Consider the following 57,671-nt stretch of genomic DNA (forward strand, 5'->3'; position numbering starts at 1 on the left):
CCCATGCCCTGAGCCAGGCCACCGGTGAGGCGGTGGAGGCCACCTCGCTGCTGCACTCCTACAAGATCCCCCCCGAGAAGCTCGAGGGCCACAAGGCCGTGACCTTGGGGCCGCTGGCAGAGCGGCTAGCCGCACAGGGTGTGACCGAGCTGCTCATCCTGCCGTTCTTCTTCGGCCCCAGTCAGGCGTTGACCCACTACCTTCCTGAGCGCCTGGCCGAAGTACAGACCAGCTACCCGCAGCTGGGTGTAAAGGTGGCCCTGCCGCTGGTCGACAGCCAGGCGCCGGTGGACTTGCGCCTGGCGCAGCTGCTGGCTGAGAACGTGCGCGAAAGGATGGCGGGGTTGTCGCAGCCAAAGGTGGTGCTGGTCGATCACGGCAGCCCGATCCCGGAGGTAACGGCGGTGCGCAACTATCTCGCCGGTCAGCTCAGCGTGCTGCTGGCCGATGAGGCCAGCTGCGTCACCTTTGCCTCCATGGAGCGCCGCGACGGCGAGGCCTACCGCTTCAACGAGCCGCTGCTGGTCGACCTGCTCGCCTCTCCCTCCATGGCTCACGGCGACGTGATCCTTTCCATGCTGTTCCTCTCCCCCGGCCGCCACGCCGGCGAAGGCGGCGACATCGCAGAGATCTGCGAACAGGCCATGGCCAGAGCACCCGGCCTGAGCGCCACCACCACCCGGCTGGTGGGTGAGAATGACGCCATCGTGGACATCCTCGTCACTCGACTGCGGCAAATCCTGGCGGGTGAGCCACTGCTGGCGGAACTGCCCCCTGCTGGCGCTTCTTCCTGACGCTTATCGACCGGGCACGGCAGCCCCGAACGCCTGAGGGGCGACATCAGGGGTAGAGAAACTGCGCATCAGGCTTCATCACTCGTCGCTCCCCTATCCTCCGCAACACTGATCTCCACACTACAGATCTCTGTAACCCTGGATCATGCCTGGCCCCGCATTGCGGGGCCTTCAGCGCACCCCGCCTGAATCACCGCACCAGGCGGGGACGCTACCCGTGAAACCAGGACATACGCCTGAGCCCGACCATTGTGCGCTGACGAACATACGCCGGCCCCCGATCTGTGTATGCTGACGTACATCCACTGATCTTGGTGGGGACCTCTCGTTGACTGTCGGCCGCCTCGGCCGGGACCTTCCTGTCGCCTCCTCTGGGTCCAGACCTGAGGTTTGCGATTCATGCTTCCTGATTCCCTTCAAGCCATCCTCGACTCCGCCACTCCGCCCGATGATGCCCGTCAATCAGCCGTTGTGTACTGCGAGAACAACTTCACGCGTATCGATGGCAAGACAGCCAACGGCTTGGTGCGCAGCAGCGAGCGGTATCGCATCCTTTCCGTCATCGACAGCACCTTGACTGGCGAAGACGCGGGCACCGCCCTGGGCGAGGCGGCGGCAGGCATCCCCATCGTGGCCGATCTGTCGGCGGCGCTCACAGCGGCCGATACCCTTCCCGACGTGCTCATCTTCGGGCTTGCCCCGCTGTCGGGGCTGATGTCCGAGGCGGACCGCGCGGTGGTGCTGGCGGCCGTGGCGGCTGGTGTCGGCGTGGTATCCGGCCTGCACGAGTTCCTCGCGGACGACCCGGAAATCTCGGCGGCTGCACTCGCCAGCGGTGTTGCGCTGCATGATATCCGCCGGCCTCGCCCCACCAAGCATCTGCGCATGTTCGATGGTGCGATCGACAGCGTCGATTGCGTACGCATCGCCGTACTGGGCACCGATGGCGCGATCGGCAAGCGCACCACCTCGACGCTGCTCACCCAGGCACTCAACGATGCCGGGATTCACACCGTGATGGTAGGGACAGGGCAGACCGGCCTGATGCAAGGCGCCGCCTATGGCGTCGCACTCGATGCCATCCCCGCTCAGTTCGGTGTCGGCGAACTGGAAGGGGCGGTGCTCGCCGCCTATGAAGGCGAGCACCCTGCCGTCATCGTGATCGAGGGCCAGGGTGCCCTCAGTCACCCCGCCTACCTGAGCTCGACGGTGGTGTTGCGCGCAAGCCGGCCACAGGCCGTGATCATGCAGCATGCGCCGGCCCGCCGAATGCTCAGCGACTACCCGCAGGTGCGCATGCCCTCCCCCCTATCGGAGATCGAGCTCATCGAACGGTTCGGCAAGACCAGGGTCATTGGCATCACCATCAATCATGAGGACATGACCCGGGCGGAGGTCACGGCGGCCATCGCCCGCTACGATGCCGAACTCGGCCTTCCCGCCACCGATGCACTGTGGCACGAGCCGACGGCACTGGTCGCAATGGTGACCGCAGCCTTTCCCGCACTCAAGGAAGGCAAGCAACTGGCCATGGCATGACCTGCCCTCGCATTGAAATCGACCTGACCAAGATCGAGGAGAACGCTCGCGCACTTGTCACCCAACTGTCAGGCCGCGGCATCGACGTCACCGGCGTCACCAAGGCGACGCTAGGCTCGCCCGAGGTGGCGAAGGCCATGATCGCGGGGGGCGTGGTGCGTCTCGGTGATTCGCGCCTCGAAAACCTCGAGGCGCTTCGCGATGCGGGTATAGAGGCCCCGCTGACGCTGCTGCGATCGCCCACGCCGGATCAGGCCGACCGAACAGTGGCCTGCGCCAGCCTCAGCCAGGTGAGCGAACGTGATGTCGTGGAGGCATTGTCGGCGGCGGCGGGCAGGCGCGGAGTGGTCCACGGCCTGGTGCTGATGGTGGAGCTGGGCGACCTGCGCGAGGGCGTACTGCCAGAGAATGCACTCGACCTCGCCCGACACATATCGCTCACGCCTCATGTGGCACTCGCTGGCCTAGGCACCAACCTGGCTTGCCGGGCTGGCGTCGTGCCCAGCGCCGACAACATGGGCGAGCTCTCTGCGCTCGTGAACCGGCTCGAAGACGAGCTGGGCCAGCACCTGCCGCTCGTTTCCGGCGGCAATTCGGCCAATCTCGACTGGGCCATCGCAGCGCCCGCTGGCCGAGTCAACGACCTGCGGCTCGGCGAGTCGATCCTGCTGGGCTGCGACCCCCTCACGCGAATACCCCTGAACGGCCTGCACACCGATGCCTTCACCCTGGTGGTGTCCGTCATCGAGTCACTGGCCAAGCCGACAGTGCCACGCGGTGCAACCGGCGAGGCTGCTTTCGGCGCACCGACGCAGGCAGGCGAGCGCGGCACCATCATTCAGACGATTGCCTCCATCGGGCGGCAGGACGTCGACCCGGATGGCCTGGCCCCCCCACAGGGCGTCAGTGTGCTCGCCGCCAGCAGCGACCATCTGGTGCTGGAAACGCAACACCGCCTGCCACCCGGCACGGAGATCCGCTTCGGCCTCGATTACTCGGCGCTGCTGCGTGTGATGACATCTCCCTTCGTGATGACCATGTACACCACGACGAAACGCCATTCGACGTCTCCGCCCCCCTCTCTTCCACCCTTCCTTCCACCCTCCATTCCACCCGTCGAGAAGCCAACCCCGGCCACTCCGTGATCTCTATCATCGCCTCGAATGCCCCTGGCCCCAGGCGGCATCAGCTAGGGTGCGCCGACACTAACCACGTGCCGCCATCGCCCGCCTGAACTCCTCCCGATAGGCCGCTTCGTGCTGCCCCGGATCCGCCGGGAAGCGCCCCAGTTCCACGGCAAGGTCGAAGAAGCCCTGCGCAGGTAGTCCCTCGCCCCGGCGGCTGACGACCAGCGCCGCGATGAAGGGCCGCCCCTGCTCGGCGTCCTCACGCATCAGGGTTTCCAGTGCCTGGGCGATGCGCTGGATGGTGCGCGGGGGCTTGAGGCCCAGCGCCTCGGCGAGCTGCTGGTAGGTCATCGGCAGCATCGCCTCGGGTCCCGTTTCGAGCACCTTGCGGACTCGACCTGCCAGAGGAGAATCGTTGGGCTCTGCTCTCATGATCATGTCTCGGGTTGGCCGCTCCTGGTTACCCTGGCGGCGATGAGGTGGTCAGCAACAGGGATGCCATTAGTACGATCATCACCATCAGCCCAGCTTCGAGGGCGATGCTGCGGCTCAGCCGGTAGGCGGCCTTCGGCTCTTCTCGCGCCACGGCGGGCACCAGCCACCATCGGTTGATAGCGCCCAGCCCCAGCAGCAGCGCCACCAGTGCCAGCTTTACCGAAAGCAACTGGCCGTAGGGTGTGTCGATCAGCGCGGCGGGCCGTCCCCCCAGGAGCCACATGGCCAGGCTGCCGCCGGCGATGAGCAACAGCGGCACCAGCAACAGGCCGAGGGAGCCGAAGCGCAGCAGCAGCCTCGCTGATTCCGCAGGCTCACCGCTCCTGGCCAGGCGATATAGCGGCATCAGCGCCGCGGCCCAGAAGGCGGCCAGGCTGAGGTGCAGCATCAGCAGTACACTCTGCCAGGGCGCGCCACGAGTATGGCCCACCTGGGCAAAAGCCAGGAGCACCAGCCCGATACCCGCCACGCTCAGCCCGTGTCGCAACCGCTGAAACTGGCCGTCCAGCAGGTTGGCTTGCAGCAGCAACAGCCCGATCAACGCCAGGCGTAGCCGATCACCCTGGGCGCCGTCACCCACGATGCCCAGCAATACCGGGTTGTAGGCCGCCGCCCAGTTGCCGCCACCCAGATAGGCGGCTTGCAGCAACCAGAGCAGCAGCAACATCCCGATACCCGTCCAGGCGGCGATCAGGATGCTGCGCTGGAGCCTGGCCGTTTCCCGCGCGGGCAGCGAGGGAAAGGCGAAACGAAACAGCACGCCACCCATTGCCAGCAGCGCACACCCATAGAATCCTGCCAGGGACAGGACCCGGCCGAGCGTCCAGGGGTCGAGGCCTGCCAAGGCCAAACCGTTCATGGCTATTCTTGAATCGTGAAGCGGTATTCGCCCGACATGGCGTGCCCATCCTCGGCGATACCGCGCCAGACGACCTGGTAGTCACCCGCGTCCAGTGCAGCGGCGGGCACAGCGGCATGCTGCTCTGCCAGCGGGCCTGTCGGGCTCTCGCTCAGCGCGACCTGCCCCTGTGGGCCGTTGACATCGAACTGGGTGATACGAATCGGCGCATCGAACTGAAGCTCCAGCTGTTCGGGCGCCTGTTCCAGCAACGCGCCATCGGCGGGCTGCTTGTCGATGACATGGGCGTGAGCCCAGAGTGCCTGGCTGGAAAGCCCCGCCAACACCAGCAGCACCGCCATCCCCGCCAACCTACCCTTTCTCGCTACCATTGCCTGCTCCATTGCCAATGTCCTTGATAATCACCCTTGATAACTACCCTGATAACCACGCTTGCTTGCTGACATTGTCTTGGCCGACATCGTCTTGCCCGACATCGTCTTGCCAAACATTGTGCTAGCCGGGATTATTCTATCCAACGCTGCCCTGCCCGCCGCATTTCTCGCCGCTGGCGCTTTTCTCATCGCCGGGCTTGGTTGAGCCCTGATGTGCCAGGCGGGATGCCTCATCGAGGCGCGGGTGGTTGTCGAGGAACTCGCGGTGCGGGTCCGGCAAGGCATCCAGCGCCTGGAGCGTGTGCGTCAGCACGTGGATGGCGGCCAGCACATCCTGGGTGTTCCCGGTCTCGGAAATGGTGTGCATGTTGCGGATGGGGAAGCCGATGGAGGTGGCGGCGCAATCCACGGCGGCCAGCACACCGGCCATGCCATCGGTGCCGGTGTCGGCGCCGACGATGTCGCGCTGCATGGGAATACCATGCTCCCGGGCGGTGGTCTCGATGATGCGGTTGAGCTGCTCGCTGGCGATGGCACCTACCGACATGGTGAAGCCCTTGCCCATCTCCAGTGGCTGCATGCGCCGGTCGCCGATACCGGGGGCCGCCACGTAGTCGTGGTTGACGTCAACGCCAATCACCACGTCCGGACGCAGTTCCCCGGCCAGGACCCGGCTACCGAAGCGGCCGATCTCCTCGTAGCTGGCGATGGCGAACAACACGCGCACCTGCTCGGTGCCGCCGGCCTCGGCGATCAATCGCGCCACCTCGGCGGTGACGAAGCAGCCCAGGCCGTTATCCAGGTAGGCGCCGTAGAAGGTGTCGGGGCTGAAGCCGGGACGAATGGGGCGGTCGAAGATGATGGAGTCGCCGGGACGCACGCCGAGATTGAGCACCTGCTGCTTCTTGTTCTCGCCATGGATCTGCAGGTCGAGGTAGATCTGCTCCTTCTTTATACCCTTGCGGCCTTCGCGCTGGGCCGGGTCGGAGAAGTGGATGGCGCCCAGCGCTTCCACGGTGCCGCCCTGGATGATGCGATAGTGGCCCGGCACCTTGGGGTCCTCGCTGAACAGCTTGACCTCGTGGCCGATCAACACATTGGGCAGGAAAGCGTCGGTGTTGATCCAGATCTTGCCGTCGTCGCCGATGCTGCGCACCTGCATGCGGATCTTGTCGGCGTGGCCGATGATCATCACCTTGAACAGGTCGTCCCGGCCGGGGTGGGTGTCCAGCACCACGCCGGCATGCCCCTTGTACTGGTGCAGATGCCAGTCGCCGGGGGCAAAGGTATCGAAATAGGGCTTGAGCACACCGTAGGTCATGGCGCCCTCCAACCCCACGGGGCTGGGGGCATCCAGAATCTGCTGCATCAGGGTGAACTGCCGCTCCGGCATGGGCTGGGCCCAGGGCTTGGTGGTTTCGCTCATATGCTCCTCTTCACTCTCTTCGGGTCAGTCATGCCCCTAGTCTGACAGATTCCATGGAAACCGACCCACCGCGCCAGGACGACCGGTTGTACCTGCTGCCAAAAAAGAAAGGCAAGGCGCAATGGCCTTGCCTTTCCCGGTACCTTCAAGTTTCCTTCACAGCTGATCCGTGCTGCCTGGCTGTGTGGCTATCTCACACGATTAGTTATGTCCCCAGGCCTCCGACAGGGTCAAATCGTCATCCACTTCGCTGTAGCGCTCCTCGTCGTATTCGTTGGTGTTTTCCAGCTCATCTTCACCATAGGTCTGCTGGAACACCAGTTGGTCGTCCTCCAGCAGCATTTCGGACAGCGGCAGGGCGATGTCCGTACCACCCATGCCCCAGAAGCCACCAACGGTGATAACCGCATGAAGATCGCCGGTGTCGTTATGCTTGACCACGTCCTGGATATCGCCGATCTCCTCATCTTCCATATTGATGACAGTCATGCCTTCCAGTTCGCTGACCTGCATGGAGCCAAGTGACTCATCCAGCGTGGCCTCGGCAGGCCCTGCTTCATCGAATGCATCGTCGGCATCGGTCGCGGGAGGCTCATCGGCCTCCATGCCTTCGGTGTCCATGTCGTCGGCCGTTTCATCGACGTCCAAGTCGTCGGCTTCCATGTCGTCATAGTCTTCGACATCTTCGCCTTCAGCGTCCAGATCCTGGGGCTCCTCCATCATCTGTTCGGGCTGCTCTTCGGTCATTGGCGCATCACCGTTGAGCTCGTTTTCGTCCTCGGCGTCCTGAGCCAGGGCTCCGCCTGCAAGGCCGGCGGAAATCGCACCGATAGCAATAGCCAGTAGTGTTCTTTTCATAACGTTCCTTTTCATGGCACTCCCTCCTAGAGTTAAGAACTACCTTTACAAGATAGGTCGCAACCCAAGGGCGATACAGAAGAAGCGCGAAGCAAAACGTCAGCAAAAGAAGCCACTCTGTCACCAATCGATACCTTTCATTAAATCTTCAGGGCAAATTCTTTCCCGCTGGATCGCGAGGCGGCGCTCTGACCGATATTCGCATATCAGCCTGTCAGCCTTCGTGGGGCAGTGCCTCGATGGTGCGCAACGCTTCATTGACTATTCCCTGCCGTTTGGGCAGGTCGGCCATGCGATTGGGCGTTTCCATGTTAAGAGCAAAGAACACTGGCCCGGAGGGACGCTCCACCCAGCCGACCCACCAGCCGAGCTGACCGCTCCAGCCGGTCTTGCCGCGCAGGATCCAGTCACTACCGGCGGCGGTGATCGTGAGATCCTTGACCAGGCGCTGATCCGCCTCGTCGAATGGGAGCTCGTTGCGATAGAGCCGCTCGAGAAATTCGATCTGCTCCTCGGCCGAGATTTCCAGCATGCCCTCCTCGAGCCAGAAGTTCTCGACGTCGTCGCCGATATCGGCGTTGCCGTAGTCGATCGCTTCCAGATAGCTTTTCTCCCTCTCCTCACCTAGCTCCCTGGCGAAACGCTGGTAGAGCCAGACCGCCGAGCCGCGCATGCCGGAACGCAGGTCCTGGTCCGCGTTCCAGTGAGGAATGCTGCGCTCGATACCGTCCCAGGCGAATACCTGGAACTCGTCCTGCACCACGTCGGCATCCAAGGCGAACAGCGTATGGGGAATCTTGAAGGTGGAGGCGGGAACGAAGCGTTGCCGGGCACGCTCAGCATCATGCACAAGTGTCGTGGTGGCCCCGTCGCGCTTGTCGACCACCAGCAGCGTGCCGATGGCGTCGTTGGCGCTAAAGATCTCGCTCCAGTCGGCACGCTCCTGCCAGGCATCGGCCACGGCGCCGAAGGGTGTCAGGGCCAGCACGAGAGCGCCAGCCATCATTGTCCTTTGCGCAAGTTTTTTTAGCTTCAAGGGTCTTGGGGTCATGGTTCCATCCGCTCGTCATGGGTTCGGTCATCAAGGGTTAAGCCACGCGTCGGAGGGGAGATTAGCGAAGGCCTGGCGGCCGCTACAAACCATGATATCTTGCATGAGCCATAAACTGAGCTTGGGCTAATGACGAGACCCTATCTGCCACTGAATGCCCTGCGAGCCTTTGAGGCCTCGGCCCGCCACTTGAGTTTCACCCGTGCCGCCGACGAGTTGAACGTGACCCAGGCGGCGGTGAGCCACCAGGTCAAGCTGCTGGAGGAGCGCCTGGGCACGGCACTGTTCAAGCGCCTGCCCCGCGGGCTGATGATCACCGCCGAGGGCGAGGCGCTGCTGCCGGTGATGCGCGACGCCTTCGACCGCATGGCCAACATGCTAGAGCGGCTCGAGGGCGGCAGGGTCCGCGACATTCTCAGCGTGGGGGCGGTGGGCACCTTCGCGGTGGGCTGGCTGCTGCCACGCCTGGCACGCTTCCAGGCCAGTCATCCGCTGATCGAGGTGCGCCTGTCGACCCACAACAACCGGGTCGACATGGCCATCGAGGGGCTCGATTACGCCATTCGCTTCGGCGATGGCGCCTGGCACGGGCTCGAGGCACAGCGGCTCTTCGATGCACCGCTGTCTGCGCTGTGTACCCCCCGCCTGGCCGAAACCCTTCGCACGCCGGTAGACCTGGCCCGCCACGCCCTGCTGCGCTCCTACCGCGAGAACGAATGGACGCACTGGTTCGCCGCCGCAGGCGTATCACGACCACCGGCACGCACCCATGGCGTTACCTTCGACTCGTCACTGGCGATGATGGAAGCTGCGGCTCAGGGCGCTGGCGTGGCCCTCGCCCCGCCACGAATGTTTGCCCGCCAGATGAGCAACGGCGAGATCGTGCAGCCCTTCGACATCCATGCCGCGCTGGGCAGCTACTGGATCACGCGACTCAAGTCACGTTCCCCGAGCCCCGCCATGGATGCCTTCCAGACCTGGCTGCTCGACGAGGTGTACCACGCCTATGGTGACGATGCCTGACTCAGCTCTTCAGAGTTGAGGGGCCCAGAGGTCTACTCATTCGGCGATCACGTCCAGGCTATGCGGGTCGAAGCGATAGCGCGCCCGAACGCCACCCAACGGCGGTATAGGCCCTAGCAGCGAGCCTCGCGAAGACGAGTGTTGCTGCCACCAGGCAGCAGAGCGAGACTCACTGACAGCTTTTCATAGCGTAGGATGAATTGGCGCAGACCGGAGCATCCTGAACGATGCAGCATGACAATGGCGAGGAAAGCACTATGCACTCAGCACGCCGAGGTGGGCGGTGGCCGGCGGTATCGGCGCTGCTCGCCCTTATCCTGCTTGGCCTTGCGGCACTATTGATGGGCACAGCGGGCCCCGCCTATCGCTTGGAATGGCTCGGCCTGAGCGGTGCCTTCGGCATGCTGCGTTATGGGGCCTACGCCGCCTTTGCAGCGGTCGGGCTGGGCCTGATTACCCTGGTGATGGCCGCCCTCTGCCGTCGGTTGCGCCCGGCAATGGCCGGCGGCCTGGCTCTGGTTGGCGCCGTGGCACTGTTGATCGTACCGCTGATGCACCTGCAGCAGGCCCGGGCAGTGCCACCGATCCATGACATCACTACCGATACCGAGGATCCGCCGGCCTTCACAGCGCTGGTGGAAGCCCGCGAAGCGGCGCCCAATGCCGTGGAGTACCCCGGCGAATCATTCGCCCGGCAACAGCGCGAGGCCTATCCGGATATCGAGCCGCTGGAGCTGCCGATTTCCCTCGACGATGCCTTCGAGGCCGCCGTGGCCGAAGTCCATGCCTCCGGCTGGGAACTGGTCGGTGTCAGCGATGACGTGATCGAGGCCGTTGCCGTCACCACCTGGTTCGGTTTCAGGGACGACGTGGCGATCCGGCTGCGTGAAAGCGAGAGCGGCACCCGGGTGGATATGCGCTCCGCCTCGCGAATCGGTCGCAGCGACGTAGGTGCCAACGCCGCGCGAATACGCGCCTATCTGGCGGCACTGGAGGCGCGAGTGCAGCCATGAACACCCCAGGCGTCCCCAGGTGCCGCCGCTGTCAGCCGTGACGGCTGCTGAGGATATGATGCAGGCTGCCGCACTCCACCATGTGGTCCTCGCAGTTGACCACGATCTCCGAACGGGCCAGGACGTAGCTCTTGCCGGTGATGGTGTTCTCGACCACCTGATGCTTGCCGCCGGCCTCGCGCGCCGAGACGAACTCGCCGATGAAACCCGTTTCCCGCAGGGAGACGGTTTCCAGCCGATCACCGGGCTTGATGGTGCCTTCGTAGTGCATCAGCGCCAGCCGGGCCGAGGTACCGGTGCCGGTGGTGCTGCGACAGATCACCCCGGGATGCACGTAGGTGGCCGAGCGCGAGCGGTAGAAGTCGTCGGCGATCTGGTCGACCGGCCCCATGAAGTGCAGGAAGGGCAGCGGCCCCACATCGCCCAGGGTGTAGTGGGAGAAGCCGCTGCGGGCCTGGATCGCCTCGACGATGCGATGGGCACATTCGGCCAGCGCCCGCTCCTCCTCGCGCTTGAGCGAGAAGCCCAGTTCGGCGGCATCCACCAGGGCGTAGAAGCCACCGCTATAGGCGATGCTGTAGGTCACGTCACCGACGGAGGGCACATGGATGGTGGCGCGATGGGTGTCGATGTAGCTGGGCAGCCCGCCACAGGTGATGGCCTCCACCACGCCATTTTCGACGCGCGCCTCGATCTGCACCAGCCCCGCCGGCGACTCCAGCATGAAACGCTGGCCTCCTTCCCGCTTGGGGATCAGGCCGCTCTCCAGCAGCGCCGTGGCCGTGCAGATCGTATTGGAGCCGGAGTAGATGGGGTAGCCCATCACCTCCATGATGATGTAGCCCATGCTGGCCCTGGGGTCGGTGGCCGGAACGATGAGGTCCACCGACATTTCGGGAATGCCGTAGGGTTCGTCCAGCAGCAGCCGGCGCAGGCCATCGGCGTCGTTTTCCAGATACTCCATCTGCTGCCGCACCGTGTCGCCGGGCAGCGGATCGATGCCGCCGATCACGATCCGGCTGACGTCGCCGCCGGCATGGGTATCGATCAGGCGCAGCGTCAGTTCGTGGCTCATGCCTTCTCCTCGAGTGCGTAGGGTGCGCCGTGCTCGGCCCATTGGGAGTCGGGCACGATAACGATCTTGCCCAGGTAATTACTGCCACGATTGACGAAGTAGGTTTCGGCCTCGTGCAGGTCGGAGAGCTTGAAGGCCGCATGCAGCACCGGCTTTAGCTGACCGGTACGAATCCATGCGACCAGCTGCTCCGCCTCTTCACGGGTGCCGTGCGAGACGCCGAATATCTGCATCTGGTATAGGTAGATCCGGGTCCACATGATTTCGCTGAGGTTACCCCCGCTGGCTCCGGCGATGGAGAGACGTGGGTAGGTGGAACGGCGCTTCATGTCGACGATCATGGTATCGATGAAGCGATCCGTCATTTCGCCGCCGACCAGGTCCATCACCGCATCGATCGGGGCACCGCCAGTGGTTTCCAGCACCCGGTCGACGAAGGTGGGCAGGTCGCCGCGGTCGATCACCGCCTCGGCGCCCAGCGCAAGCAGCGCGTCCGCCTTGTCGGGCTGGCTCACGGCATAGGGAATCGCGCCGACGATACGGCACAGCTGTATCAGCGCGGTGCCCACGCCGCCACTGGCGCCGCTGACCAGCACCCGCTCGCCCGCCGTCACCTTGGCCGAGGTCATCATGTGGTAGCCGGTCTGGTAGGAACACATTCCCATGGCTGCCAGCTCGGCATCGGCAAGCTCGGGGTTCGCCACGTGGTGGAACTGGTCGGACGGCACGGCAACGTACTCGGCGTAGCCACCGTCGGCGCCGTGGCCGTAGTAGTCCGGCATCAGGTTGATGTCGCGTCGCGCGTCGGGGTAGAGGTTGAAGTCCAGCAGTCCGCGCTGGCCAATACGCTGGGGGTCTACTCCTTCGCCCACGGCCGCCACGCGGCCGGCCACGTCGGCACCCTGGATGCGCGGAAAGGTCAGCGTCGGCGAACCGCCCATGGCGAAGGAGGTCACCTCCCCCTTCTCCTTGGTGGGGTAGAGCCCTTCGCGGGCCTTGCGGTCGGTATTGTTCTTGGCCGTTGCCGTGACCCGCACCAGCACTTCGCCCGGCCCGGGCCTCGGCGTGGCCACGTCGTCGCGGTAGACCAGCTTGTCGAGGCCGCCATGGCCGGTCAGCAGCATCGCAGCCATCGTCTCGAGCACATTCTCTGTCAGGGTATCGGATGCCATGCTCCACCTCCTGGGTTTGAAGGGTAAGGTTGCTGATTGAACCACGCCCCCCGCCCCCGAAAACATCACCTGGCCGGCCGAATTCTTTCTGTATTGTATGGATTTAGTGTCACTTCTTTCTTCTGCGTGACGCAGCGAAGAACGCCGACACGAAGGGCAGGGGGCCATATCAATATATTGGAGATGCATCTACCCGGCTGGCTGACTAAGCTCATGGATGCACGGGCGCAGGGGTAAGGAGACACCGCAATGCGTGACTGGTTGATCGTCAATGGCAAGGCCGGCGATGGAAAGCGCGGCGAGTCATTCTGGAAGGCCCACCTGAATGCAGCGGGCATAAGCGATGTCACGACACGCGACCTGACGCAATCGACCTGGGATAGCGATATCTGCGAAGGCGACCGGGTACTGGTGGCCGGTGGCGATGGCTCCGTCAACCGGGTGGCATCGGTCTGCGTCGAGCGGAAAGCGACCCTGGCAGTACTGCCTTCTGGTACGGCAAACGATTTTTCCCGTAACTTGGGCCTGCCGGAAGACCCGGCGGAGCTATGTCGGCTGATCGCATCGGGCCAGACCACTGATGTCGACGTGGCCTGGGTCAACGACAATCTGTTCCTCAATGTCGCTCACATCGGGCTCGGCACCCTGCCGGCCCGGGAGGCCTCTCAGGGACAAAAGCGCCGGTGGGGCCGCTTCAGCTATCTATTCACCTTGGCGCAGCAGGCCGGCTTGCAAAAGGGTATTCATGCTCGCATCGAGTGCAACGAGCAGGTCACCGAGGGACGCTGGCTGACCATTGCCATCGCCTCGGGTGCCTACTTCGGCGGCGGTCACAACATTGCCGAAGCCAGGATCGACGACGGACATCTGGACATCGTGGCGGTTCGGCAACGCTTCTGGCTGACTCTGTTAATTGCCTACTTAAGGACCCGTCTGCTGAGACGGGCACCTCGCCGTCACGACACCGTTGTGCACTTCAAGGCGCCCCAGTGCCGTATCCAGCTGCGCCACGAACATACCCTGACCGCGGATGGCGAGGACATGGGCCGCATGGCAGACGTCTTCGCCTTCACGCGGCACGGCGTGCTCAAGGTGCTGTGCGAGCAACTTACCCCGCCCCAGCCGCTCATGCTGAGGGAGCAGCGCTTCACACCCAGCGACACACACCCGATGGCATGGTCAAGCTCCGGACCATTCTGAGTGCTCACTAGTTGATGCATTGGGCAGGTGCAGTCGTCGGCCCACAGCTTGCCCAGGGCGATCGGCAACGGAACCAGCGCTTGCCGGCCGCCCCAGGTCACGCCGACAGCTGAGTCGATGCTGAAGCTTGTCATACGCCTGCTGCCCTGCTGTCCCGCTTTGCTGCTCGTACCGTGACGAAATGATTTCCCGGCGCTGTTCACGGAACCTGGTGGGCGCGTCGCTATCGTGCACGCAGCAGCCAGGAGGCGAGGGCCACCCCCACCAGGCCGATGACGGCACCGGGAAAGGCGCCCAGGCCAAGACTGACCCCCAGGCCGACAAGTAACGCGCCACCTCCCGTGAGAATGGCCGCCGTGCTGGTCGTGTGGGGCACGTCCTGTTTGCGGTAGCGTTCATAGGCCACCACCACGAGCATAACCGGGGTGACCATCAGTATGCAGAGCCCAAGCCACTCCAGCCGGCCGATCCAGAAGCCCGGCTCACCGGGCAGGCCGGCATCGATCGCCCAGCCCAGGCGCGCTCCCAGCCAGGTGGCGGGCAGTTCGGCGAACTTGTGCCAGAGATAGAGCTGCAACCCCAGGGCGCCGAACATCGCCATCCAGCGCCCCATGTGCTGGCGCTTGAGAAAGTTGCGTACCGGGGTCTCGAAGAGCACGACCAGGCCGACCTGGAGCCACATCACACCGAGCAGCGCCAGGGTCGGCGGCAGCAGGTTGGTGTGACCGCCGACGTTGCCATTGACCATGGAGACGGGGTAGCCGACCGCCACGGCCAGCCCCAGCCAGGCCAGCCCGAGCAGCAGCAGGCCCAGGCCGGTACGACGACCGAAGAAGCGGCCGTGCCACCAGGCGATGCCAAGCTGCTGCGGCAAGACCCAGACAAGGACGATGTTGACCCAGCCGAAATAGTCGTGGGTGTCGGTAACCCGTGCGCCGAACTCGAGCAGGTCGGCGATGCCAGTGGGCCTGGCGCGCAACAAGTCGACCATGGCGATGAGCAGAACCAGGCCGGCAACGGCCTTGAGCCCCCAGCGACGGTCGGCCCAGACGCAGAGCGGCAGCAGCAGTTGCACCCCCAGCAGGATCAGCAGAAACCAGAGGTGAACGGTCAGCGAGTGGTTGAGGGGACCAAGGGAGCCATCCCTGGTGAAAAGCGCGGTGAGCGCAAAACCGGTCAGAACTGCCAGGTAGGTGACGGTGGGCCGCGAAAGCCCCAGGGCGCGGTCCGCCCACCAGTGCAGGTGGGGCTTGCCCCTCTCCAGCCGTTGCTGGACGCCTTGAGCGCTGACCGCGGCAGAGACAAACACGAACAGCGGCACCACCTGCACCAGCCAGGTATACAGCCCGGCCGGCGCCCATACGTGGAGGATATGGTCGGTATCCACCAGGATGCCACCCTCGACACGGGGCAAGGTCGCCGCCCAGTGCCCCAGCACCACGATCAGCAGTGCCAGGGCACGCAGTGCATCCGGGTAGGGGTCCCGTTCGTCACTCGTTGTTCCCTTGTGTGCTTCTTGCTCTGGCCGTACCTGGGTCACAACCCGTCTCCTTCTCCCTGGCTGTTACGGCTCTTGACTCCCCGCCGCCATTTCCGGCCTTGGCCTCCCCTGGCCTCGTTTCCCAATGTGACGAAACGTCGCTTTCGACAGCAGCCTAGTCGAAAGCAGGCCGACAACCAAGACAGCGCCCGCCGCCAGCATTCGTAGGGACTCGGGATTGTTGCTACGTTGGTTGGGCATGGTTCAGCAAATGATAAGGCTTGGCGAATGGGAATGGCGCGCGATATTGGCAGCATCCTGGGCAACGCGGTACGGAGAATGGCCCTGGCAACGGCGGTGGGCGGGCTACTGGCAAGCGCCCCCACGGCAGCGACCGCTGATGTCGGCCTGCCCCGCTTCCCCTCCATCAGTCCGGACGGTTCGGAACTCATCTTCAGTTGGCGAGGCGATCTCTGGCGGGCGCCAACCGACGGCGGCGATGCCATCCGCCTGACCCGCCACGATCTCGACGACCTCTATTCGAGCTGGAGCCCGGACGGGGAGTGGATCGTGTTCGCCTCGATGCGCGACGGCTACCTGAACCTGTGGCGCATGCGCCGCGACGGGGGGGAGCTGACCCAGGTCACCCACGGCGACCAGCATCTGCGCAACCCGGCCTATGGCGTCGACGAGGACGGTGAACCGGTCATCACCTTCTCCGGCATGCTCGAAGCCGATGTCTACCGTGACCAGCGACCCTACCGGCTGTCTCCGGAGGGTGGCGAGTATCGCCGGCTGCATGATGCCTTCGGCTCCGAGCCGCAGCTTTCGCCCGATGGACAGCGCGTCGTCTTCACCCGCGGCGGCGCCTACCACGGCTGGAATCGTCGCCACTACCGCGGTCCGGACGCCATGAACGTCTGGCTGCATGACCGGGAAACCGACGAGTTCGAGGCCCTCACCGAGCGCGATGGAGACGATGGCAGTGCGCGCTGGGTCGACGACGAGACGCTGCTCTTCATGTCCGACAGGGAAGACGAGACGGTCAATCTCTATCGCGTCGAACTGGGGGAAGAGACACCCACCTTCGAGCGTCTCACCGACTTCGATGAGCGCGACCTGCAGCACTTCGATGTTTCCCGCGACGGCAGCACCGCCATCCTGCAGGTCTGGGACACTCTTCTCACCCTGGATCTGGAGGACCCCGACGCCGTGCCCGAGCCTGTCACCCTGCGGGCTGCCGCGGACGGCCGGGACAACCATGAGCTGCGCCGGATCAACCGGGACGTGAGCGAGGCGGCGCTCAGCCCCGACGGCCAGACCATGGCGTATATCGCCTACGGCAGGGTGTACGTGCGGCATATGGACGACCAGAGCCCGACCCAGGCCGTGACGCCGGGCACCCACGCCCGCCACAGGGACATCGCCTGGTCCCCCGACGGCCTGGTGCTCTATTTCGTCAACGACAGCGACGGCACCGAGTCGATTCACGAGGCTCGTGTGGCCCTGACCCGGGACGAAATCCGCCAGACCCATGAGCGGCTGTCACCCGATGAGCGACCCTCTCGCGACTGGGAACTCACGGCACCCTCGCCCGATGAGGCGGCCAGGCCCACCCCCGAGGAGCCGGCGGAACCGGACCCCGAAGCCACTGGCGAGCCGGATATCGCGCTGCAGGGAGAGGAGCCCGAGGACCCGTTCGCCCCGCAGGATCCGGGGTTCCTGATCACACCCACTCTGCTGCCGACACCATCGCCCCCGGTGGATGAGCCGGAGCCGCTGCAGGACCAACCGATACAGGCCGAAAGCATTCCGGAAGAGGAGCTCGACGTCGAGGTTGCCGAAGATGTGCCACCCGAGCGCGACCCGACCCGCTGGCATGACGCAGTCCAGTTCGATGTTCAGCCGCTGGTGGCAAGCGAACACAACGACCGGCAGGTCTCCCCGTCCCCGGACGGCCGCTCCCTTGCCTTTCGGCGGGGACGCGGCGACCTGGCGATAATGGATCTGGAGAGCGGCGACGAGAGAACCCTGGTCGAGGGCTGGGACAGCTTCACCCACTGGCGCTGGTCACCGGACAGCCGCTATATCGCATTTTCCCGCAACGACCTGAACTTCAGCGCCAATATCTTCATCGTGCCGGCAGACGGCTCGAAAGAGCCGGTCAACATCACCCGGCATCCGCGCAACGACCTCAACCCTCGCTGGTCGGCCGATGGCCGCAAGCTGAGCTTCATCTCCAACCGTTCAGGCGACAGCTACGACCTCTATAGCGTCTATCTCGACCGTGTCATCGAGACCTACACCCCTCGCGAACGGACCACCTACTATCGCAACGCCCGCAACGAGGCCGATAACCGCACCCCGCTGCCGGTCATGCGGGAGGAGAGCCAGGAACCGGACGCTGTCGACGAGCCGGCACTCGAACTGGAGAACGCCTGGCGCCGGGTGGAGCGTATCACCGCCACCCCCGCCCATCAGTCGGCCAACGAGATGACGCCGGGGGGTGACCGCTACGTATTCAATGCGGGCAGCGAAGGGCTGTTCGTCATGGACTGGGACGGCAGCAACCGCACACGCCTGGGGCCAATCGCCAACGTGCAGCACCTGAGCACCACCGGCGATCGCGTGGTCTATATCAGCGATGGCCGCGTGGGGGTGGCACGGCTCTCGGGGGGTACCCATCAGCGTCCCGATATCTCGGACCGCATTCGCATCGACCTGCAGGCTCAGTCGCTGCAGAAGTTCCACGAAGCGGCACGGATGATCGGCGAGAGCTTCTACCGCGAGGACATGAAGGGGCTGGACTGGTCACAGCTGGTCGAGGATTACGAAACGCTGATACGCCGCGCGCGAACCCCCAGCGAGTTCAGCGACATTGCCAATCGCCTGATGGGTGAACTCGCCGCCTCCCACATGGGGGTGTCCAACCCCGGCCCGGTGTCGGCACTGCGCGAGCCCTCCGGCCGGTTCGGCATCGAGCAGGAACCCATCGTGTCCCAGGTCGACGGCAGGGCCGGTTACCGCGTCACCGAGGTGATCCCCGAAGGGCCGGCAAGCCGAGGCCCCATGCCTCTGCGGGAAGGCGACATCATCACCGAGATCGACCTCCAGCCCTTCGAGGAACGCGAGACCCTGCTGCGACGGCTGCGCGGGCTTGTCGACCAGGAGGTGATCGTCACCTTCGACCGTCCCGGTGACAACGGCTATACCGAATACCGCACCATGCTGACGCCGATAAGCATGAGCGATCTCGCGCGGCTGAAATATGACCATTTCCGCGAAGAAAGTCGCCGCAAGGTCGAGGCGCTCTCCGACGGCCGGCTCGGGTACCTGCATATCCAGGCCATGAACCAGACCTCGCTGGAGGGCTTCCAGGGGGATCTCTACGCCGCCGCGACCGACAAGGACGGGCTGATCATCGATGTGCGCAACAACGGTGGCGGCCATACCACGGACCGTATCCTGACCTCGATCATGGCTGGCGAACATGCCTATACGATTCCCGTCGGCGCCGACCCGGGGGCAACCGGGCATTACCCGCAGGACAGGCTGGACGCGCCTCGCTACACCCTGCCGATCAATATGCTGGCCAACGAGAAGAGCTACTCCAATGCCGAGATCCTGGCCCATGCCTTCTCCACCCTGGGCCGTGGCAACCTGGTGGGCCAGCAGACCTACGGCGGGGTGATCTCCACCAACAGCCACACCCTGATCGATGGCGCGACCGTCCGTCGACCGTTCCGGGGCTGGTTCCTGCCCGACGGCACCGACATGGAACACCATGGGGCGATACCCGATATTCCGGTCGAGCAGACGCCGGAGGATGAAGTCGCCGGCCGCGACCGTCAGCTTGAGCGCGCCGTGTCGGACCTGCTCGCCCAAATCGACGCCCAGGAGTAACCGCGAGGATGATGGCAGCCCTGCCGGTCAGGCAGGGCTTTGGAGGATATCGGGCCAGGGATCGTGCGACAATCGCCCGCCCGCCAACAATGCCATGGAGCGGATATGCTGGCCCGACAGGATGCCCGAGTCACCCTGACCTACTTTCTCGTGCTTATCGCGATTGGCATGAGCGGAGGCCTGCTGGGGCCGGCACTGCCGCACCTGGCGGAAACGACCGGTTCCAGCATGGGGCAGATCGCCGTGCTGTTCACCGCCAGGGCGCTGGGCAACATGCTCGGCTCGGTGATATCCGGCCTGTTGATCGACCGCTTTTCCGGCCACCGGGTATTGATCGCGATGCTCGTGCTGATGGCGATGGGGCTCGCGGCGGTGCCCTTCAGCCAGACGCTGGTCATGCTCACGGCGGTCATCTTCGTGCTCGGCTTCGCCGAGGTCTCGCTCAATGCCGGATCCAACACCCTGCTGCTCTGGACCCACGGCACCGGATCGGCCCCATGGATCAGCGCGCTGCATTTCTGCTTCGGGTTCGGCAATATGGCGGTGCCGCTGGTGCTGGTGGCCGTGCTGGCGGTGACGGGGCAGTTTGCCTGGGCCTTCTGGCTGGTCGCGCTCTTCGGGCTGATGCTGCTCTGGCCCCTGGCGCGGCAGGCAAGCCCACGCCCCCTGGTCGACAAACGCCATGACAAGCCCGCCACACCGCGCCCCGATCCCTTGCTGTTGGCTATCTTCATGCTGATGTTCGGACTCTACGTGGGCCTGGAGATCACCTTCGCCGGCTGGGCCACCGCCTACGGCACCCTGAGCGGCATGCTCCCTCAGGACGCCGCCATGCTGGTCACCTTGTTCTGGCTGACGCTCTCCGCCGGCCGCCTGCTGGCGATCCCGCTGCTCAGGCTCTTTTCCCCCTGGACGGTGCTGATCAGTTGCCTGGGGCTCGGACTGGCCACGACCCTTTCGCTGCACTTCGCCTGGCTGCCCCTACCCCTGATGGCGCTGCTGTTCGGGCTTTCGGCCTCGGCCATCTTTCCGACGCTGTTCGGCCTCAGCAATCAGCTGATCACCATGAGCGGTCGCACCACGGGCCTGATCTTCCTGTCGGCAGGAATCGGTGCCCTGGCGGTGCCGTCACTGACCGGCCCCATGCTGGAGTGGGCCGGCACCCGAGCCTTTCCCCTGCTGCTGGCCACGCTGATGGGCGCCTTGATGCTGGGGTTGGCCATGCTACATGCCAGGGTCAAGCGTGTGACAGCCTGAGTCTGGCCCCGCACCTCAGTGGTTCTTGACCCGCCAGATACGCCAGGCAAGCACGCCGATGATGGCAAGACCCAGCGGGCCAATGATCGACGCGGCCACGCTGGGCACCACGGGCACCCCAAGGGCCCCGAGACTCTCCAGCGACAGCTTGAACAGGCTGAACACGTAGTAGCTGATGACGATGATCGAGAGCCCCTCGACCGCCTTCTGGATCTTCAACTGACTGCTGGCGCGCTCGTTGAGGCTGTGCAGGATGCCCGAGTTCTGCTCCTCGATCTCGACCTGGGCACGAGTTCGCAGCAGGTCGTTGAGCCGGGCCACGCTCTCGGCCAGGCTCTCCTGGCGCCGATTGATCGCGGCACAGAAATGCACCGTGGGACGAAAGCGACGCAGGATGAAGGTCCCGAGGCGGGGACTCTCCTGCACTCGCGATTCACGCAGTTCCTCGATGCGTGTAAACACGATCCGAGCGTAGGCCTCGGTGGCACTGAAGCGCTGCCGCGACCGGGCGCCGCTACGCTCCAGGCGAGCCGAGAGCAGTGAGAGGGCCGACAGCAGCGGACGCGGGTTGGTCTCCGCCTGCTCGGCATTGCGATCCGAGAGCTCGCCGAGCTCGGTCTCGTAGCCCTGCAGTTCGAGGCCGAGCTCCTTGGCCAGGGGCAGCGACAGCGAAGCCATCATGCGGTAGGTCTCGATCTCCAGCAGTCGGCGCACCATGCGACCGAGACGGAAGGCGTTGAGCCTGCGGTTGATCAGCAGCAGATGATTCACGCCCTCCTCGGTAAGACGAAAATCACTCCATACGGTGGCGTCGCCACCCCCCACCAGAGAACCAGCCGGGTCGTTGAAACCATACGCCTCCCCCTTTCCGCTCCAGGCCTCCTCGGCCTCCACCAGGACCAGGGTGGCATTGATCAGCAGAGCCTGATTGGCAGCGATGATCGAAGCCAGTGGCTCGGGCGGCGCCGGCCATCGTTCGCTGTCGCTGCCACGCGGTACCAGCAGGGTGAGCGTGAAGAATTCGGTATGCCTCTCCCACTTCAGGGTCATGCCCTCGAAGGCCAGAATTTCCTGAACAGAATCGGTATCCAGCGCGAGACCCGTTGTCTCGCCAAGCTGTGCCAGGATGGCATCACAGCCTCCATCCTCATCCAGAAAGGCGTAGTGGTGGACGTGGGCCGGCTCCGAGAAGTAGATGGAGGGCCGGGCGTGCAGTTCGTTGTGCAGACGTTCTCGTTGAGGGTGCATGTCGGGGCCTGAAAGGTAAGTTGTTACCCGAGACTAAGGTCTTAAGGCCCCCAAGCCAACTGCTATCATGCTTTTCCAGACCGCCCCAGCCTTCGCAGCCCCCCGCAGCACGGCCCCAGGCGGGCGCCTTCGGCCGGCCTGGGCTTCACCCTGCCGCGTCCTGCTGGGCCAGCGTCTCCAACGGCACCGGTCCCTGCAGGAACTGGAACATCCACTCGAGCGCGCTGGGCAGGCTGGCGCGCCAGACCCGCCAGGTATGCCCCCCACCCAACACATCCAGGGGCACCAGATCGGGCTGGTGGTGTTTCAGCGCCTGGCGCACCAGGCGGGCGTGATGCTCTGCGTTGTAGACGTCACGGTTGCCGGCGCTGAGATAGAGTGGCACGACGATTCCTCGCTCCAGGTAACGATCGAGATGGGCGGTGTAGTTGCGCCGCTGCCAGAGATCGGTGTCGAACTGGCCGTTGTCGTCGAGGAAGGCGGGGTGTCGATTCGCCGAGGAGTTGGCAGGAGGCCGCGGATGGTAGCTGGCCGGGCTCAGGGCCGCGGCGGCTCCGAAGAGTTCCGGCCGCTCCAGCGCGAAATTGAGGCTGCCATAGCCCCCGGCGGAAAGCCCCGCCACACCGCGCCACTCCCGCTGTGGAACCACCTGCCAGGTCGCCTCCACCCGGGGCACGAGGTCATCGAAGAAAGCCGTACGCGCCGCCTGGTTGTAGCCGTCGATCCACCAGCTCTCGCTGCCGGGCATCACGATGACCACTGGCGGGATGACACCCTGGCGAATCAGGCGGTCCGCGGTCTCCTTCAGCGCCCCCCGCTCGACCCAGTCGGACTCGCTGCCGAAAGAGCCATGCAGCAGGTAGAGCACCGGATAGGCAAGATTCGATTCACGGTAGCCTGCCGGCAAATAGAGGGTATAGGCGTAATCACGCTCCAGCACCGTCGAATGGAAGCGATGGTGGGTTACCTCTCCGGCCAAGGCCGGGGTGGTGCCCAGCAGTAGTCCCAATCCAAGACAGAACCTGATAGCGTGGCTGATCGTCATGCACGGACTCCCTGTGTCCGGAAACGGATGTATGAAACACTGTTTCCAATCTGGGAATTTCTGCTCCTCCCCGTGGTCGACCGCACAGCGGTGCGGGATGTTCCTGCTAGCCGTCACGACTGACGGTGACAACCACTCCAGCGCCAGCCACTACACCGGACGCCAGCGACTACACCGGCGACAGCTACGACTGCCAGAGACAGCACACCAGGGAAGGCCAAGGACCATGAAGCGAATCGAAGAAATCTATTGGCTACGCTTCTACGGCTGTCTTGCCGTCTTCGCCTTTCACCTGCTCGATCGACTGAACCAGCACGTCGACAATGTCTATGTCGACCTGGCCCGTATCCCCACGGTCCTCGGCACGCCAATTTTCATCTTCATCTCCATCTTCCTGTTTGCGGCCCGTTACGGCAGCCAACCGCCCGATGGCTTTCTCAACAAGCGCCTGCAGTACGTGATGGTGCCTTATCTGGTCTACGGACTGATCTATTCGACCACCAAGTTCTTGAGCCTGCGCCAGCAAGGCATCGACATCGGATTCTGGGAAAATCTGGTCTTCTATCTGGTCTATGCCGGCTGGCACGGCTACTTCCTGATCATCGCCATGCAGTTCTACGCCTTCTATTGGCTTTATGCCCGCTATGGTCTGGAGCGCTGGCTGAAACCCGGCCCCTGGCTGGTGATCGGCAGCCTCATCGGCATGGCCTACTGGGGACTGACCCGCCTCTACGGCATCGAGCCCCCCGGCTACCTGCTCTGGATCGCTCCCTTGGGCTGGATCTACCTGTTCTTCCTGGCCATGCTGGTGGTGCGCTACTACGCCCAACTGGATCCCCCGCGCCTGGATGAGGTGCCTGTACTGAAGCAGCTCTCCCAGCCACACTACCTGGCGGCCTTCGTTGGTCTCATCGTCCTGCTGACGCTGCCCGGCTGGCTGGAGTACTCTTCCAAGGAGACTTGGGTGGTGCCGCTATTCATCCTGTTTACCCTCTGCGCGGTCACTCGCCTGCGTCACCGGCCGGCGCCGCCGCTGGTCAAGTACGTCAACCAGTACTCCTTCGGCATCTACCTGGCCCACCCCATGTTCTTCGCCATGGTGGACGCGGTCAATGCGATCCTGGTCATGCCAATGCTGGTGTATACCGTCCTGCTGATCGTGGTCGGTCTCGCAGGTTCCATCTGGCTGAATCAGCTCGCCAACCACACTCGCTGGGGCGGGATGCTGTTCGGTAAACGGCTATTCGTACCGGGCATCCGGCAGACGCCAGCGGGTCAATTGCGCTAATCTGGAAACCTGACTCACTATCTCTGCCTGCAAGGGAGACCTACCATGAGTGAGCGCATTTCGCTCGTGATCGTGCCAGTGGATGGCTCACCCACCGCCGACGCTGCGGCACGTCATGCCGCCATGCTGGCCCGCCTGCTGCAGGCATCGCTGCAACTGCTGCATGTGATGCCGCTGAATCCTCCCGAACTCAGCGACCTGCCCGCCAACCGGCGAGCCGAGGCCGACCGGGACCGCTCACTGCGTCTGGAAGCCGCCAGGAACGCCTTCGCTCGTGCCAGGCAGGTCATCGACCCAGCGTTGAAGGAGGCCATCAACGAGGTGACCCTGGAGGACGACACCTTCATTCGCCATCCGGCGCGGGCCATCGTCGAACACGCACGGAGCCATGAAGCATGCCTGCTGGTGATAGGCGCCCGCCATCTCAGCGATATGGGCAAGTTCGTGGAAGGCAGCGTCAGCAACGAGGTGGTTCACAAGGCCCCCTGTCCGGTCACCGTGGTGCATGCCGAAGCGGCCCCCGAGGATATCCAGCGCATCGGCCGGGTGCTGCTGCCGGTGGACGGCTCACGTCACAGCGACAGCGCCGCGCTTCTGGCAGGCGACCTGGCACGCAGCGCCGATGCGGCGGTAGAGCTGCTGTTCTGTCGCCCGTCGGGCAAGCCACCGCAGCAGGCAGATGAACCCACCGACGAGGCCGAGCGCATCTTCCATCGCGCTCGCAAGGTGCTGGGCGATGTGCCGGCGGGCATCATCGAGCAGGTTTTGACCGGCGAGCGCTATGCCGAGGCCATCATCCAGCAGGCCCGACGCCACGAGGACTACCCGGTTATCGTGATGGGCCGCAGGGGGCTTGGCACATGGCGGGAAAAGCTCCTGGGAAGCGTCAGCCATCGGGTTATCGATCAGGCGTCGTGCCCGGTCACCGTGGTGGTATGAGCCGGCCGGCGGCCTGTCAGCCGCCGGCTTCGTAGGCGGCCTTCAGCCGGTAGAACTCGGTGACGATATCCTCCATGGCCGAGGCGTCATAGTCGCACAGCCCGCTGACCACCAGTTTCTTCGAGCCACTGCCGACCTCTTCCCCCCCATCGGTGATGCGGAATTGCAGGGTCACATCGCCGCGTTTGCCGCTCACCGCCATCCTCGAGTCCACCAGCTCCAGCGAAGGCCGGCCCAGATCCAGTCTTTCCAGCGAGAACCCCATGCTGTCGTAGATCACCAGTGGGCGTCGCGGATTGAACATGACGCCCTTCTCTTCGAGCAGCGGCTTGAGCACGTGGGGAAAGTTCTTGCCCGAGAACGCCACGTAGCAGCGGGTGAAGGCCTCCACCGCCGACTCGTCCCGGGTCGTTTCCCCGCTGCGGGTCACATCGAGATAGCGCTTGCCGCCATCGTCGCTGACACCGATATGCCCGCTCTCATCCTCCTCCAGGCACAGCGTAGTCCCGTCACCGACCATGCTGCGAAAATGGAAATCCATCTCCCGGGAAAGGCCAAAGCGGCTCAGCACCAGGGCAAACAGCAGGTCGCCGGGAACGCAGAAGCGACGCGCCTGGGTGTCGTGAATGGGATTGAAGTCGCCCGCGATGCCCTTGGCGAAGTCGCTCGCCTGCTGTGCGGTGATGCGAATGTGCGAATCCGTTTGCGTATAGTAGGAATCAAGAAACATATGTGGTCCGGCCTGCCCTGGATGATGTGCCACAAAAAGTAACGGTGATGATGCCATAAAATCACCGAGTGCGAAGCCACCGGGACCAAGGCCCTGATCGCCAAGGAGAAGGCAGCCGCCTGACGATGTCTCAGAACAGTGAAAGAACACCGTCTCCTCGCCGTCTTCGCGTTCGGCTCCTGCTCTGGCTGCTGTCCGGCCTGCTGATGCTGGCGCTGCTGGCACTGGCCGGCACCAACATCCTGCTCAACAGCAGCTCGGCACAGAGCTGGATCGACCGCCGCCTGCCCCACGTCACGGTGACCTGGAACTCCGGCTGGAGCCTGTGGCCGGGACAGCTGCATCTTCAAGGCCTGACCATCGAGGGTCACGCCACCGAGCTGCCTCTCTACCTGGCGGTGGACGAGGCCGAGGTGCGTATCGCGACAACCGGGCTGGTGCGCCGGCGACTGACCCTGCACCAGCTCGATGCCCACGGCATTCGCCTGCTGCGCATGGGTCCTCATCGCCTGCAGGGCGAGGGCGAGCTGCGGGCAACGGGCCTGGAGCTGGCGGCGCGACGCGTTGGTGCCGAATCGTTCCGGCTGACACTCGACGCTGGCTCGCTATGGCGGGACGACACCCTGCTGGCCGGCGACCTCACGCTGGACACGGCGCTGAGCGTGGCCCCCTTCGACCCCGCAGGCCTGGATCGGCAACAGTTGGGCCAGGTATCCGGGCACCTTTCCCTGGCCGGGCGCGCCGATGCCTGGGATGTGTTCAATCCTTACCTGCAAGCCACGCCCTGGCTCACGCTGGATGGCAGCGGTAGTCTCACCGCCGAGCTGTCGCTGCACAACGGCGTGCTGGACGCGGGCAGCCACCTGACGCTGGACTCGCCGGACCTGGCCGTTGAACTCGACGAGGCCGCCCTGCTGGGCAGTGAACGTGACGGCGGAGCCCGTCAACGGCTCTCCGGTCGGGGCCAGGCCAGCCTGGAGGTCCGTGCCGGGGAGACGGCATCCCAGCCCCACCTCGATGTGACCCTGGAGGATGTCGCCATGCATCCCCTCGAACCGGCCGAGGAAACACCGCTGCTGACCAGTCGACGCTTCGCGATATCGGCCCGGCTCGAGAGCGCCGACCTCACCGCGCCCCCCGCTCCTCCCGCCTCGGCGCGAATGACCTGGCAGGAGGCCGAGGTCCCCGACGTGAGCCGCCTTGCGCGCTACCTTCCGCCCGGCCTGCCACTCGCGCTTCACGCCGGCACGGCGCGCCTGGATGCCCGGTTCGACTATCAGGAGGGCCGGCTCGAGGGGCGGGCCGACCTGAGCGGCAATGACATCGCGATGACACTGATGGAACAGCCCCTCACCGGCGAGCTCGCCCTGGGGCTGAACCTTGCCGAGCTGGACCCGATGGCATCTCGCCTGGACCTCTCGGGCAGCCGGTTGCAGGTGACGGCCGCCCGGGAGGACCCGGTGGGCGAGGCCAGCCCCATGGTCACCGAGCTGAGCTTTCCCCAGGCCAGCTTCACCGCGCCAGGAGCGCTCGATGCGTGGCACGCCCCGGATGGTGCGGCGCCCCTGGACGGCGCGGTGACCGTGGTCGGCCGGGTATCACACCTGGCCTTTCTCGATACCTTCCTTGAGGACGCCTTCAATGGGCGCGGAATGACGCTGGACGGCGCCGGACGACTCTTCGCCGACCTCAGGTTCGAGGACGGCCATCCCGTGGCGGGCGGCCACGTGACCATCGAGGCCTCGACCCTGGAGGCACGCTTCCTCGACTTTCACGCCCAGGGACGAGGCCGGCTCGTCGCCCGCCTCGTCGAGGCAGCCGACGGCCCCGGCGCCGAGCTGCAGCTCCGCCTGGAGCAGGCACGTCTTGCCCGGAGCCAGGACAGCCGCCCCCTGCTGGTTGCGCCGCTGCTTAACCTGACGGCCGAGATCGATACCCTGACACGGGAACATGCCGCACGCAGCACCGCCCTGCGGCTGACCTGGCCGGAAGCGGCCGTCCCCGATGTGGCGGTACTCGGCCGTCACTTGCCCGACTCGTCGCCACTGAGGCTGCTGGGCGGCAGCGCCACGAGCCAGGGTCAACTGACCTTCGACGCCGAGGGGGTGCGGGGAGAGATCGCGCTGACCGGACAAGACCTGCGCGTGGGCCTGTTCGATGCCGAGGTACAGGGGGCGCTAAGCCTGGCACTGCCACTACGCCACGCCAGCCTGGACGGCGCCAGGCTCGATCTCTCCGGTTCGCGCTTCACCCTGGAAGTGGACGGCGACAATGAAGCGCAGCGGGTGACGACACGGCTATTGGCCCGCCAGGCTCGCTTCACCGATCCCTTCGCCGGTAACGGGCAGCCGCCTCGCACCCGCCTGGTGCTGGACGGCAGCGTCGACCGACTCGGCTTTCTCGATCGCCTGCTGCCCCGTGCCCACGGCCTGACGCTACGCGGCGCCGGCCAGCTCCAGGCCGACCTCGACCTGGTGGGCCATGAGCCCCAGCCCGGCAGCCGGGTGAGAGTGGATGCCGACCGATTGGCCGCCACCTTCCTCGACTATGCGGTCCGTGGCAGCGGCAGGCTGGAAGCCTTCATCGAAGGCGACCGAGCCGAGCCCGGGGCACGCCTGACACTCGACCTGCCCCGGCTCTCCCTGGGACGTCGGGACGACACCACCGAATACCTCAGCGGCCGGCACTTTCGACTCGAGACGACCTTGCCTCGCTTCAGCCTCGAGCCGGAGACGATACCGGTGGATACCCTCCGGACCCGGATCGAGCTGCCCATCGCCGAAGTGGCCGATATCGCCGCTTACAGTGGCTACCTGCCCCAGGGGGCCGGGCTGGCCCTGCTCGGAGGCAATGCCAGCCTGACGGCCGACCTCCAGCTGGATGGCCTCCGCGCCCGGGGCGACCTGACCCTCAGGGCGTTCAAGAGCGACCTGCGCGTTGGCGAGCAGCGGCTACGGGGCGATCTATCCCTCGATGCCCGGCTGAGGGAGGGGAACCTCGAGGCCCGGACCTTCGATGCCGCCGGTACCCGTCTACGCCTGGACAATGTCTCACTCGAGGGACCCGAGGGGGGGCAAGAACGCGGCTGGTGGGCTCAGCTCGACCTCGAGCGAGGGCGGCTGACCTGGCAAGAGCCCCTCAACCTGTCGGCGCGATTCGGGCTTGCCATGCGCGACTCGGGGCTGCTGGCCAACCTCGTGCTGTCCCGCGCACGAGAGCGACCGAGGCTGGCCCGCCTGCTGACCGTGCCGATGATCAGCGGCCATGCCGATGTCGACCTGTCCGACAACAGGCTGCACATCAGTGACCTGCGCCTGACCGGACGCAACCTGGAGATGCTTGCCGACCTGCGCCTCATCGACGATAGGGTACAGGGGGAGTTCTATGCCCGCCTTGGGGCATTCCGGATCGGCCTGGCCCTGGATGAGGAGGGGCGCGACCTGCAGCTGTTTCGGCCGCGCCGCTGGTACCAGAGCATCGAAGAGGCCCGTTCCGAAGCGGATTCCCGTCAACCCCTACAGCCTGGCTGGCAGCAGGAGATAGAGGGCTTTACTGCTTCGGACCCACGCTAGTCCCTTGAAAAACATGCTATCTTGATCAAGCCTGCCGGCTTGCGTTGATGGCCCGAACGCATTGATGTGCGCCTTCGCGACGCAATGCGTCTATTGTGCAGATATGTATCATTGATGTAAGACTATTACATTCGGGAAGCATGACATTGCCTGGGGCCAAGGCCCTGGCAAGGGAGCGGGGGAATTCACTATCGATACGTGCAAGATGTCCTGGCCAGTTTCGTCACGCTTGAGGCCGGACACGGGGAGGTCATCGTCCAGCAAGGCGATGACCATGTCGATTCGCGCTGCCGCGGCGCGCTGCTCACCCAGCCTTGGGGAAGGTGCCGCGTGCCTGCTTTGAAGCGACTCCTGCTGCTGACCCTGCTGCTGCTGGCGCCCTCCGCCAGTGCCGATGAGCACCAGGTATCCCTGGTGGCTCACCCGGATGTCGATACCGGTACCTTGACCCGCGATAACACGCGCGCCATCTTCGCCATGCGCCAGCGTACCTGGCCCGACGGACAGGCCGTACGCGTCTTCGTGCTCCCCAATAATCACGCCGTGCACGGGCGTTTCACCAAGGAACGCCTGGCCGTCTATCCCCACCAGCTGCAGCTGGCCTGGGACCGCATGGTCTTTTCGGGTACCGGGCAAGCACCCACTAGAGTCAGCAACCAATCCGAGATGCTGGAGCGCATCGCGACCACGCCCGGCGCCCTTGGCTATCTGGAAAGGGAGTATCTGGATGATCGAGTCCAAGTTATTTCGATGGAGTAGTCGTTGCTCTCCGCTGCTGGCTGCACTGGTGCTTGGAGCTGGAGCACCGGGCGCGGCCGCGGAAGAGGGTCCGTTAGACACGCTGCAGATGCATGGATTTCTCAGCCAGGCCCTGGTCATCACCGACAGGAATGACTTCTTCGGTCCCAGCAGCAGCGGCTCGGGCAGTCTCAAATATACCGAGATCGGTGCCAATGCCTCGCTTCGCCCACACCAGGACTTCCTGGTCGCGGCCCAGGTACTCAGCCGCCGTGCCGGCGGTGACGGCAGCGATGCACGACCGGTACTCGACTATGGGGTCATCGATTATCAACTGCACTCCAGCCAGCAGCGCACCCTGGGCATCCAGGCCGGGCGTTTCAAGAACCCGTTCGGCTTCTACAACCAGACACGGGATGTCGCCTTTACGCGGCCGAGCATCCTGCTGCCACAGTCGATCTACTTCGATCGCACCCGCTCGCTGGGGCTATCTGCCGACGGAGGCAGCGTCTATGCCGAGGAGCGCCTGGACAGCGGTACCCTGAGGCTCAAGGCCGGCATCGGCACGCCGACGACCCGGGGCCTGGAAGACCAGCTGTTCCCAGCCGGCATGGGCATCCACGTGGATGGCAGCACCTCCTATATCGGCCAGGTCCTCTATGAGCACGGCAACGGGCATTTCACCGCCGCCCTGAGTGCCGCAGATGTCAATCTCGACCTCTCCTCCGGTTTCGGCAATGGCGAGCTGAACTTCCAACCCTGGATACTCTCCCTGCAATACGACCAGGAAGACTGGGCCGTGACAGGAGAGTACGCCATACGCAATGTCGCCCTTTCCGGGGATATTCGCCAATCCGATACCACCGGTGAGAGCTGGTATGTGCAATATACTCGCCGCTTCCATCCCGACTGGCAGTGGCTGGTGCGCTACGACAGCCTGGTGACCGACCGCAGCGACCGCTCGGGCAGAGCCTACCAGGACCAGGGCCTGGGTCCGGCGCACGCCCGCTATGCCAATGACATCACCATGGGCTTGCAGTGGAGCGTAACCCCCCGGGTGCTGCTGGCGGCCGAGTACCATCATATCGATGGCACCGGCTGGCTGCCGCTGCAGGACAACCCGGACCCATCCGAGACCAGACGACGCTGGAACATGGTGTTGTTCCAGCTTTCGCTTCGCTTTTGATCCGCCATACTGGTTTCTTCTCAACACCGGCTAGGGATGAGCTTGCATGAGTGCATCGATATCCCAGGGAATACGCCATCGCCTCAGCCTCACATGGCGAGTCATCGCCCTTAGCAGCCTGCTGCTGCTGGCGCTGGTGGTACTATTTACCTGGCTCGGCCATGCCAATCTTACCCGCCAGTTCGAGGAGAGCCGCGAGGAGCACAACGCCCGGCAGGCCCGGGAGATCCAGCTCGCCCTGCAGCGTTCCGAAGAGGGCCTGCAACAGCTGGCGGCACTGACGGCCGCTTCCCCCGACCTCGGCCCCGCACTACAGACCGGCGATGCGGAGGCGCTGTTTCACTCTCTCTCCTCGCAGTGGCCGACCCTCCAGCTCGAAGCGGGCATCGATGAAATACTCGTGTTCAATGCCGAGGGCAGCCTGCTGGCGGAGTGGGGCCAGGGCCAGGCCGACAACGAGCGACCGATCCAGGCCTGGGTCGACCAGGTGATGACCACCGAGTTCCCGCTCTCCGCACTGCGCTGCTCCACCGACTGCCGCCAATATGCCGCCGTACCGATTCTGGTCGCCGGGGAAAGTGTGGGCATGGTCATGCTGTCGCGCTCACTGGCGGACGTGACCCGGCAGGTACAGCAGGTATCGGGCAGCGATGTCGCGCTGCTGATCACCGGCACGCAGTCGCCACCATCGATGCCGGAACGACACCTGGAGAGCTGGAATGGCAACCTGGTCGCCGTGACACGCCAGGAAGCCTATCTCCTCCTGCTGGAGACGGTGGCCGAGCAGACCTCCCTCAATGACCTCCTGCAGTCTCCCCTGCACCTGCATCATCAGGGGCACGATATCGAAATCTCTGCCATCCATATGGCGTCGGATGAGGATCGTCGCAGTAGCGGGTACTTCCTGCTCGCCTCCGATATCACATCGCAGATCCGCGGCATCAGCCAGGACACGCAAGTCCTGCTTGCCGCCGGTATCGTCGGCTGGCTCGCCGCCGAGCTCCTGCTGCTGGCCATTCTGCTGCGCCCCATGGCACGACTCCGTCGGCTTGCCGGCGTGTTACCGGCTCTCGCCCACGGCGGGTTTGGCCAGGCCCGTAACGCGATCCCCGTCCCGCGCCGACGCTTCCCCGACGAGATCGACGTGCTGGAAGGCACCACCCTCGATCTGTCCAACCAACTGGAAACCCTGGAACGGGAGGTGGGCGCCCGAGGCGCTCAACTGGCCGAGCGCGTCGAGGAACTCGCCCGGGAGCGGGACTTCGTCAGCAGCCTGCTGGATACGGCGAGGGTGTTCATCGTCATTCAGGATGAGCATGGGCGTATCAGCCTGGTCAACGACTATGCGCTTTCGATCATGGCCACCCAGGAGGAAAAGCTTCTGGGCCGCCTGTTCGACGACGTCTTCGCCGCTCGCGACAGTACCAGCCTGGGAGAGGACATCGCCCAGGAGGAGCGCAGCCTGCTCACCTCGGAAGGGCGACAGCGCACCATCGCCTGGTACCACGCCCCGCTGCCGACGCGTATCGAGGGGGAAGCCTCCCGCATCTCGGTAGGTCTCGATATCACCGAACGCAAGGTGGCGGAAGCCCGTCTGACCTGGCTGGCCGAGCGAGACCCCCTGACCGAGCTCTACAATCGACGCTATTTCCATGAGGCGCTCGCCCTCGCCATGCAGCGCGGACGGTGCGGTGCCGTGCTGCTGCTCGACCTCGATCAGTTCAAGGACGTGAACGAGCTCAGCGGACATCACACCGGCGACCGCCTGCTGCGCATGGTGGCGGACACCCTGTTCCAGGTGTTCGGCCATCGCGGCGTGATCGCACGGCTGGGCGGCGACGAATTTGCCCTTCTGCTGGAAGGTGCCGATGCCAGGCAGGCCATGTACGTGGCCCAGCAGATCATCCCCCAGCTCGAGAATACCGGGCTGGATGCCGGCGGTCAGCGGCACCGGGCCGCCGCCAGCCTGGGCATCGCCCTCTATCCGGATCATGGCAACAATGCCGCCGACCTGATGGCCAGCGCCGACCTTGCCATGTACAAGGCCAAGGAGAGCGGCATACAGCGTTGGCATCTGCTCTCTACCGTCGAAAACGCCAAGGACGAACTCCAGGAGCGGGTCTATTGGGTGGAGAGAATACGCCAGGCCATCGAAGAGGATGGCTTCGAGTTGATGGTGCAGCCCATCGTCCGGCTGAACGACAGGGACGTGCGTCATTACGAGATCCTGCTGCGCATGCGAGGCCCCAAGGGCTCGCTGATTGCGCCGCTGCACTTCATTCCCATCGCCGAACGCAGCGGCCAGATCGTTCAACTGGACCGATGGGTGCTTCGCCATGGCCTCAGGGCACTGAAACACGTTCAGGAGAAGGGCATCAGCCTGGCGATAAATCTCTCGGGACAGACCCTGCACGACGATGGGCTCAAGCAGTATCTGATGGAGGAGCTGGCCGCCAGCGGTGCCGACCCGAACTACCTGATCCTGGAGATCACCGAGACCGCCGCGGTGACCGATTTTTCCACGGCACGGGGCGTGCTTCAGTCCATCCGTGATCTTGGCTGTCGTACCGCCCTGGATGACTTCGGCGTCGGCTTCAGCAGCTTCCATTATCTCGGCGAGCTACCGGTGGACTTCATCAAGATCGACGGCGCCTTCATCCGCAGCCTGTTGACCAACCCGGACAGCCGGGTCATCGTCCGGGCAATCGCCGACATTGCCGCCGGTTTCAGCAAGCAGGCCATCGCAGAGTTCGTGGATCAGGAGGCGCTGGTACCACTGCTCGAATCCTATGGAATCACCTACGGGCAAGGCTATCACCTCGGCCGCCCTGTGCTGCTGACTGACGTCATTCCGGAAGCCCTGAGCAACCATGACGGGGCCTGAACAGCCAACGGAAGCTCGACAGGAAAGGATACCGGTGAGACATGACCAACAACACAACAAGAACGGCACCGCACCTGGATCATAACGGCCCGATGTCGGCCTTCGCCAAGCAGTTCCGGTTCACGATCGCCAATGACAAGGAGTCCCGCTACCGAGCCTACGCCCTGCGGCACAAGGTCTTTCGCCAGGAGCTGAACTACGACCTGGGGGAAAATACCGATATCCCGTTCGAGAACGATGCCCACGACAAGCATGCCATTCTCTGCCTGCTCAACCACCTCCCCAGCGGAACCGATGCCGGTTGCCTGAGGGTGGTGCTGATTCCCGGCAGTGCGACGCCGCCACTCGACACACTGCCGCTCGAGAGTAGTTGCGGATATAGCCTCGACCACCCGCGGCTGCACCCCGACCTATTCCACCGGTCCACGATCTGCGAAGTCTCCCGCCTCGCCGTCCATCCGGCATTCCGCAGGAGCAAGGATTGCGCCCTCGGCTTGAACGAGCACGACATACAACAGCTCTCGGGCCATGACGTCAAACCCTTCTCACCGCTGCTGGGGCTGAGCCTGTTTCTCGCCGCCACTGCCATTGTCGGACTGTCGGAGAGACGCCATGTGTTCGCCATGATGGAGCCACGCTTCTCGCGCCTGCTGAAGATGTCGGGCCTGGCCTTTAACAAGGTAGGCCGCGTGATCGACTACTGCGGTCCCCGAGCCGCCTACTATATCGACCAGCACCAGGCCGAACGGGACATGCACGACACCTTGCGACCCTTGTATCGACATATCCTGACCGAATTGAGACCCCAGCTTGACGAAGCCCCCGCACGAAGACTGATCGCCACCCCCTCCAGCCACGCCACCGATCAAAGCCCCATCAGTGACAGGTCAGGCCCGGGGTAGAGCCTGCCCGGCCAGCGCAGCACCATGATCGCCAGCACGTTGCGATGCTCCCCCCGCGCCAGATCGGCCGACCCCGCGGTTGAGGGAATGATGCCGGACTGGGGATCGATGGCCGCCACCAGTGAGTCGCGTATCCGGCCAACAGCAGGATGCTCCTCCTGCCCGGCCAGCAGGAAGCTCAGCGCCACTTCGGCCTGGATGTCCTCGGTGGCGCTGGCCAGAATCCTGTCGATGTCCTCCGCAAAGGACTCGAGTATCCAGACATAGTCCTGCGGATCCACCCAGCGTTGATAATAACGGCTCGAAGCGATCACGAAGTGGGTCATGCCGTAGAGCTTGTTGTGATACTCCGCCTCGTCAAGCCAAGCGGCGCTACCGCCGGGGTATTGGCGACGAAAGGAGGCCACCACCTGCTCACGCAGGTCGGCGATGCCGAGCTGGTGGAGGAAGTAGACCTGGTTGGCCACCTGGGCGGCATAGATACCCATGACATCGGCATCGGTCAGGAAGTGCTCCCATGCCACACCGGCCAGGTAGTCGAGCGCTCGTTCGTGATGTGCTATTGCCGACGTGCCCAGCAGGCCATAGTAATCGGCCTGTGCCAATCGAAAGAGCAGCTGGCGGGCGAAGGGAATCTCGCCCCACTCGGCCAGCATTGCCCGCCGGGCCCGCTGCTTCGCGGTACGCTGCGGATAGCTCTCGACGATCTGGCGGCTGCGTACGGCGGCATAATCAGGGTCGGCCAGCCCTTCGATATCGTCTCGCAGCTGTTGCACCAGACGCCGACCGTGCTCATGAGCGATCTCCCGATACCGCGGCTCCCCGGTGATGCGGTAGAGCCTCTGGGCATAGTGCCGCTGCTTGGCCATGGACAGCTCGGGTAGCGCTGCCTCATAGACCGCCTGAATCGCCAGGCCCGCCTCGCGATGACGCTCACTCTCGACCTCCGTCGGTGCGGCGGCGCAGCCCGCCAGCAGCAGCACGAGCAGCCATCCATACCAGAACGCGGCCCGGGGCCAGGGGTAATGGCGTCGCTCAGTCATCTCTCTCTCCTCGGCTGTTCCCGCCGCGCTTCTGGCGAATCATCCTGACCCTCGCCTTGGTTCGAGTCGGTGGCGGTGGCGTCTCGTCATGCCCCGCTTCATCCTTGGCCGGTGCCGGGGGCGCTATCTCCACCCAGGCGAACACCGGCAGCGACAGCCGCCAATAGATGGCCGCCAGCCGCAAGCCAAGCGTCATCAGCAGCGCCAGGGAGATCGTCAAGGCCCAGGGAGCCTCGAGCCCATAGAGCACGACATAGGTAATGCCGCCGGCAATGGAGGCCGTGGCATAGATCTCCTGGCGCAGCACCATGGGTACCTGGTGCGCCAGGACATCTCGCACCATGCCGCCGGCCACCCCCGTCAACAGCCCCATCAGCACCGCCACCGCGCCGGGCGTACCGAGCTGCAGGGCCTTGTGGGTGCCGATAGCGGTGAACAGCGCCAGGCCGAAGGCGTCGGCCACCGGCAGGAAGATGCGTGACAGACGGTGAATGTAATGAAAGCCGATGATCGAAACCCCGACGGTGGCCAGGATCACCCAGAGATAGGTGGGGTCCGCCACCCAGAAGACAGGGCGCACGCCCAGCACCAGGTCACGCAGGGTGCCACCGCCGATGCCGGTCACCGCCGCCAGCACCAGCATGCCGAAGGGATCCATCCGCGAGCGACAGGCGAGTATCACGCCCGAGAGTGCGAAGACGATCACCCCCGCCATGTCCAGCCAGTAAACCATGCTCGTCAACGCTTGCCTCCTTTCCTGCCCACGGGCGCGCTAGCAGCGCGGCGCCTCACTGATAGGTCACGACCAGGAAGCCCACCAGCTCGTCATCGCCGCTGTTCTCGATGGTGTGCTCCAGGTCGGCATGGTAGTGCGCCGAGTCGCCGGGGCTCAGTACACAGTCATTGTCGCCGGCCTGTACCCGTGCCCTTCCCTGGGTAATGGTCAGCAGCTCGCGGGTGCCCTCGAAGTGGGGTGCACTGTGCAGGCGTGCCCGGGGGGCGATGCGGATCTCGTAGAACTCCACATTCTTTTCCAGGTGCAGGGGGGAGAGGGTACGAATCCGGCACTCCTGATCGTCGCGGAAGAGCTGGCTGGTATCGTCGCTGCGCACCAGCTCGATGCGCGATGCCGCCCAGGGCTGGTCCACCAGCTCACCGATATTCAACCCGAACGCCTGGGCGATGCGCAGGGTAACCGCCAGGGTGGGGTTGGCCCGGCCACGCTCGATCTGGCTGAGCATCGAGCGGCTGACTCCCGAAGCCGCGGCTAGCTGCTCCAGCGTGAGCCCGCGCTTCTTGCGCAGCTCGATCACGCGGCTCGAAAGGACCTGGCTGCCCGCTTCACCCTGCGGATCGGCTGCTGTCGTTCTGTCGTTCAACACCACACTCCTCTATACCGATACCTATGACCGCGACTCATCACTACTGCCTAGTACGGCGACACAGCACTGCTGCCTATGGACGGAGCCTAAAGCCACGACAAATTCCACCATAAGGGAATTTAGTCTTGCATGATGGATATATTCTGCGATACTGGATTTACATCCCTTATAGTAAACGCCCTGGCTTGAATTGCCAGCACACTCGCACAAGCCACGACCCAGAAGCCGCATTTCGACAAGCCACTCACCGACAAAACATCATCGACAAACAAAAGGTAGAGACATGAAAGCACTGGTCAAGAAAGAGGCCGCACCGGGCCTCTGGCTGGAAGACGTTCCGGACCCCGAGCTCGGTATCAACGACGTCCTGATCAAGGTGAAGCGTACTGCCATCTGCGGTACCGACATGCATATCTACAATTGGGACAGCTGGGCCCGGAAGACCATCCCGACCCCCATGGTGGTGGGCCACGAGTTCGTCGGCGAGATCGTCGAGGTCGGCTCCAACGTGAATGACTTCAAGCCGGGCCAGATCGTTTCCGGTGAAGGCCACGTGGTCTGTGGGCGCTGCCGCAACTGCCTGGCCGGGCGCCGCCACCTCTGCGCCTTCACCAGCGGGATCGGCGTCAACCGGCCCGGCGCCTTCGCCGAGTACGTGGCCCTGCCCATGTCAAACGTCTGGGAGCACGCCCCGGGCATCGACCTGGACGTGGCCGCGCTGTTCGACCCGCTGGGCAATGCCGTACACACGGCCCTGCAGTATGACCTGCTGGGCGAGGACGTACTGATTACCGGTGCCGGCCCCATCGGCGCCATGGCGGCGGCGGTGTGCCGCCATGCCGGCGCACGCCATGTGGTGATCACCGACCTCAACCCCGAGCGCCTGGCACTGGCCGCTCGCCTTGGCGCCACTCGCACGGTGGACGTCCGCCACGAGAGCCTGGCCGAGGTTCAGCGCGACCTGGGCCTCAGCGAAGGCTTCGACGTCGGCCTGGAGATGTCCGGCAGCCCCGCCGCCTTCCGCGACATGCTCGCCAACATGTGCCACGGCGGCAAGGTGGCAATGCTCGGCATCCCCACCGAGGAGATCGCCATCGACTGGAACACGGTGATCTTCAACATGCTGACGCTGAAGGGCATCTATGGCCGTGAGATGTACGAGACCTGGTACAAGATGTCGGTCATGATCGAATCCGGCCTCGATATCTCCCCGGTAATCACCCATCGCCTGCCCTTCACCGAGTTCCAGCACGGTTTCGATGCCATGCTGTCCGGCGAGGCCAGCAAAGTCGTTCTGAACTGGGAGTCATGACATGTACGGAGCCTTTCAACAGCATCTGCAGCACGAACTCGACGCCATCCAGGAGGCGGGCCTCTACAAGCATGAGCGCCAGCTGACCACGCCCCAGGGGGCCCATGTCGGCATCAACCAGGGTCGCGAGGTGCTCAACCTCTGCGCCAACAACTACCTGGGCCTGGCCCAGCACCCCGAGGTCAATGCCGCCGCCAGGGCCGGCCTCGACAAGTGGGGCTACGGACTGGCATCGGTGCGTTTCATCTGCGGCACCCAGAGCCTGCACAAGCAGCTGGAAGAGAAGCTCAGCGCGTTTCTGGGCACCGAGGATACGATCCTCTACCCCTCCTGCTTCGATGCCAACGGCGGCCTGTTCGAGACCCTGCTCGGCGCAGAAGACGCCGTGATCTCGGACGAACTCAACCATGCCAGCATCATCGACGGCGTGCGGCTCAGCAAGGCGAAGCGCTATCGCTACCGCAACCGCGACATGGCCGACCTGGAAGCGCAGCTCAAGGCCGCCGATCGCGACGGCGCACGCTTCAAGCTGATCACCAGCGACGGGGTCTTCTCCATGGATGGCTATATCGCCCCGCTCGACGAGATCTGCGATCTGGCCGAGCGCTATGGTGCCCTGGTGCACTTCGACGACTGCCATGCCACCGGCTTCGTCGGGGACGGCGGCCGCGGCACCCACGAGTTCCGTGGCTGCATGGACCGCGTGGACATCACCACCGGCACCCTGGGCAAGGCGCTGGGCGGCGCCAGCGGCGGCTATACCAGCGGCAAGCGCAAAATCGTCGAACTGCTGCGCCAGCGTTCGCGCCCCTATCTGTTCTCCAATACCGTGGCCCCGCCGGTGGTGGCCGGCGCCCTGAAGGCGCTGCAACTGGCCGGCGAGTCCGAAGCGCTGCGCGAGCGGCTCAGGGAGAACACGGCGCTCTTCCGTTCCGGCCTGGAGTCGCTGGGCTTCGAACTGCTGCCCGGCGAGCACCCCATCGTGCCGGTGATGCTTCACGACGCCACCGTGGCCGCCCGCTTCGCCGAGGAAATGCTCAAGGAGGGCGTCTACGTGATTGCCTTCTCCTTCCCCGTGGTGCCCAAGGGCCGTGCCCGCATCCGTACCCAGATGTCGGCGGCGCTGACCCGCGACGACCTGGAATTCGCCCTGGCCGCCTTCGGGCGCGTGAAAGAGCGCCTGGGGCTCTAAACCGGAATCCATGCAGGTGAATCTATTTACGCTACCCTTTTTCGTATCAGGTAATTAATAGCGAGGCCGCTCACCTCTTGAACACCGCGGCACTGTCGAGGAACTGCCGAGGAATTACCGAGACAGTACCGAGACAGTGCCGAAGAAGCAGGAGGACCCGGTTTGATACGCGCAGAGGGTGTCACCAAGATCTTCGGCTCGGCCCCGTCAACGGCGCTGCCGCTTATGGAGGCGGGCAAGGGCAAGAGTGAGATTCAGGCTGAGACAGGCCAGGTGGTGGGGGTTCACGGCGTCAGTTTCACCCTGGAGCCCGGTGAGGTGTTCGTCATCATGGGGCTCTCGGGCAGCGGCAAGTCGACCCTGATTCGCTGCATCAACCGGCTCTTCGAACCCACCGCCGGGCACATCTTCTTCCAGCATCCCGACGAGGGGGAGCTCGACATCACCCGCCTCTCGGACGAGCGCCTGCGCCTGCTGCGCAAGTACCACATGAGCATGGTCTTCCAGCATTTCGCGCTCTTTCCCCACCGCAGCGTGCTCGACAATGTGGCCTACGGCCTGGAGGTCCAGGGCAAACCGCGTGAGGAACGCCAGCGCCACGCCCAGGAGATGCTGGAGATGGTCGGGCTCGGCGACTGGGGCCAAGCCTACCCGTCCGAGCTCTCCGGGGGCATGCAGCAGCGGGTCGGGCTGGCCCGGGCGCTGGCCACCGACGCCAGGGTGCTGCTGATGGACGAGCCCTTCTCGGCCCTGGACCCATTGATCAAGGTCAACATGCAGCAGGAGCTGAAGAGGATTCAGGCGCGGCTCGGTCGCACCATCCTGTTCATCACCCACGACCTGGACGAGGCCATGCACATTGGCGATCACATCGCCATCATGGAAGAGGGCCAGGTGGTCCAGCTCGGTACCCCCGAAGATATCCTGGTCAACCCGCGAACCGAGTACGTGGCCCGCTTCGTCGAGCACGCCGACCCCACCGGGGTCATCACCGCCGGCACCATTGCCCTGCCCTTCGACAGCCAGGCCTTCACGACCCAGAGCGAGAGCGACGGCTTGCGCTTTGTCGCCGCAAACGACCTGACGGAGCTGCACTATGGCCTGGACGACCAGGGCCGGCTGCACGAGGCCCGGCTGGGCGAGCAAAGGCTCGAGATCCGCTCGCTCGAAGAGGTGCTCGAAAGCGAGGCACGCGGCGCCCGCCGTGCGGATCTGCTGATGCACTGCCCACGCGAGACAGTGCTGCGTCAGGTGCTGCGCGGCCGCACCCGCACCGCGCTGCCGACGCTGGTGACCAACGCCGAGGGCCGCGTCACCGGCTTGATCGACGAGCCCCAGCTGATCCGCGGCATCCTCGAAAAGCGCGGGCCAAGCCCCGACAGTGAGCCGCAGCCCGCAGCAGAGGAGGCGTCATCATGAGCGAGTTCCTCGAATTCCTGCGCCAGTTGATCACCGATCCGTTCGGGCTGCTCGACGCCCTGCCGGTGCGACAGTGGATCACCGACGCGGTCAACTGGATCGTCGGCAACTTCCGCGACTTCTTCCGGACCTATGTCAGCCCGCCGGTGCGGGGCGTCATGGGATTCATCCAGACGATCCTGGCGGCCATCCCTCCCGGCCTGTTCCTGATCGGTATCTTCCTGATCGGCTGGTGGGCCGCCACCTGGCGGGTAGGGCTGTTCAGCCTGATCGCCTTCGCCCTGGTAGGCTTCATGGGCGTCTGGGATGCGCTGGTGGTCACCCTCTCGCTGGTCGCCACAGCGGTGCTGTTCTGCATGCTGATCGGCCTTCCGCTGGGCATTCTCTGTTCGCGCAGCGACCGTTTCGCCAACGCGATGCGTCCGGTGCTCGACATCATGCAGACCACCCCGCCCTTCGTCTATCTGGTACCCGCGGTGATGCTGTTCAGCATCGGTAACGTGCCGGGGCTGATAGCTACCATCATCTTCGCCATGCCACCGATGATCCGGCTTACCAACCTGGGCATCCGCCAGGTGCGTCAGGAGTACATCGAAGCCGCGGTGGCCTTCGGCTCCACCCCGCGCCAGATCCTGTGGAAGGTGCAGTTTCCCCTGGCCCTGCCGACCATCATGGCCGGGCTCAACCAGACCATCATGCTGGCACTGTCGATGGTGGTGATCGCCGCCATCATCGGGGCCGGCGGCCTCGGCCTCGAGGTCTACGCCGGCCTGGAGCGGCTCAATATCGGCCAGGCCTTCGTCGGCGGCATCGGTATCGTGCTGCTGGCCATGGTCCTGGACCGGATCACCCAGGGACTGGGCGAGAAGGCGCCCGGCAAGGGCAAGTAGTCCCGGTTGAAAATATGAACAGGAGGCATGTCATGCACAGCACAACGACACTGCAACATCCGCTGAAGCACGCCACCCTGGCCCTGTCGGCCGCCTGCGCCCTGGGGTTAGCCACCCAGGCCATAGCGGAGACCGACCGCCCCGGCGAAGGCGTATCGGTACAGCCAGCCGTGGCGAGCTGGACCTCGGCGGTCCCCGTGAGCTGGGCGTTCGTCGAACTCCTCGAGGAGCTCGGCTACGATGTCCAGACTCCCATTTCGCTCTCCAACCCGGTCGCCTACCTGGCGATCAGCGAAGGCGATGCCGACTACTGGCCCAACGGCTGGTTTCCGCTGCACGACCCGCAGCTGCCAGACAATTTCAGCGACGTCGCCACCCTCTTCGATCCCCACTGCCCGGCATGCGGCATCCAGGGCTATCTGGTGGATACCCCCTCAATCGAGGAGTACGGCATCACCGGGATCGACGACTTCACCCGCGACGAGGTCAAGGCCGCCTTCGACGCCACCGGCGACGGCAAGGCCGACCTGTTCGGCTGCCCGCCGGGGTGGGGCTGCCACGAGGGCATCAACGCCATGCTCGACAAGTTCGAGCTGCGCGACCATATCAATCACGTGGATGCCGGCTATGCCGCCAACTTCGCCGAGGCGCTGTCGCGCATCCAGGCCGGCGAACCGGCACTCTATTACACCTGGGGGCCCAGCGCCTGGCTGCTCTCCCTGGTGCCCGGCAATGACGTGATGTGGATCAATGCCCCGGGCATCGTCGAGGACGAGGCCGAGCGGGCTGAAGGCGTCGAGGGCGCGGTCAGCGATCCCATCGAGATGGGCTTCGTTGCCGCCGATATTCAGGTTGCGGCCAACAACAACTTCCTCGAGGCCAACCCGGCCGCCGCCGAGCTGTTCCGCCAGGTGCGGTTGCCGCTGGAGTGGATCAGCGAAGTGGACGGTGCCATGGACGAGCAGGACCTCACCGATGCCCAGGTCCGGCCACTGGTCGCCGAATGGATCGCCGACAACCGCGATACCGTCGACGAGTGGCTGTCAGCCGCCCGCAGTGCCGCCGAATAAACCCCGGAGCATCGCTCGCCGGTATCGGCACTGCGCCATCATAAGAGGCCCCTCAGCGCCCCTGCCCCTTCGGCGGGGGCGTTTTTCACGATGCCGCGCAGGAGGCGGCCAAGCACGTCGGAGCCGGTAAGGATGCGCTTCTCATCGGCCCAGAGCAGGATGACATCCTCGTCGAGCACGTCATCCTGTCGATGGCTGGCATGGACCCGAAAGCGCCCGATGACCTCGCCCAAAGGCACGCTGGGGTCGCGTACGACGATGGGCCTATGGCAGTGGGCCAGCGGCGTGAAGGGATCGGGGTCGAACAGCGCCGCACGCAGGAACGCGTCGGTATCGATCACGAGCCGCGGCTCGCCGGCGGCGTCCACCACTACCGCGCGGCTCTTGCCGCTGACCTGCAGGGACCGCAGGAAATCGTCGTGGCGGGTTCGCTGGATCTCGGGAAAGATCGGCTTGTCGCCGTGGAAAGGCAGGACGACGATGCTGTCGGGGTCCAGCACCTCCCCCTCACGCCCCAGGGGCACATCGTCCAGCATGAGGAAGTTCATGGCACCGCGCCCCTCCACCCGGTCGATCTCGGTTTCGGTGGACTCCATGTGGAGCCGGATCAGCTGATGCAGGTCCCGCTCCCTGAAGAAGGGTATCGCTTCCGGCCCCAGCCAGCGGTCCAGCACCCAGGCGGTCGGACGCGCCACCGGCCACAGCAGCAGCTGGTAGAAGCGCACCATCGGTGCCAGCAGGGAGGCCATGCGCAGCGCATGCCGGGAGAAGAACGCCTGGGGCAGGATCTCGGCCCAGAGCGTGATCACCACCGTGGAGAACAGGAACGCCACCATGGCCCCCATCACCGAGCCGGAGAGCAGCGCCAGCAGCACATTGACCGCGACATTGCCCCAGAGGATGGTGACCAGCAGGAAGTTGGCATCCTGCCGCAGGCGATGTACCTGACGGGCCTGTCGATTGCCCTTGCGGGCCTCGAGCTCCAGCTCCAGCTTGTTGATCGAGAAGAAGGCCAGGTTCAGCCCCGAGAACATCGCCGACTGGGCCAGGCACAGTGCGATACCGATCCAGGTCAGCAGGGTCATCGGGGCGGGCCCTCGTTGTGAATGTCAGTCGACCTCGTAGCCGTGCTGCACGAGCCAGTCGCGCAGGAAGGCGATCTCCTCCTCCTGGGCCTCGATGACCTCGCGAGCCAGGTCGCGGATCGCCTGGTCCTCGCCGTGGAGCAGCACGACATTGGCCATGTCGATGGCACCCTGATGATGCGGGATCATCCCACGGGCGAAGTCGGCATCGGCATCGCCGGTGAAGTCGATCGACATGTCTTCATGCATGCGTCGATTGACCTCGTGATAGGCCTGCACGGCCTCATTGTCGGCATGCTCGTCTTCATCGTGCATCGCATGCTCATGATCGTGGCCGTTATCGTTGCCGTGGTGGGCCGGCTGCTCGTCACCCTCGAGCACATCATCGTCGGAGGCCTCGACCTCGCCATCATCCCCTTGCGCTTCGGCCTGCCCGGACTCGGCCTGCTGGATCCGCTCCTGTGCCTGAGCCTCCTCTTCCCCGGCCATGACGGGTGCCGCCAGCAAGGCGCTCCCGGCCAGGATGACGGCCAGCGCCGAAAGGGGGCGTACTACCAGGGTGTGTGACATGGTGCTCTCCTATAACATGGGCAACACGGATATCGTAAAGCCTTGGGCGGCGCACAGGTCAAATCCCTGTCGCTCCTTGGCCCATCAAACACGACACAGAGACTATCATGGACTGGAATCCTGCCCTGATCTGGGTTGCCATCGCCCTGCTGCTGGGCCTGGCGGAGCTCTCTTCCGGGGGCCTTGTGCTATTGGCGCTGGCAGCGGCAGCCGTGTTGACGTCGGCACTGGCCGCCCTGGGGCTATCGCTTCCCTGGCAGTTGCTGGGGATGGGCGTTTTCTCGGGGCTGCTTGTGCCCTTGGCCGTCATGGTCATTCGCCCCTGGTTCTCGCCTCGCGGCGTCGCCTACGGCACCACCGGTACCGGCGTGGAGAAGGGGCATACCTACACGACACTCAGGCGTGATTTCGATGGCGCCAGCGGGGTCAAGGTCAACGGCGATTTCTACCGCCTGCGCGTCGATGAAACCGGCGAGACCGACCTACCCGAAGGTACCCTGGTCGTCTTCAAGCAGTTCGACGGCACCACGGCCATCGTCAGCCACTGCCAGAAGCACCAGAAGAAGTAGGACGCGACGCTTCATTCACGCCACGTCCACCAAGAAACAATCCCCTCGAAGACCTTTCAACGCGTCATCACCAACACGCACTCGCCAAAGACAAGGAGCAGTACATCGTGAACATGGACCTTCCCTTCAGCCCCGGGCTGATACTCACCCTGATCATCGTCGTCATCGGCATCCTGATCATCGCCAAGGGGCTGGTGATCGTGCGCCAGTCCGAGGTGATGGTCATCGAGCGCCTGGGGTCGTTCAACCGGCTGCTGGAAAGCGGCATCAATATCATCATCCCCTTCATCGAGCAGCCCCGCGCCATCACCATGGTTCGCTATCGCAAGATGGGCGAGGACTATCACCCGATCACCAGCAGCGAAGTCCGTATCGATCGCCGTGAGACGGTGATGGATTTCCCGGGCCAGCCGGTGGTGACCACCGACAACGTCACGGTGAACATCAACGGCGCGCTCTACTACCAGATCATCGATCCCAAGCGCGCCGTCTATGAAGTGGAGAACATGAGCCAGGCGGTGGAGGTGCTGGCCAAGACCACGCTGCGCTCGGTGGTCGGCAAGATGGAACTCGACAAGCTGTTCGAGTCCCGTGCCGAGGTCAACAACGAGATCCAGGCCGCCATGGAAGAAGCCGCCTCCAAGTGGGGGGTGAAGATCTCGCGGGTCGAAGTGCAGGACATCGCCATGCCCGAAGAGGTGGAGTCCGCCATGCGCCTGCAGATGGCCGCCGAGCGCAAGCGCCGTGCCACCGTTACCGAAGCCGAGGGGGAGAAGTCCGCCGCCATCGCCATGGCCCAGGGCCAGCGCGAGTCGGCGATCCTCAACGCCCAGGGCGACAAGGAATCCGCCATCCTGCGCGCCCAGGGCGAACAGGAGTCGATCAAGCTGGTACTCAGCGCCATCGGCGACAGCGACGAGCACAAGCGCACCGTCGTGGGCTACCTGCTCGGCCAGAGCTACATCAAGGGGCTGCCCAACATGGCCAAGAACGGCGAGCGGGTCTTCGTGCCCTACGAGTCCTCCGCCCTGCTCGGCTCCATGGGCATGTTCCGCGAGATGGCCGGTTCACCGGAAGACGCCGTCTCCCGGCATCTTCGGTCCAGCGACAACCAGAGCGGTCTGCGCGGCGGCATCGTCGGCGGAGGTGGCAGCGCCGCCTGATCGAAGCGACACGCAGCACAGGGAGCGGGCCCACTGGCTGACGCCAGTCAGCCAAGCCGGCTCTCGCTGCGCCAGGCGCGATGCAGCACACGTGCAGGACATCCGGTGCCCGCCCCCGGCACCGGATATCCGAGCTTCTCCATCACATCCCTGTGATGTCTCCCGTCTCTCCATGGCGTGCCACCACAGCGGCCACTACGACCTTGGTCTCACTCTCCCCCACCCAGTGGCTCAGCTAGGCATACTGGCAGACCTGAAACGTTAAAGACTCCTCTGCTTCCGAGACGCCATGCCGCTGCTCCAGGAAAAGCTCGCCCCGCCGCCGCTGCCACCCTGCGTGGTGGCGAGGCCGCGCCTCAACGACCGTTTCGCGCTCGACGAACGGGTGCGCCTGCTGGTGGTACAGGCGCCGCCGGGGTATGGCAAGAGCACCCTGGTGGCCGAGCGGCTGCCGGCCCTGGAGCAGCACGCCGCCTGGCTGCGCCTGGAGCGGCGCGACGACACCCCGGCGCGCTTTTCCGCCTATTTCCATGCCGCGCTGGCACGGCTGCTGGACGATGCCGTCTCCCTGCCGGCCCTCGACGCGGCAGCCCCCCTCGCCCAGCAGTGCGAGGCGTGGCTGGCGGCGCTGCCCGAGGCGGTGTCACCTCGGCGACTGGTACTCGACGAGGTCGAGCATCTGCGCGACCCCGAGATCCTCGACGCCCTGCAGCTGTGGCTGCGCCACCAGCCGCGCTGGCTGACCCTGACGCTGATCTCGCGCACCCGCCCCGCCCTCGGCCTGGCAGCACTGCGTCTGCGCGGCGAGCTGGAGGAGATCGGCCTTGCCGAGCTGGCCTTCGACGTCGAGGAGGCACAGACCCTGTGCGCCGAGCAGCTCAGCTTTCCCCCCACCCGGGTCAGCCTGGAGCGGGCCCTGCGCCGCAGCGGCGGCTGGGTGATGGCGCTCACCTGGCTGGTCGAGCGCACCACCACCCGGGCCGGCTTCGACGCCCTGGTCGATCGCCTGAGTGGCGCCCATCCCGACTTCGTGGCCTGGTTCGACGACCTGCTCCACGAACACCTCGACGAGGAAGACCGCCGCCTGCTGCTGCAGCTCGGCGTGCTGGAGCGCTTCTCGCCGGCGCTGGTGGCCCGGCTGCTGGAAGGCGAGCGCCTGACCCAACGGCTTACTTCCCTGGAACAGGCCGGGCTGTTCATCGAGGCGCTCGACCCACACGAGCAGTGGTACCGCTTCCAGCCGCTGTTCGCCGGCTACCTGCACCATCGCCGCCATGAGCTGAGTCTCGATAGCCAGCGCCAGCTGCACCGGCGAGCCAGTCAAGCCTGGCTGGCGCTGGGCGACCCGGCCATGGCACTGGGCCAGGCGACCCAGGCCGAGGCACCAAACGACCTGGCCGCGCTACTCACCTCCCATGGCCCGTCGCTGCTGGCCAACGGCCACGTGGCACGGCTGTCTCACGCACTACAGCAGCTCGGCGAGACGCGCATCGTCACCTCCCCCGAGCTGACCCTGCTCTACGGCTGGGTGACCCACGCCCAGTTCCAGTTCGACCTCACCGCCCGCGCCATCGGCTGGATCGAGGCCCAGCTGGATGCCCCTGACTGGCAGGCCCTGAGCGCCGAGTTCGCCACCCTGCGTGCCCAGCTGGCGATCAACCAGGGCGACGCCGAGCGCGCCGCACCGCTGGCCGAGCAGGCCCTGACGCTACCCGCCCGCTACCTGGCCTCAACGCCGGTGGCCGCCGCGGCGATCCTCACCGAGGCGCGCTTCGTGCTCGGCCACCTCGACGAGTCGCTGGCACGAATTCGCGAGGTGGAACGCGAGGCGGCACGCCTCGGCGACGCCCAGCTGCAGCTCTGGTCGCTGTGCCATCAGTCCGAGACCCTGGTCGCCCAGGGCCGACTGCAGGCCGCCTACGACGTCCAGGAGCGCGCCTTCGCCCACCTCGAGCAGAGTAGCCAGGCGCAGCTGCCGGTGGCGGAATTCCTCTACCGCATCCGCAGCCAGCTGCTGTGGGAGTGGCACCGCCTCGACGACGCCGAGCAGGCGGCGCTGGCCGGCATCGCCGTGCTCGACAGCCAGGGCGAGCGCTGGACCCTGCAATGCCATATCAGCCTCGCCAAGGTGGCCCAGAGCCGCGGCGACCAGGCCCAGTGCGCCGACCATATCCGCCGCCTGCGCAAGATTCTCGCCGAGGGTGACTACCACATCGACTGGGTGGCCAACGCCCACGCCACCCTGCTCGCCTGGTGGCAAGCGACCCACGACCTCGACGCCGTGGCACGCTGGCTGCAGGAAGCGCCCCCCGCCGAGCCGGAACGGGCCAGCAACCACTTCGCTCAGTGCAACGTGCGCAACCACGCCCGCGCCCTGACCCTGCTCGGCCGCTGCGACGAGGCCGAGGCGCTGCTCGAGCGGATCGAGGCCCAAACCGCCCGGCTCGGCCTGGTCACCGATGCCAACCGCAACCAGCTGTGCCTGACCGCCGTGGCCTGGCAGCGCGGCGACCGCAGCGCCGCCCTTGCGCACCTCCATCAGGCACTGACGCTCGCCTCGCGCACCGCCCTGACCGGCAGCTTCCTGCGCCTCGGCCCGCCGCTGGCCGAGCTGCTGCAGGCGCTGCTCGATGGCGGCGAGCTCGACGACCTTGCCCGCCAGCGCGCCACGCGGCTGATCGAACTGGCGTCACGCCAGCGCAACTTCGGCAGCGCCGTGAGGCTGATGCTCGACGAGGCGGTCATCGCCGATATCGTCGCCCGCCCCGACGTACCCGAGCTGATCCGCACCTCGCCGCTGACCCGCCGCGAATGGCAGATCCTCGGCCTGATCCACGCCGGGCTTTCCAACGAGCAGATCGCCGAGCAGCTCTCGGTGGCGCCCACCACGGTCAAGACGCATATCCGCAGCCTCTACCAGAAGCAGAACATCCGCCGCCGCGAGGAGGCCATCGCCCTGGCCGGCGAGCTGCTGGCACGCATCCAGGGCGACTAGCCCACCTCCTCCCCCCCTCTACGCCGTCTCCTCCGCCACCGGGAGGATTTCACCCACCCCCGCGCCGCGCACCATGGCCATGACGCCTATTCACCTCAAACACAACAAGGAACATGCGCACATGGCACAGGCTTCTCGCTACATAGGCCCCCAGGGCGCCGACTGGTGGCGCGGCGCGGTGATCTACCAGATCTATCCACGCAGCTTCATGGACAGCCGCGGCGATGGCATCGGTGATCTGCAGGGGGTGATCGACCAGCTCGACTACATCGCCTCCCTGAACGTCGACGCCATCTGGCTGTCACCCTTCTTCACCTCGCCGATGAAGGACTTCGGCTACGACATCAGCGACTATCGCGACGTCGACCCGATGTTCGGCAGCCTGGAGGACTTCGACCGCCTGGTGGAAGCGGCCCACGCCCGCGGCCTCAGGGTCACCATCGACCAGGTGCTGTCGCACAGCTCCGACCAGCACGCCTGGTTCAGCGAGAGCCGCGCCAGCCGCGACAATCCCAAGGCGGATTGGTACGTGTGGGCCGATGCCCGCGCCGACGGCTCGCCGCCCACCAACTGGCAGTCGGTGTTCGGCGGCTCCAGCTGGCAGTGGGACACGCGTCGCTGCCAGTACTACCTGCACAACTTCCTGGCCAGCCAGCCGGATCTCAACTTCCACAACCCGGCGGTGGTCGAGGCGATCCTCGGCGAGGTGCGCTTCTGGCTGGAGCGAGGCGTGGACGGCTTCCGCCTCGACGCGGTCAACTTCTGCACCCACGGCAAGCTCGAGGACAACCCGCCCCGCGAGGACCTGGCAGAGGGCTTTCTCGGCTTGCGCCCCGACAACCCCTACGGCTTCCAGCGCCACCTTCACGACAAGACCCAGCCGGACAACCTGGCCTTCCTCGAGAAGCTGCGCGCGCTGCTCGACGAGTACCCCGGCACCACCAGCGTCGGCGAGGTCGGCGACGACGACTCGCTGCGGGTGATGGCCGAGTACACCCAGGGCGGCAAGCGGCTGCACATGGCCTACTCCTTCGACCTGCTCGGCGAGCGCCACGACCCGTCCTTCCTGCAGCACACCCTCACCGAAATGGAGCAGCGCATCGATGACGGCTGGCCGTGCTGGGCGCTGGGCAACCACGACGTGGTGCGTCTCGCCACCCGCTGGCAGGCCGCCGACAATCCCGCCGCGCTGCGCCTCTACATGGCCTTCCTGCTCACCCAGCGCGGCAGCGTCTGCCTCTACCAGGGCGAGGAGCTGGGGCTGCCCGAGGCCCAGTTGAGCTTCGAACAGCTGGTCGACCCCGCCGGCATCACCTTCTGGCCGGCCTACAAGGGCCGCGACGGCTGCCGCACGCCTCAACCCTGGGTCGCCGATGCCCGGCACGCCGGCTTCAGCAGCGCCACACCCTGGCTGCCGGTGCCCGTCGAGCACGCCAACCTGGCGGTTGACCGGCAGGATGACGACCCGGCCTCGCTGCTCAACGCCTACCGCGCCTTCCTGGCCTTCCGCCGCGGGCAGCCCGCGCTGGTCAAGGGCGACGTGCGCTACCATTCGCTGCAGGGCGAGGTGATGCGCTTCGAACGACGCTATCAGGGCGAACGCCTGCTGGTGGCCCTCAACTTCGCCGCCACTCCCTGCGAGGTCGCCGCCCCGGCCAGCGCCGAGCCACTGGCGGAAGCCCCGCCGCTGGTCAACGGCCGCTGGCAGAACGGCACCTTGACGCTACCCGCTTACGGCATTGCCATCGCGCGCTGCTCGGAGGACAACCCATGGGACGCCTGACACTGGAAGGGATCGGCAAGGCCTTCGGCGAGGTGGAGATCTCTCGCGACATCGACCTGACCATCGAGGACGGCGAGTTCGTGGTCTTCGTCGGCCCTTCGGGCTGCGGCAAGTCGACCCTGCTGCGCATGATCGCCGGGCTGGAGGACATCACCCAGGGCGAGATGTGCCTGGACGGCGAGCGCATCAACGAGATCCCGCCCCAGGAGCGCGACATCGGCATGGTGTTCCAGTCCTACGCGCTCTATCCGCACATGAGCGTGGCCGAGAACATGGCCTTCGGCCTCAAGCTGGCGCGCACCGACAAGGCCGAGATCCGTCGGCGCGTGCAGCACGCCGCCGAGATGCTGCACCTCAGCGAACTGCTCGAACGCCGCCCCAAGGACCTCTCCGGCGGCCAGCGCCAGCGGGTCGCCATCGGCCGCACCCTGGTCAAGGAGCCGGCGGTGTTCCTGTTCGACGAGCCGCTCTCCAACCTGGATGCGGCGCTGCGGGTCGACATGCGGGTGCAGATCGCCGAGCTGCACAAGCGCCTGCAGGCGACCATGATCTACGTCACCCACGACCAGGTCGAGGCGATGACCCTGGCCGACCGCATCGTGCTGCTCTCCGGCGGCCGCATCGCCCAGGTCGGCGCGCCGCTGTCGCTCTACCACTTCCCCAGGACCCTGGAGGTCGCCGAATTCATCGGCTCACCGCGCATCAACACCCTGAGCGTCGAAGTGCTCGACCCCGGTCGCCTGCATACGGCGGTCCGCCTGCCCGGCGGCGCCACCCTCCAGGTGGCCGTCGACGGTGCCCGGCTCAAGGTCGGCGATCGCGCCACCCTGGGCGTGCGCGCCGAGGACTTCGTCGCCCCGGACCAGGCCGAGGCGACGCTCCAGGCGCGCCTGATGGTCGCCGAGAAGCTCGGCTACGAGACCCTCGCCCACCTGCAGGTGGAAGGGGTCGAGGCGACGCTGACCCATCGCCTCGACGGCCTCGCCCATCTCGACGACCACCAGGCCGTCACCCTCGGCCTTGACGGCGAGCACTGCCACCTCTTCGGTGCCGACGGGGTGGCCTGCCCCAGGCAGGTGCGGATCCCCGGCGTCACCCACTGAGTGCCGCCAAACGCCAGCGCCCCGGCCTCATTGGAGAGGCCGGGGCGTTTTTTTCATTGCTGCCTTGCCAGACGACCAGAAAGCCCCGGTCAGTGACCGGGGTGAGCCGTACTCATTGTCAGCCCTTGACGCCGCCGGCAGTCAAGCCGCCGATGATCCAGCGCTGACAGATCAGGAAGGCGACGGTGATGGGCAGGCCGGAGAGCACCGCGGCGGCGGCGAAGTTACCCCAGCGCTGGTTGTGGTCGGCCAGGTACTGCTGGGCACCCACGGCGAGCGTCAGCTTGTGCTCGTCGACCAGCAGCACCGAGGCCATGGGGTACTCCATGATGCTCATCACGAAGGCGAGGATGAATACCACCATCAGGATCGGCACCGACAGCGGCAGCAGGATGTAGCGGAACGCCTGCCAGGTGCTGGCGCCGTCGACCATGGCGGCCTCCTCCAGCGAGCCGTCGATGGACTCGAAGTAGCCCTTGATGGTCCAGATATGCAGCGCCACGGCGCCCAGCGAGGCGACGATCAGCGCCCCGTGGGTGTTGATGCCAAGCCACGGCACCAGCTGGCCGAGGCGGTCGAACAGCGCGTAGAGCGCCACCAGCGAGAGCACCGCCGGGAACATCTGGAAGATCAGCATGCCCTTGAGGAGCGGCGCCTTGCCCTTGAAGCGCATGCGCGCGAAGGCGTAGGCGCTGGTGGTGGCGAGCATCAGGATCAGCAGCGACGACACCACCGCCACCTTGATCGAGTTCCACAGCCACAGCAGTACCGGGAACGGCGGCTGGACCACGCTGCCGTCGGCACGCTCCCAGGGGATGCCCAGCGCCAGCGACCAGTGCTCCAGCGAGAAGCGTTCGGGGATCAGGCTGCCGGTGGCGAAGTTGCCCTCGCGAAACGAGATCGAGATCACCAGCAGCAGCGGAAAGACGATCAGCGAGACGAAGCCGATCAGGGCGAGATGCGCGCCCAGACGGCGGGCGCGGATCGAGCGGGGTTGAACCATGGCCATGACGGTTTCTCCTTATCAGACCTTGACCTTGGATAGGCGCAGATTGAGCAGCGACATGCCCGCCACCAGCAGGAAGATCAGGGTGGCGATGGCCGCCGCCAGCCCGAAGTCCTGGCCGGCATCCTGGAAGGCGATGCGGTAGGTGTAGCTGACCAGCAGGTCGGTGGTGCCCGCCGGGGTGCTGGCGCCGAGGATATCGGGGTTACCGCCGGTGAGCAGGGCGATCAGCACGAAGTTGTTGAAGTTGAAGGCGAAGGCGGCGATCAGCAGCGGCGTCAGGGGCTTGAGGATCAGCGGCAGGGTGATGGTCAGCATGTTGGTGAGCGGCCCCCCGCCGTCCACCGCCGAGGCCTCGTAGAGATCGCGGGGTATCGACTGGATCAGGCCCATGCACAGCAGCAGCATGTAGGGGTAGCCGAGCCAGGTATTGACGATCAGCAGCATGCTGCGCGCCAGCCACGGGTCGGTAAACCACTCGGGGCGGATGCCGAACACCCCGTCGAGGATCATGTTCACCTCGCCGAAGTGCTGGTTGAACATGCCCTTGAAGATAAGGATCGAGATGAACGCCGGCACCGCGTAGGGCAGGATCAGCAGCGTGCGGTAGATCGCCTTGCCGCGCAGCTGGTCCCACTGCAGCAGCGAGGCGAGGGTGAAGCCGACGACCAGGGTGAACAGCACGGTGAGACCGGCGAAGGCGAAGGTCCAGACGAAGATCTGCATGAAGGGGCCGCGGATATCCGGGTCGGCGAAGATCCGCGTGTAGTTGTCCAGGCCCACCGCCACCGGCCAGCCCGGGGTGATGCGCTGGCCATCGTCGCTGACGAAGAAGCCGGTCTCGCGGTCCGGCGTCAGCACCCGGTCGTCGCGGCGATCATGGAGCGAGCCGTCGTCGCGGGCCTCATAGCGGTCGAGCATGGGCGCGAAGTGGCGCAGCCCCGCCATGCGCAGTTCCAGGCCTTCCGGGGTCACCAGGCGCAGCGCCTGCAGGGCGTCGCGGGCGGCGATCACCTCGCGCATCTCGAGCGGCTCGGCGTCGAGGGCCTGGTGCAGCGGCTCGATCTCGATGCGCCGGGTGGCGTCGTCGTCGAGGTCGAGGGGCCCACTGATGAAGTGGGTGGCCCCCTCCAGGGCGGCCTCCAGTTCGGCATCGGCCTCGCCCTCCAGCGGGGGCTCCCCCTCGCGCTCCAGGGTGAGCCGCACCCGGTCACCCTCGCGATAGGCCTGGAAGGTGAAGGAAGCACCCTCCTCCTGATAGGTCCGCGCCAGCAGCTGACCGCGCACCCGGTCCTCGCTGAGCAGGTTGCTGGAGCTGTAGTTGCTGAAGCTGATGCCGATGGTATAGAGCAGCGGGAAGATCACGAACACCCCGAGCCCCGCCACTGCCGGAAAGATGTAGCGGTGACTCATCAGGGTGCGCTTGGTGAACACCACCGCCAGCGAGGCGCCGAGCACCAGGAACAGCAGCGCGAACATCCACTGGCCGTTGAGATGAAAGGCCAGCACCAGCCACATCAGGGTCAGCACCAGGGCCGCTACCAGGCCGCGCATGGCCCAGCGGGTATAGCGCTCGGCGACATGCCGCGAACGGTGTCGCGGCAGGCCTCGGGAAGCGTTGGTCGTATACATGTCGATATCCTGCGGGAGCGGGCCGGCGGCATGGGTGCCGCCGGCCATGGGCGTCGGGTAGGCTTACTGGCGCATGCGGCGCGCCGCGGCGTCGAGGGCTTCCCGTGGCGACTGGCGGCCGCTGCCGATATTCTGCAGCGCCGGCTCCATGGCGGCCCAGAAGGCGCCCATCTCGGGAATATTGGGCATCGGCATGCCGATCTCGGCGTTGGCCAGGGTCGCGGCGATATTGGCGTCGCTTTCCAACTCTTCCTGATAGGCAATATGCGCCACCGCCCCCAGCGAGCCGTCGCTGTTGAAGGTGCGCATGCCGGCCTCGCTGAGCAGGTAGCTTTCGAGGAATTCCACCGCCAGGAAGTCGTTGGGCGAGGCGGCATTGATCATCGCCGTCATCACGCCGTACATGGCCCGGGCGCGTTCGTCGCCGACCTTGGGCAGCAGCGCCACGCCGTAGTCGATGCCGCTGCGCTCCAGGTTTGGCCAGGCCCAGGGGCCGCTGATCATGGTGGCCACCTCGCCGCGGTTGAAGCGGGTGTCGGCGATGCTGTAATCGGTGCCGCGGGGCAGCACGCCGCTGTCGATCAGCTCCACCAGCAGCTCGGCGCCCTGCACGGCACCCTCATTGTTGACGCCGATATCGCTGACGTCGAAGCCCTCCTCGGTCTGCTTGAAGGGGTAGCCGCCGTTGGCGGCGAGCAGCGGCCAGCCGTAGTAGGGCTCGCTGTAGTCGAACAGGATCGCCTTCTTGCCCTGCTCGACGAGCTCGGCGTCCAGCGCCACCAGCTCGGCGAAGCTCTGCGGCGCCTCGTCGACCAGCGCCTTGTTGTAGATCAGCCCCAGCGACTCCACCGAGACCGGGTAGCCGTAGGTGTCGCCGTTCCACAGCGTGGCATCCCAGGTGAAGTCGAAGTAGTCGGCGCGGAAGCCATCGCCGGGTGAGAGCGGCGTGAGCAGGCCGCTCTGGGCCCACTCGCCGAGGCGGTCGTGGGCCCAGATCACGATATCGGGCCCCTGGCCGCTGCCGGCGGCCTGCTGGAAGCGGTCGGTGAGGTTATCGGGAAAGACCACCTCGACCTCGATGCCGGTCTCGTCGGTGAACTGGGCCGCCACCTCGCGAATGCCGTCCTGGCCCTTGTTGTCGCCCATCCAGATGGTCAGGCGGTCGTCGTCGAAGGCCAGTGCCGGCGCGGCTGCGGCGCCCAGCAGGGTGGCGGCGAGCAGTGGCGTGAAGCAGCGGCTTGGAGTGGTGTGCATAGGTCATGCCCCATTGTTGTTATCGAGGAAGTATCGTTGACCCGACCAGCCTCGCCAATCGGCGCTGCGGATGGCTCCTCCTCGGGGGGCGTAGGAGTGGCGTAAGCGTGGGGCGTAGATGGCGCAGCCGCAAACGACGACGCCCGCAGAAGCGGGCGTCGGTAGCCTAGGCGATGGGCCACGCGGGGTGATTCGTATCCGGCCTGCGTCGGTATGGCGCCGTGTGCTGGCCTCTCACCGGCTACCGAACCGCGCCAGCTGCATCTCCTGCAGGCGGCTCAGGGCGCGACGGAACGGGAAGGCGAGATAGCCCCGGGGATAGAGCTCCTCCATGGCCACCTCGGCTTCCACGTAGAGCGGCACGCGGCGGTCGTAGCACTCGTCGACCAGGGCGATGAAACGACGTACGCCGTCGTCGCGGCGCGAGAGCGGCGGCAGCTCCCTCTCCCCGGCCTCGACACGCTCGATACCATCCTCGGTACCACGCGCGATGCTCCCGTCAGCACTGGCATCGCTCAAGCGTGGCACTTCACCGAGCAGGATGTGATCGAAGCCATCGACCAGGGCGATGAAGTCCAGCGCCGCCAGCGGCTGTTCGCACAATGCCGCGTAGCGACACCACAGGACCCGCTCGCTGCGCCGCTCCACCGCAATCCGGCGATGCCCCAGCTCGATGAACTCGGCGCTGGGCTCGCTGCCCTTCGCCTCGTCCGCACTCAGCCGGTCGAAGAGCGCCGCGAGGGCGCCAGGTCGGCCGGGTTCGCTCACCCAGTAGCGCTGGCAGGGCTTGCCCGGATGCAGCCGGTGGTCCTGTCCGCCATCCAGTTCGATCACCTCCATGTAATGCGTCATGGCCGCCACGGCAGGCAGGAAGCGATCGCGGTTGAAACCGTCGGCATAGAGCCCGTCGGGCGCCTGATTCGATGTGCACACCAGCACGAGTCCCTCGTCGAACAGCGCGCCCAGCAGCCGGCCGAGCAGCATGGCATCGGCGATATCATTGACGAACAGCTCGTCGAGGCACA

General features: G+C 65.4%; 46 protein-coding genes (2 of these 46 cut by a window edge). 25 read left to right on the plus strand and 21 right to left on the minus strand.

Translation table 11 applies throughout. The features are described 5' to 3' along the window. From LY622_RS07525 to LY622_RS07535, 3 genes are all read left to right on the plus strand, one after another. Positions 1-794 carry the 3' portion of a sirohydrochlorin chelatase gene (locus tag LY622_RS07525; RefSeq protein WP_234290325.1) on the plus strand. The gene continues 70 nt to the left of window position 1, outside the view, so the window shows 794 of its 864 coding nt (coding positions 71-864); its start codon lies beyond the left edge, outside the window; it ends in the stop codon at positions 792-794. Between the two features lie 399 nt (positions 795-1,193). Then, positions 1,194-2,333, plus strand: coding sequence for an N-acetyltransferase DgcN family protein (locus LY622_RS07530; protein WP_234290326.1), 1,140 nt, complete (start codon positions 1,194-1,196; stop codon positions 2,331-2,333). Next, a complete protein-coding gene (locus tag LY622_RS07535; RefSeq protein ID WP_234290327.1) occupies positions 2,330-3,478 on the plus strand; it encodes an alanine/ornithine racemase family PLP-dependent enzyme in 1,149 nt (382 codons plus the stop codon). Before LY622_RS07530 ends, LY622_RS07535 begins: the two co-directional genes overlap by 4 nt. Before the next feature lie 60 nt (positions 3,479-3,538). Here LY622_RS07535 and LY622_RS07540 read toward each other — a convergent pair whose 3' ends face one another. The 6 genes from LY622_RS07540 to blaOXA all read right to left on the minus strand — a co-directional run bounded on the left by LY622_RS07540 (position 3,539) and on the right by blaOXA (position 8,475). Then, positions 3,539-3,898, minus strand: a complete 360-nt coding sequence (locus tag LY622_RS07540) for a hypothetical protein (RefSeq protein ID WP_234290328.1) — start codon at positions 3,896-3,898, stop codon at positions 3,539-3,541. Between the two features lie 22 nt (positions 3,899-3,920). Beyond that, a complete protein-coding gene (locus tag LY622_RS07545; RefSeq protein WP_234290329.1) occupies positions 3,921-4,814 on the minus strand; it encodes a CopD family protein in 894 nt (297 codons plus the stop codon). Between the two features lie 2 nt (positions 4,815-4,816). Next, positions 4,817-5,185 (minus strand): copper resistance CopC family protein, encoded by a 369-nt coding sequence (locus LY622_RS07550; protein WP_234290330.1) that lies wholly within the window; start codon positions 5,183-5,185, stop codon positions 4,817-4,819. Positions 5,186-5,324: 139 nt separating this feature from the next. Then, on the minus strand, positions 5,325-6,614 hold the full coding sequence (locus LY622_RS07555) for a M20/M25/M40 family metallo-hydrolase (RefSeq protein WP_234290331.1): 1,290 nt from the start codon (positions 6,612-6,614) through the stop codon (positions 5,325-5,327). A gap of 201 nt (positions 6,615-6,815) precedes the next feature. Next, entirely contained in the window at positions 6,816-7,487 is a 672-nt protein-coding gene (locus tag LY622_RS07560; protein ID WP_234290332.1) for a PRC-barrel domain-containing protein, read from the minus strand. Between the two features lie 199 nt (positions 7,488-7,686). After that, the gene (gene blaOXA / locus LY622_RS07565) at positions 7,687-8,475 is read right to left on the minus strand and encodes a class D beta-lactamase (protein ID WP_234290333.1); all 789 of its coding nucleotides are present in this window, start codon (positions 8,473-8,475) and stop codon (positions 7,687-7,689) included. A 177-nt stretch (positions 8,476-8,652) separates the two neighbouring features. Here blaOXA and LY622_RS07570 point away from each other — a divergent pair, with 177 nt between their 5' ends. Together LY622_RS07570 and LY622_RS07575 are read left to right on the plus strand one after the other, a co-directional pair. Next, positions 8,653-9,546, plus strand: a complete 894-nt coding sequence (locus LY622_RS07570; protein ID WP_234290334.1) for a LysR family transcriptional regulator — start codon at positions 8,653-8,655, stop codon at positions 9,544-9,546. Positions 9,547-9,803: 257 nt separating this feature from the next. After that, positions 9,804-10,559, plus strand: coding sequence for a DUF1499 domain-containing protein (locus tag LY622_RS07575; RefSeq protein ID WP_234290335.1), 756 nt, complete (start codon positions 9,804-9,806; stop codon positions 10,557-10,559). Between the two features lie 31 nt (positions 10,560-10,590). Here LY622_RS07575 and LY622_RS07580 read toward each other — a convergent pair whose 3' ends face one another. Together LY622_RS07580 and LY622_RS07585 are read right to left on the minus strand one after the other, a co-directional pair. Next, positions 10,591-11,634, minus strand: coding sequence for a proline racemase family protein (locus LY622_RS07580; RefSeq protein ID WP_234290336.1), 1,044 nt, complete (start codon positions 11,632-11,634; stop codon positions 10,591-10,593). Next, positions 11,631-12,806, minus strand: coding sequence for an alcohol dehydrogenase catalytic domain-containing protein (locus tag LY622_RS07585; RefSeq protein WP_234290337.1), 1,176 nt, complete (start codon positions 12,804-12,806; stop codon positions 11,631-11,633). The genes LY622_RS07580 and LY622_RS07585 overlap by 4 nt, the downstream gene beginning before the upstream one ends. A gap of 249 nt (positions 12,807-13,055) precedes the next feature. Here LY622_RS07585 and LY622_RS07590 point away from each other — a divergent pair, with 249 nt between their 5' ends. Continuing rightward, a complete protein-coding gene (locus tag LY622_RS07590; RefSeq protein ID WP_234290338.1) occupies positions 13,056-14,006 on the plus strand; it encodes a diacylglycerol/lipid kinase family protein in 951 nt (316 codons plus the stop codon). 223 nt (positions 14,007-14,229) lie between these two features. Here LY622_RS07590 and LY622_RS07595 read toward each other — a convergent pair whose 3' ends face one another. Next, positions 14,230-15,546 (minus strand): acyltransferase family protein, encoded by a 1,317-nt coding sequence (locus tag LY622_RS07595; RefSeq protein ID WP_234290339.1) that lies wholly within the window; start codon positions 15,544-15,546, stop codon positions 14,230-14,232. A gap of 234 nt (positions 15,547-15,780) precedes the next feature. Here LY622_RS07595 and LY622_RS07600 point away from each other — a divergent pair, with 234 nt between their 5' ends. Both LY622_RS07600 and LY622_RS07605 read left to right on the plus strand, forming a co-directional pair. Next, on the plus strand, positions 15,781-19,389 hold the full coding sequence (locus LY622_RS07600; protein WP_234290340.1) for a S41 family peptidase: 3,609 nt from the start codon (positions 15,781-15,783) through the stop codon (positions 19,387-19,389). 105 nt (positions 19,390-19,494) lie between these two features. Beyond that, on the plus strand, positions 19,495-20,646 hold the full coding sequence (locus LY622_RS07605; protein ID WP_234290341.1) for an MFS transporter: 1,152 nt from the start codon (positions 19,495-19,497) through the stop codon (positions 20,644-20,646). A gap of 15 nt (positions 20,647-20,661) precedes the next feature. Here the strand turns inward: LY622_RS07605 and LY622_RS07610 are convergent, their stop codons facing one another. Together LY622_RS07610 and LY622_RS07615 are read right to left on the minus strand one after the other, a co-directional pair. Beyond that, the gene (locus tag LY622_RS07610) at positions 20,662-21,894 is read right to left on the minus strand and encodes a DUF3422 domain-containing protein (RefSeq protein WP_234290342.1); all 1,233 of its coding nucleotides are present in this window, start codon (positions 21,892-21,894) and stop codon (positions 20,662-20,664) included. Between the two features lie 145 nt (positions 21,895-22,039). Continuing rightward, positions 22,040-22,939 (minus strand): alpha/beta hydrolase, encoded by a 900-nt coding sequence (locus LY622_RS07615; RefSeq protein ID WP_234290343.1) that lies wholly within the window; start codon positions 22,937-22,939, stop codon positions 22,040-22,042. Positions 22,940-23,165: 226 nt separating this feature from the next. Between LY622_RS07615 and LY622_RS07620 the strand changes: the two genes are divergently transcribed. Further along, positions 23,166-24,227, plus strand: coding sequence for an acyltransferase family protein (locus LY622_RS07620; protein WP_234290344.1), 1,062 nt, complete (start codon positions 23,166-23,168; stop codon positions 24,225-24,227). Between the two features lie 45 nt (positions 24,228-24,272). Beyond that, positions 24,273-25,166, plus strand: a complete 894-nt coding sequence (locus tag LY622_RS07625) for a universal stress protein (RefSeq protein ID WP_234290345.1) — start codon at positions 24,273-24,275, stop codon at positions 25,164-25,166. 16 nt (positions 25,167-25,182) lie between these two features. On the opposite strand, the gene LY622_RS07630 is transcribed toward LY622_RS07625, so the two are convergent. After that, positions 25,183-25,896, minus strand: coding sequence for a DUF3581 domain-containing protein (locus LY622_RS07630; protein WP_234290346.1), 714 nt, complete (start codon positions 25,894-25,896; stop codon positions 25,183-25,185). 125 nt (positions 25,897-26,021) lie between these two features. Between LY622_RS07630 and LY622_RS07635 the strand changes: the two genes are divergently transcribed. From LY622_RS07635 to LY622_RS07655, 5 genes are all read left to right on the plus strand, one after another. Beyond that, complete coding sequence (locus LY622_RS07635) at positions 26,022-29,468, plus strand: translocation/assembly module TamB domain-containing protein (protein WP_234290347.1); 3,447 nt, start codon at positions 26,022-26,024, stop codon at positions 29,466-29,468. Between the two features lie 198 nt (positions 29,469-29,666). After that, the gene (locus LY622_RS07640; protein WP_234290348.1) at positions 29,667-30,227 is read left to right on the plus strand and encodes a hypothetical protein; all 561 of its coding nucleotides are present in this window, start codon (positions 29,667-29,669) and stop codon (positions 30,225-30,227) included. Between the two features lie 88 nt (positions 30,228-30,315). Beyond that, positions 30,316-31,392 carry a putative porin gene (locus LY622_RS07645; protein ID WP_234290349.1) on the plus strand — a complete coding sequence of 359 codons (1,077 nt, stop codon included), beginning with the start codon at positions 30,316-30,318 and terminating at the stop codon, positions 31,390-31,392. A gap of 46 nt (positions 31,393-31,438) precedes the next feature. Continuing rightward, positions 31,439-34,276, plus strand: a complete 2,838-nt coding sequence (locus LY622_RS07650; protein ID WP_234290350.1) for a bifunctional diguanylate cyclase/phosphodiesterase — start codon at positions 31,439-31,441, stop codon at positions 34,274-34,276. Between the two features lie 41 nt (positions 34,277-34,317). Next, positions 34,318-35,178, plus strand: coding sequence for a PEP-CTERM/exosortase system-associated acyltransferase (locus LY622_RS07655; protein ID WP_234290351.1), 861 nt, complete (start codon positions 34,318-34,320; stop codon positions 35,176-35,178). Here LY622_RS07655 and LY622_RS07660 read toward each other — a convergent pair. Genes LY622_RS07660 through LY622_RS07670 form a run of 3 tightly spaced genes read right to left on the minus strand, consistent with a single transcriptional unit; the run spans position 35,142 to position 37,600 of the window. Beyond that, a complete protein-coding gene (locus LY622_RS07660) occupies positions 35,142-36,221 on the minus strand; it encodes a DUF3541 domain-containing protein (RefSeq protein ID WP_234290352.1) in 1,080 nt (359 codons plus the stop codon). The genes LY622_RS07655 and LY622_RS07660 overlap by 37 nt on opposite strands. Beyond that, the gene (locus tag LY622_RS07665; RefSeq protein ID WP_234290353.1) at positions 36,214-36,963 is read right to left on the minus strand and encodes a trimeric intracellular cation channel family protein; all 750 of its coding nucleotides are present in this window, start codon (positions 36,961-36,963) and stop codon (positions 36,214-36,216) included. Before LY622_RS07665 ends, LY622_RS07660 begins: the two co-directional genes overlap by 8 nt. A gap of 46 nt (positions 36,964-37,009) precedes the next feature. Next, on the minus strand, positions 37,010-37,600 hold the full coding sequence (locus LY622_RS07670) for a helix-turn-helix domain-containing protein (protein ID WP_234290354.1): 591 nt from the start codon (positions 37,598-37,600) through the stop codon (positions 37,010-37,012). 286 nt (positions 37,601-37,886) lie between these two features. Here LY622_RS07670 and tdh point away from each other — a divergent pair, with 286 nt between their 5' ends. The 5 genes from tdh (at position 37,887) to proX (ending at position 43,486) form a co-directional block, all read left to right on the plus strand. Continuing rightward, positions 37,887-38,915, plus strand: coding sequence for an L-threonine 3-dehydrogenase (gene tdh, locus LY622_RS07675; protein WP_234290355.1), 1,029 nt, complete (start codon positions 37,887-37,889; stop codon positions 38,913-38,915). 1 nt (position 38,916) lies between these two features. Then, positions 38,917-40,107, plus strand: coding sequence for a glycine C-acetyltransferase (gene kbl, locus LY622_RS07680; RefSeq protein ID WP_234290356.1), 1,191 nt, complete (start codon positions 38,917-38,919; stop codon positions 40,105-40,107). 162 nt (positions 40,108-40,269) lie between these two features. After that, positions 40,270-41,526, plus strand: a complete 1,257-nt coding sequence (locus LY622_RS07685) for a quaternary amine ABC transporter ATP-binding protein (RefSeq protein WP_234290357.1) — start codon at positions 40,270-40,272, stop codon at positions 41,524-41,526. Continuing rightward, positions 41,523-42,416: an ABC transporter permease gene (locus LY622_RS07690; protein WP_234290358.1), complete on the plus strand. Its 894-nt coding sequence runs from the start codon at positions 41,523-41,525 to the stop codon at positions 42,414-42,416. Before LY622_RS07685 ends, LY622_RS07690 begins: the two co-directional genes overlap by 4 nt. Positions 42,417-42,448: 32 nt before the next feature. Then, positions 42,449-43,486, plus strand: coding sequence for a glycine betaine/L-proline ABC transporter substrate-binding protein ProX (proX, locus tag LY622_RS07695; RefSeq protein WP_234290359.1), 1,038 nt, complete (start codon positions 42,449-42,451; stop codon positions 43,484-43,486). Positions 43,487-43,524: 38 nt separating this feature from the next. On the opposite strand, the gene LY622_RS07700 is transcribed toward proX, so the two are convergent. Then, a complete protein-coding gene (locus LY622_RS07700) occupies positions 43,525-44,571 on the minus strand; it encodes a DUF21 domain-containing protein (protein ID WP_234290360.1) in 1,047 nt (348 codons plus the stop codon). A 24-nt stretch (positions 44,572-44,595) separates the two neighbouring features. After that, complete coding sequence (gene copM, locus LY622_RS07705) at positions 44,596-45,141, minus strand: CopM family metallochaperone (protein WP_234290361.1); 546 nt, start codon at positions 45,139-45,141, stop codon at positions 44,596-44,598. A gap of 107 nt (positions 45,142-45,248) precedes the next feature. On the opposite strand from copM, the gene LY622_RS07710 reads away from it, so the two are divergent. The 5 genes from LY622_RS07710 (at position 45,249) to ugpC (ending at position 52,754) form a co-directional block, all read left to right on the plus strand. Next, on the plus strand, positions 45,249-45,710 hold the full coding sequence (locus LY622_RS07710; protein ID WP_234290362.1) for an NfeD family protein: 462 nt from the start codon (positions 45,249-45,251) through the stop codon (positions 45,708-45,710). Positions 45,711-45,823: 113 nt separating this feature from the next. Beyond that, entirely contained in the window at positions 45,824-46,873 is a 1,050-nt protein-coding gene (locus tag LY622_RS07715) for an SPFH domain-containing protein (RefSeq protein ID WP_234290416.1), read from the plus strand. A gap of 289 nt (positions 46,874-47,162) precedes the next feature. Continuing rightward, the gene (malT, locus tag LY622_RS07720; protein ID WP_234290363.1) at positions 47,163-49,868 is read left to right on the plus strand and encodes an HTH-type transcriptional regulator MalT; all 2,706 of its coding nucleotides are present in this window, start codon (positions 47,163-47,165) and stop codon (positions 49,866-49,868) included. Positions 49,869-49,989: 121 nt separating this feature from the next. Further along, the gene (locus tag LY622_RS07725; RefSeq protein WP_234290364.1) at positions 49,990-51,651 is read left to right on the plus strand and encodes an alpha-amylase family glycosyl hydrolase; all 1,662 of its coding nucleotides are present in this window, start codon (positions 49,990-49,992) and stop codon (positions 51,649-51,651) included. Next, entirely contained in the window at positions 51,639-52,754 is a 1,116-nt protein-coding gene (gene ugpC, locus LY622_RS07730; RefSeq protein WP_234290365.1) for a sn-glycerol-3-phosphate ABC transporter ATP-binding protein UgpC, read from the plus strand. The genes LY622_RS07725 and ugpC overlap by 13 nt, the downstream gene beginning before the upstream one ends. Positions 52,755-52,872: 118 nt before the next feature. On the opposite strand, the gene malG is transcribed toward ugpC, so the two are convergent. The 4 genes from malG to zapE form a co-directional block, all read right to left on the minus strand. Continuing rightward, complete coding sequence (gene malG, locus LY622_RS07735) at positions 52,873-53,763, minus strand: maltose ABC transporter permease MalG (RefSeq protein WP_156889365.1); 891 nt, start codon at positions 53,761-53,763, stop codon at positions 52,873-52,875. 15 nt (positions 53,764-53,778) lie between these two features. Further along, a complete protein-coding gene (gene malF, locus LY622_RS07740) occupies positions 53,779-55,392 on the minus strand; it encodes a maltose ABC transporter permease MalF (protein WP_234290366.1) in 1,614 nt (537 codons plus the stop codon). Between the two features lie 63 nt (positions 55,393-55,455). Continuing rightward, entirely contained in the window at positions 55,456-56,646 is a 1,191-nt protein-coding gene (gene malE / locus LY622_RS07745) for a maltose/maltodextrin ABC transporter substrate-binding protein MalE (RefSeq protein WP_234290367.1), read from the minus strand. A gap of 234 nt (positions 56,647-56,880) precedes the next feature. After that, positions 56,881-57,671, minus strand: partial view of a cell division protein ZapE gene (gene zapE, locus LY622_RS07750; protein ID WP_234290368.1) — the 3' portion only. The gene runs 355 nt beyond the window's last position; the window shows 791 of its 1,146 coding nt (coding positions 356-1,146); its start codon lies off the right edge, out of view — the gene reads right to left on this strand; its stop codon occupies positions 56,881-56,883.

Source organism: Halomonas alkalisoli (assembly GCF_021412585.1).
In the GTDB taxonomy this organism is placed as follows: Bacteria; Pseudomonadota; Gammaproteobacteria; order Pseudomonadales; family Halomonadaceae; genus Halomonas; species Halomonas alkalisoli.

Coding starts and splice junctions, on each gene's coding strand:
- LY622_RS07530 (WP_234290326.1), top strand. CDS start 1,194: ATGCTTCCTGATTCCCTTCAAGCCATCCTCGACTCCGCCACTCCGCCC.
- LY622_RS07535 (WP_234290327.1), top strand. CDS start 2,330: ATGACCTGCCCTCGCATTGAAATCGACCTGACCAAGATCGAGGAGAAC.
- LY622_RS07540 (WP_234290328.1), bottom strand. CDS start 3,898: ATGATCATGAGAGCAGAGCCCAACGATTCTCCTCTGGCAGGTCGAGTC.
- LY622_RS07545 (WP_234290329.1), bottom strand. CDS start 4,814: ATGAACGGTTTGGCCTTGGCAGGCCTCGACCCCTGGACGCTCGGCCGG.
- LY622_RS07550 (WP_234290330.1), bottom strand. CDS start 5,185: ATGGTAGCGAGAAAGGGTAGGTTGGCGGGGATGGCGGTGCTGCTGGTG.
- LY622_RS07555 (WP_234290331.1), bottom strand. CDS start 6,614: ATGAGCGAAACCACCAAGCCCTGGGCCCAGCCCATGCCGGAGCGGCAG.
- LY622_RS07560 (WP_234290332.1), bottom strand. CDS start 7,487: ATGAAAAGGAACGTTATGAAAAGAACACTACTGGCTATTGCTATCGGT.
- blaOXA (WP_234290333.1), bottom strand. CDS start 8,475: ATGGCTGGCGCTCTCGTGCTGGCCCTGACACCCTTCGGCGCCGTGGCC.
- LY622_RS07570 (WP_234290334.1), top strand. CDS start 8,653: ATGACGAGACCCTATCTGCCACTGAATGCCCTGCGAGCCTTTGAGGCC.
- LY622_RS07575 (WP_234290335.1), top strand. CDS start 9,804: ATGCACTCAGCACGCCGAGGTGGGCGGTGGCCGGCGGTATCGGCGCTG.
- LY622_RS07580 (WP_234290336.1), bottom strand. CDS start 11,634: ATGAGCCACGAACTGACGCTGCGCCTGATCGATACCCATGCCGGCGGC.
- LY622_RS07585 (WP_234290337.1), bottom strand. CDS start 12,806: ATGGCATCCGATACCCTGACAGAGAATGTGCTCGAGACGATGGCTGCG.
- LY622_RS07590 (WP_234290338.1), top strand. CDS start 13,056: ATGCGTGACTGGTTGATCGTCAATGGCAAGGCCGGCGATGGAAAGCGC.
- LY622_RS07600 (WP_234290340.1), top strand. CDS start 15,781: ATGGCGCGCGATATTGGCAGCATCCTGGGCAACGCGGTACGGAGAATG.
- LY622_RS07605 (WP_234290341.1), top strand. CDS start 19,495: ATGCTGGCCCGACAGGATGCCCGAGTCACCCTGACCTACTTTCTCGTG.
- LY622_RS07610 (WP_234290342.1), bottom strand. CDS start 21,894: ATGCACCCTCAACGAGAACGTCTGCACAACGAACTGCACGCCCGGCCC.
- LY622_RS07615 (WP_234290343.1), bottom strand. CDS start 22,939: ATGACGATCAGCCACGCTATCAGGTTCTGTCTTGGATTGGGACTACTG.
- LY622_RS07620 (WP_234290344.1), top strand. CDS start 23,166: ATGAAGCGAATCGAAGAAATCTATTGGCTACGCTTCTACGGCTGTCTT.
- LY622_RS07625 (WP_234290345.1), top strand. CDS start 24,273: ATGAGTGAGCGCATTTCGCTCGTGATCGTGCCAGTGGATGGCTCACCC.
- LY622_RS07630 (WP_234290346.1), bottom strand. CDS start 25,896: ATGTTTCTTGATTCCTACTATACGCAAACGGATTCGCACATTCGCATC.
- LY622_RS07635 (WP_234290347.1), top strand. CDS start 26,022: ATGTCTCAGAACAGTGAAAGAACACCGTCTCCTCGCCGTCTTCGCGTT.
- LY622_RS07645 (WP_234290349.1), top strand. CDS start 30,316: ATGCATGGATTTCTCAGCCAGGCCCTGGTCATCACCGACAGGAATGAC.
- LY622_RS07650 (WP_234290350.1), top strand. CDS start 31,439: ATGAGTGCATCGATATCCCAGGGAATACGCCATCGCCTCAGCCTCACA.
- LY622_RS07655 (WP_234290351.1), top strand. CDS start 34,318: ATGACCAACAACACAACAAGAACGGCACCGCACCTGGATCATAACGGC.
- LY622_RS07660 (WP_234290352.1), bottom strand. CDS start 36,221: ATGACTGAGCGACGCCATTACCCCTGGCCCCGGGCCGCGTTCTGGTAT.
- tdh (WP_234290355.1), top strand. CDS start 37,887: ATGAAAGCACTGGTCAAGAAAGAGGCCGCACCGGGCCTCTGGCTGGAA.
- kbl (WP_234290356.1), top strand. CDS start 38,917: ATGTACGGAGCCTTTCAACAGCATCTGCAGCACGAACTCGACGCCATC.
- LY622_RS07690 (WP_234290358.1), top strand. CDS start 41,523: ATGAGCGAGTTCCTCGAATTCCTGCGCCAGTTGATCACCGATCCGTTC.
- proX (WP_234290359.1), top strand. CDS start 42,449: ATGCACAGCACAACGACACTGCAACATCCGCTGAAGCACGCCACCCTG.
- LY622_RS07700 (WP_234290360.1), bottom strand. CDS start 44,571: ATGACCCTGCTGACCTGGATCGGTATCGCACTGTGCCTGGCCCAGTCG.
- copM (WP_234290361.1), bottom strand. CDS start 45,141: ATGTCACACACCCTGGTAGTACGCCCCCTTTCGGCGCTGGCCGTCATC.
- LY622_RS07710 (WP_234290362.1), top strand. CDS start 45,249: ATGGACTGGAATCCTGCCCTGATCTGGGTTGCCATCGCCCTGCTGCTG.
- LY622_RS07715 (WP_234290416.1), top strand. CDS start 45,824: ATGGACCTTCCCTTCAGCCCCGGGCTGATACTCACCCTGATCATCGTC.
- malT (WP_234290363.1), top strand. CDS start 47,163: ATGCCGCTGCTCCAGGAAAAGCTCGCCCCGCCGCCGCTGCCACCCTGC.
- LY622_RS07725 (WP_234290364.1), top strand. CDS start 49,990: ATGGCACAGGCTTCTCGCTACATAGGCCCCCAGGGCGCCGACTGGTGG.
- ugpC (WP_234290365.1), top strand. CDS start 51,639: ATGGGACGCCTGACACTGGAAGGGATCGGCAAGGCCTTCGGCGAGGTG.
- malG (WP_156889365.1), bottom strand. CDS start 53,763: ATGGCCATGGTTCAACCCCGCTCGATCCGCGCCCGCCGTCTGGGCGCG.
- malF (WP_234290366.1), bottom strand. CDS start 55,392: ATGTATACGACCAACGCTTCCCGAGGCCTGCCGCGACACCGTTCGCGG.
- malE (WP_234290367.1), bottom strand. CDS start 56,646: ATGCACACCACTCCAAGCCGCTGCTTCACGCCACTGCTCGCCGCCACC.